49 protein-coding genes and 1 pseudogene are annotated in these 50,830 nt (G+C 41.1%); 32 read left to right on the top strand and 18 right to left on the bottom strand.

Features of this window, described 5'->3' with window-relative positions; translation table 11 throughout:
* Positions 1-90: 90 nt before the first annotated feature.
* The 4 genes and pseudogenes from AC23P2_RS29475 to AC23P2_RS29460 form a co-directional block, all read left to right on the top strand.
* Positions 91-339: pseudogene (locus AC23P2_RS29475) on the top strand (transposase); the annotation flags it as partial.
* Between the two features lie 62 nt (positions 340-401).
* Positions 402-614: an IS3 family transposase gene (locus AC23P2_RS29470; RefSeq protein ID WP_487776523.1), complete on the top strand. Its 213-nt coding sequence runs from the start codon at positions 402-404 to the stop codon at positions 612-614.
* A gap of 202 nt (positions 615-816) precedes the next feature.
* Positions 817-1,116, top strand: a complete 300-nt coding sequence (locus AC23P2_RS29465; RefSeq protein WP_487776522.1) for a DDE-type integrase/transposase/recombinase — start codon at positions 817-819, stop codon at positions 1,114-1,116.
* Positions 1,117-1,291: 175 nt separating this feature from the next.
* The gene (locus AC23P2_RS29460; RefSeq protein ID WP_487776521.1) at positions 1,292-1,699 is read left to right on the top strand and encodes a DDE-type integrase/transposase/recombinase; all 408 of its coding nucleotides are present in this window, start codon (positions 1,292-1,294) and stop codon (positions 1,697-1,699) included.
* A gap of 167 nt (positions 1,700-1,866) precedes the next feature.
* On the opposite strand, the gene AC23P2_RS29455 is transcribed toward AC23P2_RS29460, so the two are convergent.
* Positions 1,867-2,967 (bottom strand): glycosyltransferase family 4 protein, encoded by a 1,101-nt coding sequence (locus tag AC23P2_RS29455; RefSeq protein WP_487776520.1) that lies wholly within the window; start codon positions 2,965-2,967, stop codon positions 1,867-1,869.
* Positions 2,968-3,252: 285 nt separating this feature from the next.
* Here AC23P2_RS29455 and AC23P2_RS29450 point away from each other — a divergent pair, with 285 nt between their 5' ends.
* Genes AC23P2_RS29450 through AC23P2_RS29435 form a run of 4 tightly spaced genes read left to right on the top strand, consistent with a single transcriptional unit; the run spans position 3,253 to position 9,131 of the window.
* Positions 3,253-5,622, top strand: a complete 2,370-nt coding sequence (locus AC23P2_RS29450; RefSeq protein ID WP_487776519.1) for an SLBB domain-containing protein — start codon at positions 3,253-3,255, stop codon at positions 5,620-5,622.
* 32 nt (positions 5,623-5,654) lie between these two features.
* Positions 5,655-6,722 carry a lipopolysaccharide biosynthesis protein gene (locus tag AC23P2_RS29445; RefSeq protein WP_487776518.1) on the top strand — a complete coding sequence of 356 codons (1,068 nt, stop codon included), beginning with the start codon at positions 5,655-5,657 and terminating at the stop codon, positions 6,720-6,722.
* 11 nt (positions 6,723-6,733) lie between these two features.
* Positions 6,734-8,236, top strand: a complete 1,503-nt coding sequence (locus AC23P2_RS29440; RefSeq protein WP_487776517.1) for an oligosaccharide flippase family protein — start codon at positions 6,734-6,736, stop codon at positions 8,234-8,236.
* Between the two features lie 52 nt (positions 8,237-8,288).
* Positions 8,289-9,131 carry a glycosyltransferase family 2 protein gene (locus AC23P2_RS29435; protein WP_487776516.1) on the top strand — a complete coding sequence of 281 codons (843 nt, stop codon included), beginning with the start codon at positions 8,289-8,291 and terminating at the stop codon, positions 9,129-9,131.
* A gap of 19 nt (positions 9,132-9,150) precedes the next feature.
* Here the strand turns inward: AC23P2_RS29435 and AC23P2_RS29430 are convergent, their stop codons facing one another.
* Positions 9,151-9,378 (bottom strand): hypothetical protein, encoded by a 228-nt coding sequence (locus AC23P2_RS29430; protein ID WP_487776515.1) that lies wholly within the window; start codon positions 9,376-9,378, stop codon positions 9,151-9,153.
* Between the two features lie 34 nt (positions 9,379-9,412).
* On the opposite strand from AC23P2_RS29430, the gene AC23P2_RS29425 reads away from it, so the two are divergent.
* The 3 genes from AC23P2_RS29425 (at position 9,413) to AC23P2_RS29415 (ending at position 13,100) form a co-directional block, all read left to right on the top strand.
* A complete protein-coding gene (locus tag AC23P2_RS29425) occupies positions 9,413-10,417 on the top strand; it encodes a hypothetical protein (RefSeq protein WP_487776514.1) in 1,005 nt (334 codons plus the stop codon).
* On the top strand, positions 10,404-11,483 hold the full coding sequence (locus AC23P2_RS29420) for a glycosyltransferase (protein ID WP_487776513.1): 1,080 nt from the start codon (positions 10,404-10,406) through the stop codon (positions 11,481-11,483). The genes AC23P2_RS29425 and AC23P2_RS29420 overlap by 14 nt, the downstream gene beginning before the upstream one ends.
* 660 nt (positions 11,484-12,143) lie before the next feature.
* Positions 12,144-13,100: a class I SAM-dependent methyltransferase gene (locus tag AC23P2_RS29415; RefSeq protein WP_487776512.1), complete on the top strand. Its 957-nt coding sequence runs from the start codon at positions 12,144-12,146 to the stop codon at positions 13,098-13,100.
* Positions 13,101-13,442: 342 nt separating this feature from the next.
* Here AC23P2_RS29415 and AC23P2_RS29410 read toward each other — a convergent pair whose 3' ends face one another.
* From AC23P2_RS29410 to AC23P2_RS29395, 4 genes are all read right to left on the bottom strand, one after another.
* A complete protein-coding gene (locus AC23P2_RS29410; RefSeq protein WP_487776511.1) occupies positions 13,443-13,862 on the bottom strand; it encodes a hypothetical protein in 420 nt (139 codons plus the stop codon).
* Between the two features lie 17 nt (positions 13,863-13,879).
* Positions 13,880-14,116, bottom strand: coding sequence for an IS66 family transposase (locus AC23P2_RS29405; RefSeq protein WP_487774680.1), 237 nt, complete (start codon positions 14,114-14,116; stop codon positions 13,880-13,882).
* The gene (locus tag AC23P2_RS29400) at positions 14,091-14,558 is read right to left on the bottom strand and encodes an IS66 family transposase (protein WP_487776510.1); all 468 of its coding nucleotides are present in this window, start codon (positions 14,556-14,558) and stop codon (positions 14,091-14,093) included. Before AC23P2_RS29400 ends, AC23P2_RS29405 begins: the two co-directional genes overlap by 26 nt.
* A 74-nt stretch (positions 14,559-14,632) precedes the next feature.
* Entirely contained in the window at positions 14,633-15,328 is a 696-nt protein-coding gene (locus tag AC23P2_RS29395) for a DUF6444 domain-containing protein (RefSeq protein WP_487776509.1), read from the bottom strand.
* 10 nt (positions 15,329-15,338) lie between these two features.
* Here AC23P2_RS29395 and AC23P2_RS29390 point away from each other — a divergent pair, with 10 nt between their 5' ends.
* Positions 15,339-15,626: a transposase gene (locus tag AC23P2_RS29390; RefSeq protein WP_487776508.1), complete on the top strand. Its 288-nt coding sequence runs from the start codon at positions 15,339-15,341 to the stop codon at positions 15,624-15,626.
* Positions 15,627-15,682: 56 nt separating this feature from the next.
* Here AC23P2_RS29390 and AC23P2_RS29385 read toward each other — a convergent pair whose 3' ends face one another.
* The 4 genes from AC23P2_RS29385 to AC23P2_RS29370 all read right to left on the bottom strand — a co-directional run bounded on the left by AC23P2_RS29385 (position 15,683) and on the right by AC23P2_RS29370 (position 18,187).
* Positions 15,683-15,979: a transposase gene (locus AC23P2_RS29385; RefSeq protein ID WP_487776507.1), complete on the bottom strand. Its 297-nt coding sequence runs from the start codon at positions 15,977-15,979 to the stop codon at positions 15,683-15,685.
* Positions 15,980-16,251: 272 nt separating this feature from the next.
* Positions 16,252-17,079 carry a Ca2+-dependent phosphoinositide-specific phospholipase C gene (locus AC23P2_RS29380; RefSeq protein ID WP_487776506.1) on the bottom strand — a complete coding sequence of 276 codons (828 nt, stop codon included), beginning with the start codon at positions 17,077-17,079 and terminating at the stop codon, positions 16,252-16,254.
* A 38-nt stretch (positions 17,080-17,117) separates the two neighbouring features.
* Positions 17,118-17,630 (bottom strand): hypothetical protein, encoded by a 513-nt coding sequence (locus tag AC23P2_RS29375; RefSeq protein WP_472490422.1) that lies wholly within the window; start codon positions 17,628-17,630, stop codon positions 17,118-17,120.
* Positions 17,631-17,653: 23 nt separating this feature from the next.
* Positions 17,654-18,187 carry a hypothetical protein gene (locus AC23P2_RS29370; protein WP_028526424.1) on the bottom strand — a complete coding sequence of 178 codons (534 nt, stop codon included), beginning with the start codon at positions 18,185-18,187 and terminating at the stop codon, positions 17,654-17,656.
* 311 nt (positions 18,188-18,498) lie between these two features.
* Between AC23P2_RS29370 and AC23P2_RS29365 the strand changes: the two genes are divergently transcribed.
* Genes AC23P2_RS29365 through AC23P2_RS29350 form a run of 4 tightly spaced genes read left to right on the top strand, consistent with a single transcriptional unit; the run spans position 18,499 to position 21,125 of the window.
* A complete protein-coding gene (locus tag AC23P2_RS29365; RefSeq protein WP_487776505.1) occupies positions 18,499-18,990 on the top strand; it encodes a hypothetical protein in 492 nt (163 codons plus the stop codon).
* Between the two features lie 18 nt (positions 18,991-19,008).
* Positions 19,009-19,659: a hypothetical protein gene (locus tag AC23P2_RS29360; RefSeq protein WP_487776504.1), complete on the top strand. Its 651-nt coding sequence runs from the start codon at positions 19,009-19,011 to the stop codon at positions 19,657-19,659.
* Positions 19,635-20,432, top strand: a complete 798-nt coding sequence (locus AC23P2_RS29355; protein WP_487776503.1) for a sensor histidine kinase — start codon at positions 19,635-19,637, stop codon at positions 20,430-20,432. The genes AC23P2_RS29360 and AC23P2_RS29355 overlap by 25 nt, the downstream gene beginning before the upstream one ends.
* Positions 20,433-20,450: 18 nt before the next feature.
* The gene (locus AC23P2_RS29350) at positions 20,451-21,125 is read left to right on the top strand and encodes a response regulator transcription factor (protein ID WP_487776502.1); all 675 of its coding nucleotides are present in this window, start codon (positions 20,451-20,453) and stop codon (positions 21,123-21,125) included.
* A 56-nt stretch (positions 21,126-21,181) separates the two neighbouring features.
* On the opposite strand, the gene AC23P2_RS29345 is transcribed toward AC23P2_RS29350, so the two are convergent.
* The 3 genes from AC23P2_RS29345 to AC23P2_RS29335 form a co-directional block, all read right to left on the bottom strand.
* Positions 21,182-25,906: a T9SS type A sorting domain-containing protein gene (locus AC23P2_RS29345; RefSeq protein ID WP_487776501.1), complete on the bottom strand. Its 4,725-nt coding sequence runs from the start codon at positions 25,904-25,906 to the stop codon at positions 21,182-21,184.
* A gap of 111 nt (positions 25,907-26,017) precedes the next feature.
* Positions 26,018-26,572 carry a DinB family protein gene (locus AC23P2_RS29340; protein ID WP_472490432.1) on the bottom strand — a complete coding sequence of 185 codons (555 nt, stop codon included), beginning with the start codon at positions 26,570-26,572 and terminating at the stop codon, positions 26,018-26,020.
* Positions 26,573-26,684: 112 nt separating this feature from the next.
* Entirely contained in the window at positions 26,685-27,740 is a 1,056-nt protein-coding gene (locus tag AC23P2_RS29335; RefSeq protein WP_487776500.1) for a saccharopine dehydrogenase family protein, read from the bottom strand.
* A gap of 268 nt (positions 27,741-28,008) precedes the next feature.
* On the opposite strand from AC23P2_RS29335, the gene recJ reads away from it, so the two are divergent.
* The 9 genes from recJ to AC23P2_RS29290 all read left to right on the top strand — a co-directional run bounded on the left by recJ (position 28,009) and on the right by AC23P2_RS29290 (position 38,566).
* On the top strand, positions 28,009-29,736 hold the full coding sequence (recJ, locus tag AC23P2_RS29330) for a single-stranded-DNA-specific exonuclease RecJ (protein WP_487776499.1): 1,728 nt from the start codon (positions 28,009-28,011) through the stop codon (positions 29,734-29,736).
* A gap of 1 nt (position 29,737) precedes the next feature.
* Complete coding sequence (locus AC23P2_RS29325; RefSeq protein ID WP_487776524.1) at positions 29,738-30,199, top strand: DUF6932 family protein; 462 nt, start codon at positions 29,738-29,740, stop codon at positions 30,197-30,199.
* On the top strand, positions 30,174-30,380 hold the full coding sequence (locus tag AC23P2_RS29320) for a hypothetical protein (protein ID WP_487776498.1): 207 nt from the start codon (positions 30,174-30,176) through the stop codon (positions 30,378-30,380). Before AC23P2_RS29325 ends, AC23P2_RS29320 begins: the two co-directional genes overlap by 26 nt.
* 14 nt (positions 30,381-30,394) lie before the next feature.
* Positions 30,395-31,132: an LPS export ABC transporter ATP-binding protein gene (gene lptB / locus AC23P2_RS29315; RefSeq protein ID WP_028526415.1), complete on the top strand. Its 738-nt coding sequence runs from the start codon at positions 30,395-30,397 to the stop codon at positions 31,130-31,132.
* A gap of 23 nt (positions 31,133-31,155) precedes the next feature.
* On the top strand, positions 31,156-31,674 hold the full coding sequence (locus tag AC23P2_RS29310) for a DUF4199 domain-containing protein (RefSeq protein WP_487776497.1): 519 nt from the start codon (positions 31,156-31,158) through the stop codon (positions 31,672-31,674).
* 107 nt (positions 31,675-31,781) lie between these two features.
* Complete coding sequence (gene gldF / locus AC23P2_RS29305; RefSeq protein ID WP_487776496.1) at positions 31,782-32,510, top strand: gliding motility-associated ABC transporter permease subunit GldF; 729 nt, start codon at positions 31,782-31,784, stop codon at positions 32,508-32,510.
* A 41-nt stretch (positions 32,511-32,551) separates the two neighbouring features.
* Positions 32,552-33,214 (top strand): hypothetical protein, encoded by a 663-nt coding sequence (locus tag AC23P2_RS29300; protein WP_487776495.1) that lies wholly within the window; start codon positions 32,552-32,554, stop codon positions 33,212-33,214.
* 18 nt (positions 33,215-33,232) lie between these two features.
* Positions 33,233-36,979 carry a hydantoinase B/oxoprolinase family protein gene (locus AC23P2_RS29295; RefSeq protein WP_487776494.1) on the top strand — a complete coding sequence of 1,249 codons (3,747 nt, stop codon included), beginning with the start codon at positions 33,233-33,235 and terminating at the stop codon, positions 36,977-36,979.
* A gap of 66 nt (positions 36,980-37,045) precedes the next feature.
* The gene (locus AC23P2_RS29290; protein ID WP_487776493.1) at positions 37,046-38,566 is read left to right on the top strand and encodes a helix-turn-helix domain-containing protein; all 1,521 of its coding nucleotides are present in this window, start codon (positions 37,046-37,048) and stop codon (positions 38,564-38,566) included.
* A 21-nt stretch (positions 38,567-38,587) separates the two neighbouring features.
* Here AC23P2_RS29290 and AC23P2_RS29285 read toward each other — a convergent pair whose 3' ends face one another.
* Complete coding sequence (locus tag AC23P2_RS29285; RefSeq protein WP_487776492.1) at positions 38,588-39,244, bottom strand: ABC transporter ATP-binding protein; 657 nt, start codon at positions 39,242-39,244, stop codon at positions 38,588-38,590.
* A gap of 152 nt (positions 39,245-39,396) precedes the next feature.
* Here AC23P2_RS29285 and AC23P2_RS29280 point away from each other — a divergent pair, with 152 nt between their 5' ends.
* Positions 39,397-40,299, top strand: coding sequence for a LysR substrate-binding domain-containing protein (locus AC23P2_RS29280; protein ID WP_487776491.1), 903 nt, complete (start codon positions 39,397-39,399; stop codon positions 40,297-40,299).
* 70 nt (positions 40,300-40,369) lie between these two features.
* A complete protein-coding gene (locus tag AC23P2_RS29275) occupies positions 40,370-41,554 on the top strand; it encodes a threonine synthase (RefSeq protein ID WP_487776490.1) in 1,185 nt (394 codons plus the stop codon).
* A 7-nt stretch (positions 41,555-41,561) separates the two neighbouring features.
* On the opposite strand, the gene AC23P2_RS29270 is transcribed toward AC23P2_RS29275, so the two are convergent.
* The 3 genes from AC23P2_RS29270 to AC23P2_RS29260 are packed head-to-tail and all read right to left on the bottom strand — an operon-like array spanning position 41,562 to position 43,551.
* On the bottom strand, positions 41,562-42,353 hold the full coding sequence (locus AC23P2_RS29270; RefSeq protein ID WP_487776489.1) for a glycoside hydrolase family 25 protein: 792 nt from the start codon (positions 42,351-42,353) through the stop codon (positions 41,562-41,564).
* A 25-nt stretch (positions 42,354-42,378) separates the two neighbouring features.
* Positions 42,379-42,894 carry a hypothetical protein gene (locus tag AC23P2_RS29265; RefSeq protein ID WP_487776488.1) on the bottom strand — a complete coding sequence of 172 codons (516 nt, stop codon included), beginning with the start codon at positions 42,892-42,894 and terminating at the stop codon, positions 42,379-42,381.
* A 51-nt stretch (positions 42,895-42,945) separates the two neighbouring features.
* Entirely contained in the window at positions 42,946-43,551 is a 606-nt protein-coding gene (locus AC23P2_RS29260) for a DNA-3-methyladenine glycosylase family protein (RefSeq protein WP_487776487.1), read from the bottom strand.
* A gap of 86 nt (positions 43,552-43,637) precedes the next feature.
* Here AC23P2_RS29260 and AC23P2_RS29255 point away from each other — a divergent pair, with 86 nt between their 5' ends.
* Positions 43,638-46,112, top strand: a complete 2,475-nt coding sequence (locus AC23P2_RS29255) for a bifunctional UDP-N-acetylmuramoyl-tripeptide:D-alanyl-D-alanine ligase/alanine racemase (protein ID WP_487776486.1) — start codon at positions 43,638-43,640, stop codon at positions 46,110-46,112.
* Between the two features lie 135 nt (positions 46,113-46,247).
* On the opposite strand, the gene AC23P2_RS29250 is transcribed toward AC23P2_RS29255, so the two are convergent.
* Positions 46,248-47,282 carry a glycoside hydrolase family 43 protein gene (locus AC23P2_RS29250; RefSeq protein WP_487776485.1) on the bottom strand — a complete coding sequence of 345 codons (1,035 nt, stop codon included), beginning with the start codon at positions 47,280-47,282 and terminating at the stop codon, positions 46,248-46,250.
* 128 nt (positions 47,283-47,410) lie between these two features.
* On the opposite strand from AC23P2_RS29250, the gene AC23P2_RS29245 reads away from it, so the two are divergent.
* The 4 genes from AC23P2_RS29245 to AC23P2_RS29230 all read left to right on the top strand — a co-directional run bounded on the left by AC23P2_RS29245 (position 47,411) and on the right by AC23P2_RS29230 (position 50,758).
* Positions 47,411-48,628, top strand: a complete 1,218-nt coding sequence (locus tag AC23P2_RS29245) for an alginate lyase family protein (RefSeq protein WP_487776484.1) — start codon at positions 47,411-47,413, stop codon at positions 48,626-48,628.
* Positions 48,629-49,100: 472 nt separating this feature from the next.
* Complete coding sequence (locus tag AC23P2_RS29240) at positions 49,101-50,312, top strand: hypothetical protein (RefSeq protein ID WP_487776483.1); 1,212 nt, start codon at positions 49,101-49,103, stop codon at positions 50,310-50,312.
* Positions 50,309-50,470 (top strand): hypothetical protein, encoded by a 162-nt coding sequence (locus tag AC23P2_RS29235; protein WP_487776482.1) that lies wholly within the window; start codon positions 50,309-50,311, stop codon positions 50,468-50,470. Before AC23P2_RS29240 ends, AC23P2_RS29235 begins: the two co-directional genes overlap by 4 nt.
* 33 nt (positions 50,471-50,503) lie before the next feature.
* Positions 50,504-50,758 (top strand): DUF262 domain-containing protein, encoded by a 255-nt coding sequence (locus AC23P2_RS29230; RefSeq protein WP_487776481.1) that lies wholly within the window; start codon positions 50,504-50,506, stop codon positions 50,756-50,758.
* Positions 50,759-50,830 lie beyond the last annotated feature (72 nt).

Here is a 50,830-nt window from a genome sequence, read left to right as displayed (position 1 = left end):
ATGCTGTGGTGGAGCGAGGTGAAAAATATGATAAAAATTATAGGTCAACCCTTGTTTAAACCATAGAAATCGGCCCCGCAAAATTTCAAGCACCAAGTATTACTAAAAGTACAAGGTGGTCAGAGCATTCCATCGGTAGCTCAGGAACTCGGTATTAGTGAAGGTATTATCTATCAATGGAAAGAGAAGATGGGTAATCCAAGCAACAATCGTGTATCCGATTTGGAAAAAGAAGTTGCACAATTACGCCAACAATTGAAGCAAGTTGAAATGGAGCGCGACATCCTAAAAAAATCGGACCGCCGCGCGGCTACAGCAATTTTTGCCAAGTCGGAATAGTTGACAAATACGATTTTGTCAGGCGAGAGGCTGCTAATTATTCGGTTAGAATTATCTGTAAAGTGCTCAATATCAGCAAGAGTAGTTACTATGAATACACTAAGGGCAAGAGGCATCAGGAGCTAACAGAAACTAGGATAAGTGATGAAATAAGGCGAGTATTTCAAGAGCATCGCAGACGTTATGGCTCACGACGCTTACGAGTAGAGATGCAGGCTAATGGCTATAAAATAGGCCGTCACAAATTCGCAAGTTACTCAAAACTCAAGGATTAAAAGCTATACAGCCCCGAAGGCGATTCCGCTGCGATTTGTTCCAAGGACTACTCAAAGTAAACATGGATTGATGGCTTGTCCTAATTTATTGAAAGCCAACTTTGAGTGTAACAAGCCAGGGTATCAGATATAACATACATACCACTCAAAGACGGGAAATGGGCTTATTTAGCAGCATGGATGGAGTGGGCCGCCACCGCGGTTGTACACGCGTAGGATTGTAGGATGGCACTTGGATATAAATATGGCACAGGAACTGGTAATAATAGCACTGAAAAATGGAATAAACCGTCATAGACCGCCCGCTGAACTTATTCTCCATTCTGACAGAGGCGGTCAGTATTTTGGAGCTAAATTCAAACAACTCGTTGATAAACACTTTTTTAAGCAAAGTATGGCAGGTAAGAAATCCGTTTATGAAAACGCTTACGCGGACCGCGCGGGCGGCCCCGTCAATTTGGGCCACTATCAAGCGCGAAATGTTAGAAAAAGGGGCTTTTGATTGCTTGAAAGATGCTAAAACAGAGTTATTTGACCGAGGCGGCGGGCCGCTACATTGAAGTCTATTATAATCGTAAGCGAAGACACTCATCTTTGGGCTACCAAAGTCCAGAAAAATTTGAAGAAATCTTTAATCAAAATCAATTTTTAAATTTGCGAAGTAAAGTGTCCGCCGTTTGAGGACTACCCCAGTCTTACTAAGCAATGAGAAGAAGATTCGGATATTGAACGTACTTGACGAGTGTTCTCGTAAGGTACTTTTAGCCTTCGCTGCCACCAGTATCAAAGGCAGAAAATTGGTCAAACTTTTGCAAGAATTGATCATTCAAAAAGGTAAGCCAGCTTACCTCAGATGCGACAATGGCCTGGAATTCATTAGTAGGGCACTGGAAAAATTTACAGAAGAAAACGGCATAGAGATACGATTTTCTCAACCCGGCAAACCTACGCAAAATGGCTTAGTTGAACGACTAAATGGAACCCAAAGAAACGAATGCCTTAATCTCAAGTATTTCAAAACCGTCCAAGAAGTACAGCACGATTTGGACATCTGCGGGGCGGCTCGTGCCGTGGAACGATTATAATTTTGATAGACCACACTCATCATTGGGGTATTTGACCCCGCAGCAATTTATTGACAAAAATCAAAATCTCTACTATAATTTGGTAGCGGCTTAGGGGAGCAAGACACATAGTTTTTTAATGTTGGTGGCTACTCAAAGCAGTTATAGGCAAGATTCCAAAAATGGTTTTAGTGGGCGATTTCTTGATAGAGTTCAAAAGTATTTTTTGTCATCAAATCTTTTCTAAATCTCAGGTTGAAAATTTCTTTCGACTTTTGTCCCATTTTTGTTCTTAGTCCTTCGTCAAAGTAAAGAGTTTTTACAGCGTTAGTTATTTCCACTACACCTTTTCTAGGCACGAGGAATCCATTTTCATTTTGCCAGACTTCCTCCTTAATACCTGCTACATCAGTAGCAATGACAGGTAACCCACAAGCCATTGCCTCTAAAATTGAAAGAGGCAGCCCTTCCCAATTAGTAATTAATAGAAATACATCGGCTCTCTGCAAATACTCTGATACGTTATCGACTGCTCCCTCAAAATGAATTTTTTTTTCTAATCCTAAATGTGCCACTTTGAATTTTGCTACGGATAATAATTCGCCATCTCCAAGAAAAAACAACTGCCAGGGCAAATCTTTAAGCGGCACAAGTGAGTCAATTAGTGTATCATGGTCTTTTTGCTTTTGAAACCTTGCAGACATAACCATTGTAAACAAAGTGGAGGCCTTTTGATAAGGCTTCTCAGTCAACAAAGGTGGCCGAATGCCATGATAAATTAATCTCATTTTATTCGCATTAACAACATTTAGCTTTAAGGCATATTGGCGATCTGATTCTGCGATTACAATAATTTTACATGAAATCCAGCCTATCACTTTTTCAATCAACTGATATATTTTTCTAACCCCAAAACTACTGCCCTCAGCAAAGGCCCAACCATGTACAGTGAATGTATTAGGTATATTAAGCCACCAAGCCGCGATACGCACTAAAATTCCTGCTTTACTGGAATGCGAAGCGACCACATCTGGCTTTAATTGTCTAAAATACTTTACGAGCTCAATAACACCTAGTAGATCATGGTAAGGGTTAATAGAACGGATAAGGTGCCGTAAATGAATGGTTTTAATGTCTAAATTGCGCGCATAAGCATCCATTTTCCCAACACTTCCTGTCATTAGAATAACTTCATGTCCTTCCTCTTTTAAGCTTTCACAGAGGTCTATCACATGTCTTTGGGCACCATAAAATTCGTGTCCTAGGGTGATTACTTGTATTATTTTCATCTTTATGTTATCCATCAAACAATCAATCCCTCAAAGAAAGACGATTTGGTGCGTACGCCCTAATGTTTCGCTAAGTTTTTGATTTTTATGGGCATAAATCCCTCATTTTCGACCATAAATTTTAATATTTTTAAAAAAAAGCTAGAAAGCTAGCCCCCTCATCAACTTAGTAAAATCCAAAATCTTACTGATAAGTTTGGCAATACAATGTGATTTACCTAATTTTGAAGGCTGGAAAGCTTCCAATTTTTTACCTTCAAAATTGATGACCAAAATACGAGTCGTATGCAACTAACGAAAGTGACTGAGAGGATTTGGCTACTCTCAATTTGTCTTCTCTTCACTGGTTTTACACTTTTTGCGCAAAGTCAAAAATCAACATCAACCAGTGTTAATCAACTTTCAGACGAGCAAGTCTTAGAATTTTACAAAAAAGCTCAAGCCAGTGGTCTATCAGAAATGCAAATTGAGCAAGCGGCACTCGAAAGAGGTTATACCCTGTCGGATATAGCCCGCATGCGTCAACGAATTGCAGAGGTTCAAAATAAAAAAAGTCTAACCGATAAGAAAGATCTTTCAGACACTACTTCAAAACAAAACGGTCGAAAACAAATTGGGGAGCTTAGTAAACGCGACATCCCCAAGGACAAAAGAGACTTAGAAGATACCCTCAAAGTAAAGCCCAAGAAACTTGAAATTTTTGGGAGTAAACTTTTCAAAAGCAATGAGTTAACATTTGAACCTAATCTTCGGATTGCCACTCCTAAAAACTATCAGCTAGGACCTGATGATGAGCTAATTGTCGATATTTTTGGAAATGCTTCTGATAATTATAGATTAAAAGTTTCTCCTGAAGGTACGGTTAAGGTTTTAAACTTGGCTCCTGTGTACGTCAGCGGCTTAACAATTGATGAAGCTAAAGAACGTCTTGTTTCTCGATTACGGCAAGCATATTCAGGTCTAAATACAGGTGGAGGGACTTATGCCGTCATTAACCTTGGTAATATTCGAAGTATTAGAGTAAGTATTATAGGAGAAGTTGTAAAACCTGGTACATATACTATTTCATCACTCGCTACCGCTTTTAATGCTCTTTATCTATGTGGAGGACCCGATTCAACAGGATCCTATCGCAATATTCGAGTTTTAAGAAATAATAAACTGGTTCGCACAATCGACTTGTACCAATTTTTATTAACAGGCGAACAATCAGATAATATTTTACTCCAAGATCAAGATATAATTCAAGTACCTTTTTATTCTAATCGGATAGAATTAGACGGTGAAATAAAACGGCCAGCTATTTATGAAATCAAGGAAAATGAATCTCTAGACCAATTATTACAATTTGCAGGAGGCTTCACAAGTATCGCTTATAAAGCCTATGTTACAGGGCGTCGGCCAACAGACCGCGAGATTGAAGTTTTAAATATTCCCCAAGCCGAATTGAAAAATTTTAAACTTCAAAACGGTGATAGAATCGAAGTAGGTAAGATTCTTGAACGTTATCAAAACCGTGTCCAAATTCATGGAGCTGTGTTCAGACCAGGGGATTATGCAATCACTTCTGAAACTACAACCTTTAGTCAGCTTTTAAAAAAAGCAGATGGGCTTAAAGAAAATGCTTTCAAAAACCGAGCACTTATCTTTCGAGAAAAAGAAAATGGAGAGCCCCAAATTGTTTCAGTAGATATCGAAAAAGTCTTAAAAGCAGAAGCTTCAGATATTGTATTACAACGGCAAGATAGTATTGTAATTAAATCAATTAAAGAGCTACGAGAAGAAGCTTTTGTCACACTTTTAGGTGAAGTTAACAGTGAAGGAGATACACCCTACGCAGAAGGGATGACTGTCGCTGATTTAGTACTAATTGGAGGAGGCTTTACAGAAGGAGCTATTGGTTCCAGAATCGAAATCGCCCGACGAGTAAAAGAATTAAACTCTGACCGTGAGTATAAAGTTGAAATTATAAAATTAGATATTGACCCTAAGCTAAACCTGTCTCCCGAAGATTCCAAATTTAAACTTCAGCCTTTTGACATAATTTATATTAGAAAAGCTCCTAATTATGAACAACAACGAAGTGTTTATGTAATGGGGGAAGTAAATTATCCAGGATCATACGCAATTGTTAATACAGATGAAAAAATTTCAAACCTTTTAGAGCGTACTGGCGGAATAAAAACGACTGGTTACTTACCAGGAGCATTATTTCAACGTAAAGGAGCACGAATAGGTATTGACATTGCTCAAATTATGAATAATCCTTCAGTAGAAGGGAACATCACATTGGAGGATGGTGATACGCTTATAGTTCCCAAACGTTCAGAGATTGTCAGTATTGGCGGGGCAGTACTTAACCCTTCATCAATAAACTTTACCAAAGGCTATGATTTTCAAGATTATCTTTCTCAAGCAGGAGGATATCAAGAGTTAGCACAAAGAGGGCGTGCTTTTATTACCTATGCAAATGGCTTTACCCAACGAACGCGCCGATTTTTGTTCTTCAGAATTTATCCCAAAGTAGAGCCAGGCGCAACTATATACGTACCTTTCCAGCCACTTGATAATAAAAAGTCAGATATTACAGCTCCTGTTATTTTATCATTCACAAGTACGTTGATTATAGCTCTGGCAACTATATTAAGGAATTAAAAGTATAATTTAAAACGTTTTGTTTTCATTAAATGAGTACCAGTGAACATCAAAATATACACCCTACAAATGATACTGAAATCAGTATATTTGTAATCATATCTTTTTTAAAAACAAATAGAAAAAGAATATCTATTTGGGGCGGAGCATTAGCTTTTATAGGAATAGTTTATGCCTTAACTGCCCAGAAAGAGTTTGAATCTTCGACACAGCTAATGCCTGAACTCCAATCAAGTAGTGCATTAGGAAAGATGGGGGGACTTAGTGCATTAGCTGGGCTTGCTGGAATAGACCTTAATCAGATGAGCACAACAGATGCCGTTCGTCCTGATTTGTATCCTAATATTTTACAAAGTTTACCTTTTAATTTATATCTTTTAAAACAGACAATTTATTCCTCAGAATTGCAAAAAACGATGACATTGGAAGATTTTCTTAGTGAAAACTATCATTCATGGTTATCTTCTATTATTTCAAATAATAGCAATGAGAAAACTTCACTTCTTGACCTCAAAAACTCCAGTAAGGCGGTGGAATTAACAAAAAAACAGCACGATTTGATTAATGAACTTCAAAGTAGAATAGTTATTACATTCGACCGAAAAACTGGAGTAATTGTCATTAACGCGAAAATGCCAGACCCTGTTGTGGCTGCAACAGTTGCACAAAAGTCAGTAGAATATTTAAAAGAGTACGTTACTAGCTATAGAACTGACAAAGCAAAAAACCAAGTAAAATTTTTAGGCAATCAAGTAATAGAAGCAAAAAAACGTTACCAAAATGCAGAAGCAAAACTTGCTCATTTTAGAGATCAAAATCGTTTTTTAGCACTTCAAACAGCTAAAATAGAAGAGCAAAGACTTCAAGCTGATTACATACTTGCTCAAAACCTATTTAATAATTTATCGCAACAATACGAACAAGCAAAAATAAGAGTACAAGAAGACACGCCAGTGTTTAAAACATTAGAACCTCCTACAATCCCATTGAAAAGAAGTGAACCCAAACGTACACTAATAGTTATTGGGTTTAGTATTATCGGGATAATTATAGGTATCTCTATAAGTATTTTAAAAAAATACGCTACCACTAGGAATTAAACAATACGCTTATGCACAACCGGCTTCTTATAAATGCGTTATCAACAGTCGGACAAGTAATCACAACTGGCTTTACATATTTTCTACTTTATGGGATATGGATACGTGAACTGGGGGCAAAGCAATTGGGAATCTGGTCAATCGTATGGACAACTACCTATTTTGCAGGAATGGCCAACAGTGGTGTTCCAGTTGGAATAGTAAAATTTATTGCTGAAGCTCATGTAAAAAAAGATATGATGCAAGCGCGTTCTATTGTAACCATGTCCATTATAATTACTACATTATTGAATTTTTTAATTTGTACGGTTCTTTATTTGAATGCCTCCTGGTTGTTCCAATTTTTAATACAATCTCCATCGGAAGTAGCTACAGCAAAAGAGATATTTCCATTGGCTTTATTAGCGTTTTGGCTATTGAACCTAGCAAACGTTTTTATGTACACTCTAGATGGGTTTCAAGTAAACTATCTTCGTTCTATTTTAAATATAGCTGCTAGTATAACCTTATTTATATCAGCATATCTTTTAATTTATAAAGGCTTATGGGGGATTGTAATAGCCCATATTATATACACTTTATTTATTCTTCTAGGAAGTGTTTTTATGGTAGCCCGTTATATGAAAACGCCCTTTATATTCAACCTTAACTTTGAAAAACAACTTTTTATTAATTTCTTTAAGTATTCTATTAAATTGCAAATAGCCTCTGCTTCTACTTTACTTTACGACCCCATAACAAAGTTTCTTTTAGCAAAATATAATTCTCTTGATGCTGTAGGCTTCTACGAAATGGCAAACAGGCTTGTTACACAAATCAGGAGTGTCATAGTAACTGCAAATCAAGTAATGGTTCCTAAAATAGTTGAGACATCAATTAATTCTACTAACAATTTTCAACATTTGTATATTATGATGTTTAGATTGTTAACAATTATTAGTACTCCACTTTTATTCTCATTTTTTTTCTTTGCGCCATTCATATCGTTAATTTGGATTGGGAAAATCGAAACTTTTTTTGTGTTTAGCGTTTATACATTGGTTGTAGGTTGGTATTTAAATACGCTTAGTGTTCCTGCATATATAAGTAATATGGGAGTTGGGCAACTTAGACACAATATCATACAGCACCTAGCAATGGCCTTATTAAATGTGTTTTTGGGCGTTCTAGGTGGATTCTTTTTTGAGGGGTATGGAGTAGTTAGTGCATGGACTGCTAGTTTATCGATTAGTTCTGGCATACTCATTTATCTTTTTCACAGAAAAAATAATTTAAATTTTGATATGCTTCGGTTTGAAGGAGATTATAATTACATTGTTTCACTATTGGTATTACTAATAGGAGCAAGTATTTTTAATTTTATTTTTTCTAAGAGTTCAACAAATTGGGTACTGATTTTTATCATTTATTCAATTATTTACTTTTGTTGGTTATTCTGGATTGTTAAAAGTAGTCCATTTATAAATGAATTACGTCTTCGTTTCAATAATTTCCGTTTTTTAAAGAAAAATTAATATAGTGACTACAATAATAAATAAATATCCTTAATTGAAACATTGCACATAAGTGGATACAACGTATAATTCAAGTAACTTACCTCTAATTACTGTTATTACTGTTTGTTATAACAGCATAGATACTATTGAGCAAACAATTCAATCTGTTCTAAATCAAGACTATTCCAATATTGAATATATTATTATTGATGGAGGTAGTACCGATAATACCATTAACATCATCAAAAAATATGAGTCTAAAATAAGCTTTTGGCAGAGTGAACCTGATAGAAATATGTATGATGCTATTAATAAAGGCTTGACCAAAGTATCTGGTCAACTTTGGATGTCACTCAATTCAGACGATTATTTAGCTTCTCCTCAGGTAATTAGCCAAGTTGCCTCTTATTTTTGTAAATACGGTTCGAAATTTGGGGCATATTACGGTAATATTATAAAAAAAGAAGGAAATACGTTCCGCCCAATCCAGCTTTTTACTGTTAATTACAAATCATTGCTGGCATCTGAACATTGTAGCTTTATGCCACAACCTTCTACTTTTTTACTAAAAGAAGTAATTGCTAATGTTGGATATTTTGATTTAAGTTATCAGTACGCCTCTGACTATGATTATTTTCTGCGTATTACCCAAGTTTATAAAGTTAAACATATTCCTCACTATTTTACTGTATTTCGAGATCATGAAAATTCAATTACCAATCGTTTGGCAGAAAGGATGAACGAAGAACGACATCTAATTATCAAAAAATTCAGACACAGTTTCCCTGTCTCATTATCATTTTTAGTAAAATATGTCAGTTGGTCTTATTATTTAATAATAAATAAGCGTTTCCCCTTAATGAAATTTTTTAGATTAAAAAAACAAAAAAACCTAAATATAATTTCATTTTGAAAAAATATCTTCTCTATACTTATATTATTTCAATGCCTTTTACTAGCGCTTTTTGCATTAGCAACAGTTTGTCATGGCCATTAATAATAGGAAGTTGTTGTTCATTATTTATATTATTAATTTTGTTATTCAAAAAAAAGATAGAAATTCCCCAAAAAAAACCATTTATATACCTTATTATTTTTTTATTGATTATTTTGATAAGTTTTTTTATTAATGATATACTTTCCCCTCCTATTGCTTTCATATTTGACAAAACTATTAACCATCTTTTTGCTTACTTGGCATCATTCATAAATTTTTATATATGTACATCTATTTTATTAAATTTAAATAAAGATCAAATTAGCCCTCAATCTATTTCAAAACTAATCACTTGGGTTCTTTTATTTTCTTGTATTTTTGCAGTTATTGAATTTGTTGCCAAAAATATTTTGTCTATTGACTTTGATAGTATAATACCACATCCTTCTGTAGAAAAGATGAATGCTCTTGCTTTGAGTGATATATTTAAATCTATTAGAGCCCGTGGTCTAGCTGAAGAACCTGGCCATTTTGCATTTATGATTGATTTATTTTTACCAATATCTATTTATTATTTATATTTCTCAAATATCTGCAACCTTTCAAAGTCGTTAAAAGCAATAATAATGGCGGTTTTTATTATTGCTATTATTATGACTTTTAGTACAGCAGCATTCTTTGCCCTACCTGTGGGGCTTTTTATTTCTTTTGGATACTTTAGAAAACACTTAGTTTTTTATTTATCAAAAATTATAATTTCTGGCATTATCTTATTTAGTAGTGCATTTATTGTAGACAGCTATTTCCCAATCATTACTCAACTAGCAATAGATATTGACCAAAAAGCCAGTAATAGTGGTTCAATGGATGACCGTTCTCTTCGTTCTTACCTATTTAAAACTAGTTATAAAAATGCTCCATTGTTAAATAAAGTAATTGGGTACGGCCCTTCTGGTTACCTTCGAGCAGGTCTGGAAGCAAATACAGAAAGTTTTCTTGTACTATATCAAACCTTTATATTTGAATCAGGAATCATAGGAGCAATATTTTTCATTATTTACTTAGTGAGTATTTTTTTGATTATTAAGGATATAATATTCCCATTAAGCTTCTTTCTTTTCTTCTCTTTTATATTAGGAATTATACATTACTTGTTTATTAGTAATTACTGGTATCCATGGTATTGGTTTATCTGCTCTTATATTACCTTTGTCGGTTCGATATCCGAATACAAATCCAATATTACTTATGAAGAAAAATAAAGTCATACATATTATCCACAATTTAGAAATTGGGGGCGTTGAAACTGCAGTAATTTCTTCATTGGAAGATTTGTACAAAAATTTTGACTTTACTCTTGTATGTGTAGGCTCAATTAAGCCAAACATTATAACTAAAATACCAAATAATTATTTAGAAAGCATTTTACAAATAAATTCACTATCTAGTTTTTACAGATGTATATCCATATTAAATAAAAAATCACCTTATCAAGTAATTATATCTTCACTTTGGAAGTCGCATTTATTGCATTTTATATTACTATTATTTCTAAAAACCAAAAAGTCAATTATTTTTTTACATAGTGGAAAATTTGCGCATATATTTGACAAAATCAGCACTCTATTTTTATCGTATTTTTGTAACGAAATATGGACGGATTCTGAATCAACATCAAACTTTATAAGAAGGTATATAAAAAATAAAAAAATAAAAAAAATCAGCTTTATACTTCAGCATTTTAGAAAAGAAAAACAAAATTTAAAAAACAACTCAACTACTAAGTTTATATTTTTAGGTCGTCTTTCAGAAGTAAAAAGGCTTGACCTAGTTATAAATTTTATTAATGAATTAAAATCACAAAACGTAAACATTTCTCTTGATATTTATGGCCCAGATAATCAAATGTGGAAGTTATTAGAATCGAAAATAAGTTTATTAAAGCTAAACGATGTTATCCAATACAATGGAATTTGCCCAATTGATGAAACACAAAACCTTCTCTTTCAGTACGATGCGTTTGTCTTAATGAGTGATTATGAGGGTATGTCTATTTCTACAGTTCAGGCGATGGAGGCTGGGCTCCTATGTTTCTTAAGGAATGTGGGAGAAATAGTAAATTATGGGGAAGATATGGTTAATTCAATCATTTTAAAGAGCGAATCTCCTAGTGATTGGGAAACTTTTATTAAAAACAGTGTGAATGTACTCACTAATGAAACGCTCCAAAAGTCAATAATATCCAATTCAAGTACTAAATTTGCAAATCAGCTAACTTATACACAAGATGTCATTCAGAATTTGATGAGACTTTCTAACAACAGATAAATTCGGGATGTATCCCTCTACTAAGGAGCAAGTTTACAATTACGCTTAATAAGTTATTAAAAAGTACAACAACAAGGCAAATACCTAATTAGAATAGTACAAATTTTAGTAAAAGTAAGCCTTAAAAATTCAAAAAATGCGACCTTTTAAGCAATTCTCTAACAATAGCAATAACAAATACCTGATTTTCAACACTTTGCATATTTATGACGTACCTAAACAGTTACGATTCAAAATGAAAGATAAATGCTTTATATTTGAAGATCTTTTATTATTATTTTATAAGCAACCAATCATTATTCAAAATAGATGAGTTATATGTGGAGAATATTTTAATCTGATAGCTTATTTATATCTCTGTTCAAGATTTTATACGTGTCAAAAATATTACTTATTAATTTAAAGACCTTCATATGGCTTGTCATAAACATTTATTATTGAAAATGAGATAGTATCATTGTCGATAGTATAAAGAATTTAACTGCCGTCAAAGCGACTCTGTTTTACACATACTGCTTTGGTATCCTTGTTAGGTTGAGAGTGATATTTCTGATTCAGTTTCCAAATTGGCAATAAGGTCAGTAATCCACAAACATTAAGATAAATTATAATTCACACTTTGCACACTTACAGCGGTAGTATCCCAAATATCTAATTACAATGAAAAACAAACTAAAACGTTTATTGCCAATTATAGATATTCTTCTGTCCCCAATGGTTTTGGCATCTGCACTTATATTTAAGTTTATAAGTAAAATTGATTTGAGAAAAATGTATTTTTCAAAAAATATATTTAATTTAACAGGAATCTACCCTATTAGGGATCATTATTATGAGCCATTAATAAATCATAAACATTTAAATAAATCTCTTTCTGAAGAACGTTTTTTGCCAGGAATAAAATGGAATGAAGAAGTACAACTAGCCCTATTAAATTCTTTTTATTTTCAAAATGAGCTAAAAAGTATCCCTGAAAACTCCATAAGTGAGACAGAGTTTAATTATAAAAATGGCTCCTTTGAAAGTGGAGATGCTGATTATTTATATTCTCTTATTAGAGTCAAAAAACCGTCAAAAATAATAGAAATAGGATCAGGGCATTCAACAAAAATAGCGAGATTAGCTATTAGTAAAAATAAAAGTACTAATAACAACTACTCTTGCAATCATATTTGTATAGAACCATATGAAATGCCTTGGTTAGAAAAAATTGGAGTAGAGGTTATTCGCAAAAGGGTTGAACATATTGAAATCAGTTTTTTCGCTCAACTAGAAATGAATGATATATTATTTATTGATTCATCTCATATGATAAGACCACAAGGTGATGTTCTATTTGAGTTTTTGGAAATTTTGCCAATATTGAAAAAAGGGGTAATTGTACACATACATGATATATTTTCTCCTCGTGATTATTTAGAAGAATGGGTAATTAATGAGACTAGATTCTGGAATGAACAATATCTTTTAGAAGCTTTTTTAAGTTGCAATGATGAATGGGAAATAATAGGAGCATTAAATTACTTAAAACATCGACATTATGGGTTACTTAAAGAAAAACTTCCATTATTAACAATAGACAGGGAGCCTGGTTCATTTTATATAGTAAAAAAATAAGCAAAGCAATCAATAGGAAATCTAGTTCTATTTTGGCTATTTTAACCTGTGCTAACCGCTAATTATTGGACACGGAAATAATAGAAAGTTAGAGACTTCAAGCACAGATTTTTGTCTTATTTTGAGTTAGGCTTCCCTTGGAAATTACTTTTTCAAAAAATATTTTCAAAAAATCCACTCCAAGTTGAGTGGATTTTTTACTTAAAAACTGTCGAATTATAAAAATAATACTATTTCTGGTAGCTAACGTGAGCCTTTTCTGCGTTTTTCTAACGTATTAACACAGTTTAATAACCATTCTATTTTAAATAGAGCGGGTAATTTCTTGACGTTTCCTTTATTTTATTCGGATAGCAGAAATGTATTTTTGTTCTCTTTTCTTCTTTTTGTGACCTTAACGGCATTGGCAGTGTGAATTTCAAAAAATAGCCAAACTTTTTCAGTTTGAGGGTTTTTAGCCTTTATCTTATCAAGCAAATAATGTTCTTTTTCTGTCCCAAAACTCCCCTCTAAACTTGTACTCCGTTCTTTATTTAAAATGTTTTTTATTTGTTTCGTTTGTTTGTCATCTTTGCCAGCCCATTTTCGACAAAAATTAGTTATAATATTGTTCTTAGTGCAATACTTCCTGTTTTCATTCGTCGCATAAATTCTATCTGCTGAAATGTGAGTGCACTGGTTAAATGTTGATTTATGTTTAAATGTACTGATTCTTAGACGTTTACATTCGTTAAAAGCACTATAGCTACTGTATTCAATCATATTAATACCGTAACTGTTTAGGTAGCCCATTGAAAAGAGCCTTGTAGGACAGATTCGATATTTTGAATGATATTCCGATTCATTTTTCGGATTGTAGAAATGAATCCAGCGATACGTGCATAGGCAGTCGCCCCACCGATACTTCGGAAGCAATTACTAATTTTCTGTTTCACTTTGGCGGCTCTTAAATCGCGCTCGGCTTGGTTATTTGTGAAGGGTACGCCTGACTCAAACCGGGTCGCCGGTGCGAGCAAATGCAAGCACGGCCTCTTGATGAAGAATCAAGCGCTGTAATAAGTTACGTCCTGTCGTCTTTTTGGCTCTACCCAAGCGACCATTCGATTTGATAAAGTAGATAGGGGGATGTTCTTCTTGGTCGGCTTGTTGGCAAATTTGTTGGTAGCGACTTTTCCAATGCGCCTGTTGGTCAGTAGGAATTGGGCCTTGCCGAGTGGCTCGATAAGCTTCCAATAAGTACTCGTGTATGTCTTTAGCCCACTGACGTGCTTGGTCAATGAGAGCTTGCAATTCTCGCAATAAATGTGCCCCACAGAGGCTGTGTCGTCCTTTGCCTACCGTAAAATAAGACGGCCACATCGGCGGTCCGACAGCAATCGTGAATCGTCCAATTAACACATTGGGAAAAAATACTTTTTTCTGACAAAAGTGCTTGTTGACCTCGTTTGTCGTGAACAAAAAAGTATGTATATAGATTGTTACTCGCTAAATGAAGCCATTTTAGTCCCCCTTCAATGCGTAGCCCTGTTTCGTCAAATCGGAGCGCCGAAGCGATGACAGACAGGAGACTCTTTGAGCTGTTCTTTTATTTGGGTTTCAATCGGAGCCAACTGTTCATAAAGCTTGCCTTGAGCACTGCTTAGTGTCGCTGGATTATAGGCATAACCCGTCAAATCAGCCCATAATTGGCTTATCTTTGAGAAAGGTAAACGATAATCGACATTGAGCATAATACTCTGAGCATGAATGCGATTACCATATTGAACGGGAGCGACCACATCCGCAGGAAACTGGCCTACTTGCTTGTGGCCGCATGAGCAACGGTGGGCTACCAATTCGTGCTGACTTACCCACAAACGAGTAGGAGGCAAATCAAACACCTGACGGCGGGAAACCACTTGTCCTTCACCTTGTAAGGCAAGACCACAACTGCCACAATGAGTGGCACTATGGATATGAATCTCGTCAGGATGTTCTACGAATTGAAGGGTTTTGCCTGTATGACCATGCTGGCCTCCTGGCTTTTTACCTGATGATTTTGGAAGCGCTGCTTTAATAAGAGGCTTCTTTGCATACCCTTCACTTGAAGGTGGTTTGTGTGAGTTTGAGGAGTTTTGGCCAAGTTGACGACGCAAATCGGCATTTTCCGCTTCTAACTCCTCAATACGAAGTAGTAAGCGGTTTACCAATGCCTTCAAGTCCGATATTTCTTTAATCAACTCTTCCATAATCTCATCTATGCAAATTGCGTACCTAAATAGTTACAATTTCTGGAAGAAAAGAGGATTGTATCTATTTTACCTTCCTCCATATTCACCACACTTAAACATTGCTGAAACACTGTGGCGTAAAATTAAAAAAGAACAAATTGACCCAATAGATTACCTCAATCAAGAAACTCTTTCCTATGCGGTCAATCGTTGCTTAGCTCAATTAGGAAAATCTTGGAAAATTAATTTCACCGAATTTAACATAAACCTAATTTATATCGCGTACTTAATCCTAATAATTCACATTGCCGACTAATGCTCAAGTTGCTGTTGTGTGGGTCAAGCATTTTTTTCTTTTCAACAGCAACAAGCCTATGGATTCTTCCGCAATCTTTTTTTTAAAAAGTCCAATTCTACTTTCAGCTGACCTATTTGCTGGTAAAGTGGAGCTGTTAGTTCTTCTTTTTCTTCTTCTGAAATTATTGTTTTTTTCTCTGTAAACAAACTGGGTATGGCACTGACCACTTGTTTTTTCCACTCACTTATTTGAGTGGCGTGCAATTCAAATTCGCTGTTCAATTGAGCTAAGGTCTTTTGCTCTTTTAAGACTTCAGGAACAACTTTTGCCTTAAAACTCCCATCATAATTTCGTCTGGTACGCTTTCCCATTTTTGTCTTATTTTAAGATGAAGATAATAAGTTTTTACTTATAAGCTCTGTCCTAAAATCGGGGTACATTTTTTTTGTGGTAAAAACAAAATACACAAAAAACCCGAAAATTGCCAATTTTGGCTCTTCTTTGGGGCCAGTTTGTTTATAAAAAACTGTATATCAACAAGTTAAACCTATAAAGGGAAGCCAAAATAAACACTGGAAGTCAATAAACGCAAAAAGCGACTTGAAATCTCTCCAAATCGCTTTTTGCAAACGGTTAACTATTACTACAGATGCGTTTGTGCCGCATATAAATCCCGTGGTGATACCTCCGCCCAAGAGGAATCTGACACTTTGTCGGTCGCTAAAATATTAGCACCCATGCCCATTGCCTTGTCCCAATCGCCCTCACTGTCCACATCATAGACTCGAATCAAGATTTTTTTCTGCATCAAATCATTAAAATCAGCTTGTTTTCCACTACCTGACTTTACGTTATAGACAACCCTTGAATTTGGGACAGTCAGCTGGTCTGCATTGTCACAATCGGCAAAACAAATACGCTGCGAACGGTTGTTTCGATAATAGACTTTCTTCCAGTCTTCGTTGCCACTCAGACAAAAGATAAAATGATTTTTTAACGAGCCAAGGGTTGGCCAACCTTGTGCCTGAACTACATCTGAGAGTTTGTTGGAATCTGTTAAACCTGGAAAAAGGTCATGTGGTGTTTTTATTAATCCACGCCCAAAGTAGGTTGTCAAATAGTTATCAATTTCATCAGGAAATAGCCCTTCATCACCTTGGTCACTTTTGATGTCTAGCATCACCCAAATTACATCGTGGTCAGGATTTTTGGTGTGCCAATCTGATAACTGATCCAAATAAACAGATAATTTTGGGCCTCCATTCGTCGCATGATTCACGGTAAAATATCCATCATTCATCGAATCACTTGAATGTCGCCAAATGTCGAGTTCTATCCCTCTGCATCCACACTGATAGATGGGAGATTTTAAGGTGAGTTGTTCTGAAAGGCTTTCTTTCCGATCGTACGAATTGTGCGAGGCTTTAAAAACCACGTTTTGAAACGGGGTACTGTCTTGTAAACTTGCCATAACGTTGAGTAAAGATTAAAAATGAAACCAATTGATAATTAAACACTAACCGCCGCCGCCATGCTGTAAAGATTGACTTTGGCTATGTGTGGAATTTTTTTGCGACCATCCGTACTTCCATTAATACCATAATCGTCTTTGATGTGCGCTTGTATTTGGTCGTGAATTTGATCAGGGATATCTCCTGTTGTAATAACGTCGGTATGAATGGGGTCTTCGTTTTTCATTTGAACAAACGCTTGGGCATAACAAATCACTCCAACAGCGTTGTAACAGGCCATCAAAATTAAGTGGTCATCTTGGTTTTCACCCCGAATATGATCGATTTTGGTAGAAACCAACATTCCAGAATTGCCTTCCATCGTGGTCAATTCTTGGCGCCACGTACGGTAGTTGTGATCATCGTCGTACGAATATTCTACCACCAGGTTAAAATCAGAATCATCTTTTGAGTCCTTATAAAACCAGCCATTGTTTGTGCTGCTATGTTTTACATCTACGTCATCGTAGGTATCTAAAGTCGAGCTAAAAGTATTATAGTTGAAGTTCATGACAATAGGAAGTTAAGGGTGAATTAAACAGATACCGAATTGGTGAGACGAATGATACTGTGACAAACCACAGGGATGAAGTACATACGTCCTCCGTTGTCACTCCATTTCACCACAATTTTAGAAATATCGTTGTACGCTTTACAACATACGTCGAACACTTCTTTTGTTCCTTCGGCTACTTCTTCCGAAATGCCTGCTGTTTCAAAAGCACCCAGTAAACCCGCTACGTCAAAGGCAATATCGACGGCCTTGATGAGTGTTTCAGGAATTTGGTACCCATCATTTCCAGCTTCCCATGTATAACTTACGCTCGACAAATGGGCTTTGTCATCATAATTGAGAACAAGTATAACGTGGTCATCGGTAGCACCTCCCCTGATATGGTCAAGCTGAACCGTCATTTGCATCGTCGTTGACGTTTTAACGACATTGGTTGGATAATAAACCCGATAGTTTGAGTCTTCCACTTTGTACTCAATTGCAGTGCCGTCTTTGGTTTCTTCGCAATCGGGATAAAACGACCGAAAAGTGGTCTTGTTAAATGTGTAGTTCATAACGTGAAAAGTTTAATGTTTAAAATTTTGAAGAGTTTTTCATAACGTTGGGTAAATATTTGTTGAGATATTGACCTTAGCCTAGTTGTGTAAGCCGATACAAAATTGAAAAACATCTGCCACCTCCGTATCCGTTAAAATACCCTTTTTTCAAAACAGGCATTTGAACCTACACCAACCCCGTAATTTTACCTATTAGTACAAAACAGGCATTTTTACCTATAATTCTAGCTGGGGAAGCCATTAGATTTGTGCGTTTTCTTTATATTTAGACTTTTCAATCAATCATCCCTCAACTTAAAAAAAGACTCATGAGTACGCACGTAACCAAAGACCAAGAAAACGAGTGGCAATCAGTAGCAGTGCCCCTAGCTGACGCCCAGTCGTGGGTATCAAACTGGATCAATGCTAACCCTGCCAATGACCCTGATTTTAAACCTTCAGACATACGCGCATTTGTAGTTCGCCGCGCCGATTTTGTCGAGATGCTTGCTCAACCTGATTCTGAATATGCCCGTATCTATATAGGTCTTAAACCCAATCCTGATACAAAACTTGGTTATGAACCTTGTATTATTATTGCAAGTGCAGCAGTGAAGGGCACAACCATCAAAGATTATGACGGTGATGACAAAGATGACATCATTGATTTGATTGGAGAGCAAACAGTTTATGATATCGCCACAGGAAAAGAAGTACGAGGTGATTACCAAGTTTTCGATGTGAGTCGCCCTTGTCCGCCTATATGCGACCCCAAAAGCCCTCTTTTTATACCAGCCCCAGATGGGTCATCTTGCGATTAAAAATTAACCGTAACCTAAATGATACAAGATTTTTTGAGATGGATGCTCTACCACACGATTTACTTCCTGATATTTCCAATCGGAATTGCCATTTACCGATATAGATTTATTAAGAAAGAACGTACGTACGTCATTGCATTTCTAGGTCTTGGACTTTTAACGGAGTTAACTGCCACGTGGTTTAGTGAAGTATTTGGTACCAATTTGCCCATACTTCATTTATATACTGTGTTAGAATTTAACCTCATTGCGTTATTTTATTTCAGCTTTTTTGGGTATTTCTACGACCGACGTTTGGTGCCCAGTTTGATGGTTTTCTTTACGGGATTTGCGGTGTTGAACTCTTTATTTATTCAAAAAATCACGGAGTTCAACACCTATTCTCGGGGATTAGAGGCCCTTTTGGTGATTATTTTTTCACTTTTATGTTTTTACAAACTATTGATTGAACTTAGTTCTAAAAACCCTACTCAACAACCCATTTTTTGGATAAACACGGGCTTCTTGCTCTACTTTGCGGGCAACCTCGTTTTGTTTATCCTAAGCAACGTCATTTTAAAAGAAAATAAAGCTTTCAATTACATGTCGTGGGGGTTACATTCGTGCCTAATAGCCCTTTTGTACATCTTAATTGGAATCGGTTTATGGAACAGTCCTCATCAGAAGTAGATTTATACCTTGCTATTTTCGGTGGGTCGTTTGTGATGATTTTACTGGTAGGTTGCGTGGTAGGGTTTATTGTACTTTACCAACGCCGTCTATTTCGTCAAGAATTAAATTATAGAAAAATGGAACTCAAATACCAACAAGAACTCATCAACAGTACGTTGGAGGGGATTGAGTCGGAGCGAAAACGGCTTGCCCGTGATTTGCACGACGAAATTGGGGCTGCACTCTCGGCCATGCGCTTGTTGGTAGGCCAAATGCCTGCTGAGTCAAAAATTTCGCCCGAAATCGTTTCCTTAACCAAAAAATACAAAGAACTGATTGACGCAACCATTGATAGCGTTCGACGCATATCCAACGACCTACTCCCCAGCGGATTAGAAGAGTTTGGATTGAGCTATGCCATCGAAGGGTTGTGCGAAAAATCGCTTGAACTGACTGAGGCCGACATCGACTGGCAAATTGAGGACATTCCCGAAGCCAGCGTTTCGCTCAACTTGATGCTGTACCGACTTGTGCAAGAATTGCTCAATAATACCATTAAATACGCACAAGCAACTCAAATTCAGATTACAGTTCAAAAGCAAAACACCCAACTTACCCTACTTTACATCGACAACGGGCGCGGTTTTGATTTTGACGAGGCTTATCGCAAAAAAAGCTTAGGTCTTAAAAATATCGAAACTCGTGCCCGTATGTTTGATGGTACATTGCAGTTTATTACCCAGCCCAATCAAGGCACCAAAGTAACCGTTAACGTTCCTCTTCCCGCATAATAATTTATCACTTCATCTATGGCAAACATCCGCGTAGCCATTACCGACGACCAAGTACTTTTTCGGCGCGGAATGGCGTCGATTATCAATACATTTGAGAATATTTCGATTGTGTTAGAGGCTGATAACGGCCGCATTTTGCTTGATTCGCTTCAAAACTTTGAACCCATTCCCGACGTGGTATTGCTTGATTTGTCGATGCCTGAGTTAAATGGCATTGAAACCACCAAGCTCCTTCACGTACACTATCCTTCTATCAAAATAATCATCCTTTCTGTCTATGGCGAAGACCGTTTTGTCACTCATTTGATGGAGCTGGGGGTAAATGCCTATCTTTTCAAAAACGTTGAACCTGAAGAAGTAGAGCGAGCCATTCGGACAGTTATTGACAAAGATTTTTACTTCAATGAGGCGTTTCTGAATGCCATGAAAAATCGGCTGAGTAACAAGCGTCAAAAAATTACGCTCACCGATAACATCCCTTCGACCCTCACTTCGAGAGAAACTGAAGTACTTAGCCTCATTTGTAAACAACGAACTGCCCAAGAAATTGCCGATCAGCTTTTTATTAGCGTTCGTACTGTCGATGGGCATCGCAACAACTTGCTCGAAAAAACGGGTGCTCGCAACTCAGCAGGCTTGGTGCTTTTTGCCATCAAGCACAGGCTCATTGACCCAACCGAGCTTTTATAACAACAAGGCCCGCCATAGCGGGCCTTGTTAATTCATTTTGGTAAAATCCAGCTCTTTTACTGCACTTTCACCACTTTCAAAGTCGTCTGTTTTTCTGAGGTCAATACTTTCAAGAAATACACTCCCGTCGGTAATTCACTCACCCCAAATTCTTCTTCGTGCGTGTTGGTTTCTGCAACAAATTGTCGGCGCAATACTTCGCGTCCCGAGGCATCAATTAAGGTAGTTTGTACTACTTGCCCTTTGCTCTCTTGCACTTGAAGGCGGAGAATGCTAGTCACTGGATTGGGGAGAACAGTGGCGAAGCTGTTCGGATTTAGATCCCTCGCATCGGCGAACCGTCGGGATGACAAAGTAGTTGCCACTTCCCTCGCTGCCCCTACTCCGACACCTTCTTTAGACTGGATTCTAAACCAATATTCTTGATACGCTAATACGTTGCCTTGTGGCTTACGGGTAGCAGGGTAAATGCTTCCCCAGCCTTTCATATCCCAATAACGGACACTCAATTTGTACAAACCTTTCGGTAGTCCAGCGTCATAAACGTTTCCGCCACTTCCATTGTCTTCATAAAAACCATAAGCGGGATGATTTGGCCCATAAAGCTCCGTCCAGCCGTCGCGGTTGGCGTACATAAAGTAAGGGGCATTATTTTCATGGGTATTGTAAGAACGAATGACGCCCATCTCTGGTGTTGCCAACAAATCAAAAGTCAATGAGCCTCCTGTACCTAAGCCACAAGCATCTACATTGATTGTCCAGTAGCGAGGTGCGGTTTTATTGATATTTTCTACAAAATACAACGTCGGATTTTGCTGCGTACTTTGCTCCAACTCCGCCCCGCCATCACGGCCAATAAAATTATTTTTCCATTCATCACGGTTGTTTGTTGGCTTTACCGCCGATTGACTTTGACCTAGATTAATCAGCGTTACCACGAAAGCATTCCAGCGTATGTCCTGATGCGCACTTTCTAAGCTTTGACAGCCTCCTTCAAAAACACACTTAGCCCAGTAGGATTGCTTTGTTACGTTGTTAAACGATACCTCAAAACTTGGCGATGATACGCCTGTATTCCAAAAAGTACTACTGCCAGCGGGACAATTGGCCGAGACAGTCACCGTAGTCCCCATGCAGACCGAGGCTTGACTTACCGTTACGATTGGAGCAATATGAACTGGGTTTACGGTAAATGTTACAACGTTACTTTTACCACTCAAACATCCATTTTCAGTCTGACAGCGTGCATAATACGAAGTAGTCGCCGCTGGAACCGTGGCAGGAAGGTTAGGCAGGGCAGCCTCCGTAAGGGCATTGTACCATACTGTTTTCAGGTTTCCGCACGATGCTTGCCCACTAAAAATTGCTCCTGCTTGACAACTTACGGTTGATGACAGTGTTGCGGTTGGCGCCGCAGGCATCGCTACCAATTTTAAGCGCATCACCCCCGACTCACTTTCTACGCACGAAGCCGTTCCATCTGATTTTCGGCAACGCACACGGTAATTGTGAAACTGATTATCAACCAAAGCCGTTGGAATGGTAGTACTATACTCACCCCCATCAACTGAGTAAATAACCACCTCTCCAACTGCACAAGTGGCATGAAATAACAGCCCTTGGCTGGCCGAACTACATACTTCCTTGGTTTCACCAGCCGCAACGTTAACACCATCTACCGTTAGAGAAACCGCTTGAGGAACAGAAGCACGCTGATTGATTGTCACCTCCATTGGGCTTGTAAACGTAGCAGGGCAATTCATATCACAGGCGGCTTGGTAGCGGTGAGGTTGATTATTGGACAATTGGGAAACTGGTGGGGTGGTTGACCAACTGCTCCACGACCCATTACCAATCTGTCCCCTCCAAACGAGTGACCCCGAAACACACAAACCCGAAACCGTGAACTGCAAGTTATTAACAGGATTGGCGTCTATATCACAAAGTTGCTGTATATCTCCCTCATTAAGAGTCTGTTGAAGCGTTTTTAGAGAAATGGTAGGCTTTGCCAGTACCGAAATAACCGCTTCGCCCTCCATTGCTACGACACATGCCCCTTTCGCTGCTTTTATTGTGTATGTCCCAGCGTTTGTTATTTCTCCGAAACTCAAGCTTGTTCCCATCCCTGCGACGACCGCACCGACTTGTTCATTAGCATCTTTCACCAACGAATATGCTACCCCCACCTCTGATCCACTGAGCAAAACCGCTCCGACTGAGCCAGCGCAAATACTTCCGCCACCCGTCACATTGAATTTTGCAGGTAATGGTTCTACTGTAATTGAAACAACATCAGAATAGGCTACGCTACATAACCCGTTTTGTACAACCGCTCGATAATAGGTGGTTTCGGTGACGTCACCGACATTGACTTGTAGTGATGTGGAAGTAGTCGCAATGATTTTAGGCTGTTCAAAGCTTGACGAACTAGCCGACTCCCATCTCAGCACATTTCCTGTATGCCCAGATAATTCATAAGAATTACTACCCGAAGTTCCTTTACAAATCAATCCTGCCCCCGTCTCCAATGTTACTTTTCCACCAACACTTACGGCGTCAGTCGTTACATTTACACTTTCATTCATGGTGGTTGTACATCCTCCCGCCGTACGCGTAGCCTCAACAGTATAAGTTCCTGCAACCGCTATTTTTCCAAATAAAATCACACTTCCTGTACCTTCAATCGGGGCGTTTATATCGTCGTCTCCTTTTTTAAGTTGGTATTTTACTCCCGTTTCAGAATTAGCTAACCCTATCTCAACGCCATCTCCACCAACGCAAAAACTCCCCCCGCCAGTTACTTCAAAAGCCGATGGAGGCACACACTCCACTTCTACGGGAGTCACTTTCATGCTTATTTCGTTACTGGTTGCCGTAGGAGAGGCGGCACAAACGGCATTACTCGTCAAAACGCAGCTAATCACATCACCATCAGCAAGTAGAGCATCTGTATAAGTAGTACTAGACGTACCTACGTTTTGGTTATTTTTTTTCCATTGAAAACTCGGCGCATCGCCTCCATTGGTTACTACTGCCGTAAAGTTTACAGTTGTTCCAGCAATGATGTTATTGTCAGAATCGTCAGATGAAATTACCACCGAAGCTGTCACCAGAGGCTTTATTGTTATAACAAATTGCAAACTTGGCCGACAACTAGCCTCTGTCAGTTCGGCATCTTCCAGGTCTAAGATGGCATATACGTAGTAAGTAACGTCAGCCCCTGTTTGATTGACGGGGAAAATGAGGTCATTAAAATTTACCAAAAAAGGCGCACTTGCTCCCGACGGAGCCGTAGCATTTCCAATTACCGTTCCGCCCGTGTACATTTCTGTCCCAGTTTTTGCGGATGAAAAATACACCAGTTTCACTGACAAGTCGTTGCGGGTAGTTTCAATGGTAATATCGTTGGCGGAATTATCGTTGCAGGTTTCAAAACTGGTACTATTTTGCGTTGTTAACGTAGGGCAATTAAATGCTTGATCGTTGTCAGTAATCATTACAGACACCGAAGCCACTGAGAGTCCGTTATATATAACATCAGCACTGCTCACTGTATGCGTTATGGTCGCTGAGTGATTTCCCTCCACTGTCGCATCATCCACGGCACTGATTGTGACCGTTTGGGGAATGTTCCAATTGGCCATTGTAAACGTCAAGGTCGCAGGCATAGCCGTCAATTGCGTTCCAGTTGTTATACCAATGCTAACATTGGCAGTGGGCTGACTATTTAATACAATGGTATAACTATCATTCGCCCCTCCTTCAGTAACTTTTGTCGCGTTTTCAGACTCCAAAAGAACAACTCCCTTGGTATCATTATCCGTAATTTCTACCGTTTCGGCAAAGGTCGTTCCTAATTCTAGCCCTGAGGAAGGATTAACCAAGGTTATTGTGGCTGTTTCCGTCGCTTCTGCCTCAAAATCATCGACTACCGTCAGCGTAATACTCCCCGTTTTTGTGCCACTCAGAATCGTTATTTTAGCTGCCGACAACGTGTAGTCGCCCGTTGTAACTCCCGTTCCCGAAACCCCTACCTCTACTGTTTGATCACCCGCTACGTTAGAGGAAGTCGTTGCAGTCAAGGTTATTTCAGTTTTATCCGCTTCACTTCCCGACGTACTACTGGCCGCGAGGCTTACGGTTGGGGCAACCGTTCCTACGATTATCAAATCATTGTCGGCGGCTACTGCCCCTGCTCCAATCCTCAGCGTACCTGTATTGCTAGGGTTTGAGCCTGCATTCGCCGCCGACCCGTATCCATACAGCCGAAATGTGATCGTTCCAGTCAGGTTTGTCAGTGCATTTGTAAACGACATCGTTTCTAGCAAAGCTGTTGTCGTAACAGTAGCCGTCCCTAGGTCAGCGGCAAAATTATCGACACTGCTACGCAAGGTCACTTTGTTTGGGCCTGTATTTGACGCCCTGAGTACTAACCCAATACCTGTTATTTTTGCTTTATACCCATCGGCAACGGTCAGCGTAAATTGGTAATAATCATTGTTTGTAATTGCCTCCGTCAAGGTTGTTGGTGAAGTTGAACTAAACCAGCCATTCGAGTTCATTGCTCCTGCAAAAGCATTGACCGTGATACCAGTCCCTCGCTCCAAGAGACCCGAATTTATACCAGTTGTAAGGGTTGAAGGGGTATTACTTGTTTGACTCCCCGTCGCTCCAGATAATTCCCAAACCACTAGGTTTTGGGAAAACACAATTTGCACGTACAAAACCAACGCAACGGTTAGCTTCATTCTTTGGCGGAACTTTAGTAAGCTTTGGTTCATGGGTAATTAATGGTTAACAAAAATACTATACATATATACATACTATACTAAAAACTCATATTTAAACCTACTAAAAATCAATTTAATAGGTTTAACATACCAAGATTACACCTACCAACCTACGTATCCTTCAGGAGTGACACCTTTCAGGCGTAAGTAACAAATCGCTTGTCCACGGTGGTGAATAATATGGTTTTCCATGGCATAGAAGAAACGCCATGCTTGAATTTTTCCACCTGCATACCCTTCATGGCGAGCAAGTCGCTCGGCGGGAAGTTCGCCAACTACCTTTTCGACCCACGCATAAAAACCCTTCATTTCTTCGATGAGTTGGGCTTTTGAGAGTTTTTGCCAATCATTTTTGGTATCGTAAGGATTGGGGATGTCGAATCTGCCCGCAAATTGCATGGCAGTAAATACGATACAGTGCACAAACTGCCCGCGAAAAGTCATGGCTTCGGGGGTATAATGAAAGTCTAAATGCTCTTCGGGCATTTGACCTATAATCGTCAACGAATAGTCGAGCGAACGGCGCCAAGCCACACCAAACTCTTCTTGAAATTCTTTTAACTCTTTTTTGGAACGTTCTTGCCCCAACACGGGGAGTGTTCCACCTACTCCAACCAAGGCACGAAGTGCGGTCTGACGATTTATTTTTTTTGTCATGAGGCTTTTAACTCGAATCTAGAAATGGTTTTTTATTAACGTTTTATAGTCATATACGGAACTCCCTGTCTGAAAGTCACTTATAAGACACTATATTTTTAAATACGCATTATTACTCTTTAAAAAAGCTACCATTGGTAGTCGCTAAAAAAGCTTCAAATGGTATTTCTTCTTGTTTGATAAATCCCTGCTGTGGCAACGCCCCGTCGGCTACCATCTCTACCACCGCCGCTACTGAAGCCGCCGTTGTCCACGAGATAGCCCGCCAATGCACGCCATCTATTTCAATGGGATGATACGCCCGATAAAACTCTTCGCGCGCAAGTCCTTCAGCCTGCCAACCTTCCACGACGGCATACACATACACGACGTCTTCTTTAACGGGAGGCTTGGCAGCGGTCAAGATTTCTTCTAACTGCTGGCGGTTGTTTTTCATGATTAGTTCGTACAGCATGAAGCGCATTAGCTTGGCGTGACCCGGGTAGCGAATCGTCTTGTAGTTGAGGGTATCTACTTTACCTAGGTAAGTTTCACACATGGTTCCTAACCCACCCGACGTGCTAAACGACTCAAATTCTTGCCCTTCGATATTAATGACTTCGATACCATCCAACGACGACACCATTTTTCGTTCGCCGTTTTGAATCACTTCAGCATCGTTGATGTATTCGTTGATGACCCCCGCAGGCGACCACGTAAACGAATACCCTAGCAACCCATTTGGGTACCTTGGCAATGCACCCACCCGAAGCTCAATATCACGCAAACGCTCGAAACGTTTGGCCAAATCAGCCCCCACAATGCCAATTAAGCCAGGCGCCAATCCACATTGTGGCGCCATCACTGCACGGTGAGTGTCGGCCATTTCTCGGATTGCCGTTGTGGTCGGAACATCTTCGGTGAGGTCAAAATAATGAATACCGTTTTTAAAGGCAGCCCGCGCAATCGGCAAGTTGAGGTTGTAGGGCATACACGAAACGACGGCGTCAAACTCCGATAAGGTGCGTTCAATGAAGGCTTCGTTGGTTACATCGCCTTCAATCACCTCAAAAGCAAAGCTTCGGCTAGGCTTGCGCTTATCTAGCCCTTTGACATTAAAACGCTTGTGGAGCAAAGTAGCCACCAATGAGCCCACTTTCCCCAAGCCAATGATTAATACATTTTGCATGGTAGTTTGTTGATTTTTGGAATGAAATTGGGAAGAAAAAGAGTTACCCACAGGCAACTTTAACCTTGCTCGTTATGGAACAAATGAACATGCGCTACGTAAGTAGGCAAGTCGGGCGAGGTATTTTTTGAGGTCAGGATTCATCGTAAAGCAAATGTAAAAACCGTTGCCTATTTTGGCAAGGGAATGTTAAAAATATCTAAAAAACTCGGAATAGATTCTGGGGTATCTAAACGGAATTGACTATATTTTCGTTACTTTGCAAGCTATGAATACCAAACGTTGGACATACCGAACAACACTTTCTGAATCGCAACAAATTAAAGCGGAAGCCCTTGCCAAATCCATCAATGTCAATCCATTTTTGGGACAACTCCTTGTGCAACGTGGTATTACGACTTTCGACGAAGCCAAAGATTTTTTTAGACCTTCGCTCGCTCACCTCCATAACCCTTTCTTAATGAAGGACATGGACAAAGCCGTAGCGAGATTATTACGTGCGTTTGAAAACAACGAAAAAATCATCATTTATGGAGATTACGATGTGGACGGCACTACGTCGGTGGCTCTTTTCTATGGTTTTCTCAAAAAATACTACACACAGCTCGAATACTACATCCCCGACCGTTATACCGAAGGGTACGGGGTCTCGTGGCAAGGAATTGATTATGCCGAAGAGCAAGGGGTTAAGCTCATTGTGACCCTCGACTGTGGCATCAAATCAGCCGATAAAGTAGCCGAAGCCCAACGTCGCGGCATCGACTTTATCATTTGTGACCACCACCGCCCCGACCAGCATCTTCCTCCTGCGGTGGCCGTTCTTGACCCCAAACGTGAAGATTGCCCCTATCCTTACAAAGAATTGACGGGTTGCGGCGTCGGGTTTAAACTCTTACAAGCCCTTTGCGAACAAGGAATGGGTGATGAAGAGGTCTTGTACCAACAACTTGATTTATTGGTCGTCAGCATTGCCGCCGACATCGTACATATTACGGGCGAAAACCGTGCGTTGGCCTTTTTGGGCCTCAAAGAGCTTAATAAACACAAACGCCCTGGCATCAATGCCCTCGTGGCACTGGCAGGACTGCGCAACGAACTCGACATCAACAGTGTGGTTTTCGGACTAGCGCCACGAATCAATGCCGCAGGACGGATTGCACACGCCAAAGAGGCAGTTCGGTTACTTTTATCAAAAGACAAAACGGAAGCCGAAGCATTTGCCCAAGAAATCAATCAACACAACAGCGACCGCCGAAATTTTGACACCAGTATTACCGACGAAGCCCTGAACATGATTCGTGAAAATGACTGGATGCTAACGGCCAACAGTACGGTGCTTTATAAGGAAGATTGGCATAAAGGTGTCGTAGGAATTGTGGCGAGCCGCTGCATTGAGCATTTTTTCCGCCCAACGGTTATCCTAACCAATTCGCACGGAAAAGCGGCGGGTTCGGCGCGCTCCGTCCCTGGGTTTGATGTCTATGAAGCCATAGAAGCCTGCTCCGATTTATTAGAACAATTTGGGGGACATACCTTTGCCGCAGGGCTTTCGTTGCCCGTTGAGAATGTTGATGCTTTCCGCAAAAAGTTCAATGATATTGTAAGTGAACGCATTCGTCCAGAGCAACTTACCCCGTTGATTGAGATTGATATGGATTTGGATCTCAACGCCATTACGCCCAAATTTTACGGCATCGTCAAGCAGATGGCTCCTTTTGGCCCCGAAAACATGACCCCCGTATTTGCGAGTCATCAGGTACGGATGAGCGGAAATCCGACGTTGATGAAAGAAAAGCACTTAAAATTGGAAGTGTTTCAGCCCAGCCCACAAGGCCCCACCAAATACACCGCTATTGGCTTTGGCATGGTCGATTTTTACCCAAAACTTATGTCGGGCAAGCCATTTTCAATCGCTTATACCATCGAAGAAAATACGTTTCGCGATAAGACAACGTTACAATTGTATTTGAAAGACATACGATTTGAAGAAGGTTAATATGTTCGATACATTTGGAAATTTAATCCCATATGAGCTCATACCAATGCAATTGCATAGCATGGAGACATTGTTTGTAACAAACGAACGCAGGGAAACGATTTGGAAAGATTATTTACTATTCATAGATACAATGCTTCAATTGAAGTTAGGAAAATTTAGTCAGTGGATTGATGGAAGTTTTGTGACGAAAAAAAGTTTACCAAATGATATAGATGTACTTACCCTAATTGACAATACATCTTTTAGTCAACATGAAGTCTTATTTAGGAATTTAAAAAGGGAATTTAAATGGGTTGACTATTACTTTTTAAGAGAGTATCCGCCAACACATACAGACTACTTCCGAAGTGAATTCGATAAAAAAGAGTGGCTATTTTTATTTGGTACAGATCGAAAGCATCGTAATAAAGGCATTATTGAACTTAACTTTTCAGATGATGGAAATCCAAAGCGAACATGACATCGAAATATTTCATACCCTTGAAAAAATTAGACGTGTTAACCAAGCAATCCTTTTTCATTCAAGTTTGGAAAACCCTGACAGTTTTACAATTGAGCAATATCGCAAACTCAAACAAGAACTTTCAGAACAATTAGTAGCATTGCTTTCTTACTTTGACTTGCAATTAAAAGCTGCCTGACCGAACAGACTACTATGATTCTCAGAACAGAAAATTTGATAAAAAAATACGGTTCACGCCTTGTTAACAACAACGTCAGCTACCAAGTTGGGCAGGGTGAAATTGTTGGATTGTTGGGGCCAAACGGAGCAGGGAAAACGACATCGTTTTACATGGCAACGGGGCTTGTCAAACCCAACAGCGGCCATGTTTATATCGACGATAAGGAAATCACCGATTTGCCCATGTACAAGCGTGCCCGCTTGGGAATTGGCTATTTGGCGCAGGAAGCTTCTGTGTTTAGAACCCTGACCGTCGAAGAAAACATCATCGCCGTCCTTGAAATGACCAACCTAAGCAAAGCCGATCAAAAAGCCAAATGTGAAGAACTACTAGAAGAATTTAGCCTGACGCACGTCCGCAAAAACAAAGGGATGGTGCTATCGGGGGGAGAACGTCGGCGGACGGAAATTGCGCGTTGTCTGGCCGTTGACCCTAAGTTTATTTTGCTCGATGAACCATTTGCTGGCGTTGACCCCATTGCCGTCGAAGACATTCAGACCATTGTTTCAAAATTAAAATTCAAAAACATTGGTATTCTTATCACCGACCACAACGTATCCGAAACGCTCTCCATCACCGACCGTGCCTATTTGTTGTTTGAAGGTAAAATCTTAAAACAAGGAACACCCGAGGAACTCGCCGCCGACCCACAAGTGCGTCGTTTGTATTTAGGAGAAAGTTTTGAATTGAAACGCAAACTTCAAGATTAATTACCACTAAACTAAGCTACTTTATGGAACAACAACCTACTACAGCCCGCGCCGCCTTAAAATGGGGTGCTATTTCAGGAATTGGTTCAATGATTTTTAGTACCCTTATTTACGTAACAGGACAAGTAACTAACCCAGGACTCGCTTGGATGGGCATTATCATTCCTATCCTTGCGATGGTAATGGCTATGAAAGAATTTCGTACCCAAAACGGTGGCTTTATGTCTTATGGCCAAGGTCTTGGCATCGGCGCCTTATTGTCGGGTATTGGTGGCTTCTTGGCAGGGGTTTACAATTATATTTACAACGAATTTGTGGATCCTACTTTACGTCAACAAATTCTGGATAAAACCAGAGAAGACTTAGAAAACCGTGGCATGGACGATGCCCAGATTGATGCTGCGATAGAAATGAGCGCTAAATTTTCAACGCCTGGCATCACTTTCGCGCTTGGCATCTTTATGGCTATCCTTATGGGATTTATCATTTCATTGATTGTTTCTGCCATTATGAAAAAAGACAAACCCTTTGATTTTGAATAACAATCTGTGTCAAATCCAAGCCATCCGTGTTCTATTATCGACGATTTTAGCACACGGATAAACAAATGGACCTCTGTTCGTAATTCCCAATTCGTAATTAGTTAATAATGTTTGCCATTTTCCAAAAAGAAATCAATGCCTTTTTCAGCTCCCTGACGGCCTATATCGTCATGGCGGTATTTCTGACTGCCGTAGGGCTATTGATGTGGGTATTTCCTGATACCAATCTCCTCAATTATGGATATGCCGACCTGACTTCGTTTTTCAACCTTACTCCTTTTGTCTTGCTTTTTCTTGTCCCTGCCGTTACGATGCGGTCGTTGGCTGAAGAATTTCGCAACGGGACGATAGAGTTGTTGCTCACCAAACCATTGAGCGATTGGAACCTTGTTATTGGGAAGTTTCTGGCCGATTGGGTATTGATTATTCTTACCCTAGCTCCTACCATTTTATACTACATCACTGTGTATCAACTAGGTAGCCCTGTGGGAAATGTGGACTCTGGCGCTGTTTTTGGTTCATACATTGGTTTGGTTTTATTAGCGGCTGTTTTTGTCGCCGTTGGATTATGGGCGTCTTCCCTTAGCGACAACCAAATCGTCGCTTTTGTATTAGGCGTTTTTATCAGCTTTTTACTTTTTGCGGGCATAGGTGCCGTGGCAAAGCTTGATTTTTGGGGTTCTTTGTCGTATCCAATTTCGTGGATTTCGCTCGACCAACAATACGCTGATTTGGGTCGTGGTTTGGTCGATTCCCGCAACGTGATTTATTTGGTAAGTGTCACCGTTTTATTTCTTTGGCTCACGCAAGGGCAAGTTAGCCGTAAACGAAAATGAGAAAGCTGTAACTTTGTTTAAGCACTTTCAATAAAGAAAAAATGGAAACACAAGAAAAGTCATTTGGTGATTGTACACTGGTTTATCTTGAGAAAAACTTTGGATTGAGGCAAGTAAATCAGCTCGACAGCTTAGATACTTGGTTAAATCGAAGTATAACTCAGGAATTAACCCAAGCAGAAACATTAACCTTGCCCATTTTTCAGCAACTCCTCACGACAAACGTTACTTCGTGGAACGAACAAGACTTGAGCCTGCACTTTATTGGACCTATTTTCAGTTTGATAAATTTTACGGAACCTTATCGTTTTAATCTTTTTGCCGAACGACGTATCTCTAGCGTCTTAACCACGGAACAAGGTCAAAATATACTCTTGTTTGGCAAACCTGACGAAATGATTGCCTCAGGTTTTCGCGACCCAGAGTCTCCTTTTTTTTGTTTTCAAGAATTTAAACGGGAAAGAGACCCCAATGGTGACCCGTTGGCGCAAACATTAGCCGCTATGCTGGTAGGACAAGCCATCAATAACCACCAGCAACCCATGTATGGTTGCTATGTCTTGGGTAGAGATTGGTATTTCCTAGTTTTACAAGAAAAATTCTATTGTATTTCAAGAGGTTACGATGCCACTACCGAGCACCTGTACGACCTTTTTAAAATACTCAAAGCTTTAAAAGAAATCATAAAAGCCCTTACGGCTTAATCCTTCAGCACCCTCATTATGTGGCACATTTGGATTGACACAGGCGGTACTTTTACCGACTGCCTTGCGCTTACTCCTTCTCAAGACCTTCTCCGAACCAAAGTACTTAGTAGCAGTTTTTTACGAGGTAGAATTGAACGAAAAGTAGCCTCGCATCAAGTCCAAATTTCCTCGTCTTGGGCATTTCCCCCTAAATTAATTGTTGGTTTTTCTTTCCGAATCGTTGGGCAGACCGACTTTCTCCACATAACGGCGGTTGAAGATAATGTTCTGACACTTTCCCATGACCTCTACTTGGGCGGCGACTCCGTCGATTTTGAAATTACAACCCACGAAGAAGCGCCTGTATTGGCGACAAGGATTGTGACCCAAACGCCGCTCGATGCCGCTTTTCCGCCCTTATCGATGCGGCTTGGCACGACCAAGGGGACAAATGCTCTTTTGGAGCGAAAAGGCGCAAAGGTGACGCTTTTTGTAACCAAAGGGTTCAAAGATTTGCTGCGAATCGGGACGCAACAACGCCCTAATTTGTTCCAAATTGCCATTCCTGAACCAACGCTTTTGTACCATCAAGTAGTTGAGGTAGAAGAGCGACTCGACGCCTCAGGCACTGAAATAGAAGCACTTACATTGCCTCTTTCTAGTAAAACCGCTGGAGAATCCATTGCTATTTCTTTCTTAAACAGTTACCGAAACCCCGCGCACGAACAAACTGTCCAACGTCATTTCTTGGCGCAAGGCCACCGCTACGTCAGTAGTTCAACCGATTTATACGCGGGGATCAATTACCTAAAACGTACCCAAACTGCCCTCGTCAACGCCTACCTACAACCGATTCTTTCGGATTATTTAAACAACATCATCGCCTCTTTTCGTCAAGAAAACAGCGTCCATTCCAATCACTCGGTCAAGGTAATGACCAGCGCGGGTGGCTTGGTAAGTGCCGAAAGTTTTCAGGCCAAAGACAGCCTCCTAAGCGGCCCAGCGGGCGGAATGGTAGGCGCAGCGGCCATTGCCCAACGCCTTGGTTTTAAGCGCTGTTTGACCTTCGACATGGGTGGCACCAGCACCGATACCGCACGTTTTGACGGAAAGCTAGACTTAGAATTTATCACCAAAATCGAAGGCATCGAGCTCCACAATCCTACCCTCGCCATCGAAACCGTGGCGGCTGGTGGTGGTTCCATTTGCACGTTTGATGGGCATCAACTACGCGTCGGCCCCGAAAGCGCAGGTGCTTACCCTGGCCCCGCGTGTTACGGAGCAGGAGGGCCATTGACCATCACTGATGTCAACCTACTTTTAGGCAAACTCGATACTTCCCGTTTTGGAATTCCCGTTCGCCTTGACAAAGCCAAAGAGGCCCTCCAAGGCATTCAACATCAGATTTTTACCAAAAACCAACAATTAATTTCGGAAGAAGAATTACTGAGGGGATTTGAACAAATTGCCAACGAAAAAATGGCCGAAGCCATCCGTCGGATTTCGGTCGCCAAAGGCTTTTCACCCAAAGAATATCCTCTCCTTACTTTTGGAGGAGCAGGTGGGTTACACGGTTGCCAGTTGGCCGAAATTCTCGGTATTTCAACCGTTATTCTCCCCTACGATGCGGGGCTTCTGAGTGCTTACGGAATGGGACAAGCTTCTGCCCAACGCATTGTTAATCAGCAAGTACTTTTGCCTTTGGCTGAAATACATGCGTCGCTTTTTGCTCGTTTGACCCACCTCACCGAACAAGGCACTCAGCTTCTCCAGCAAGACGGTACAGAACTGGTTGACAAAGAAAATGCACTCGCTTTGTTGTATTTACGTTTCAAAGGCCAAGAAAGTACCATAGAGGTAGCCGTCGCCGCGCAGAAAGCCCTTACTTTGGACGAAATTGAGGGTTATTTTTACGATAAATACCGCCGTTTGTTTGGCTACTGTCCCAACAACCTAACCATTGAGATAGAAAGCATCAAAGTTGTCGTTTCGGAAAAATCTCCCATCCAAGCGCAAGCCGAAACTGCTCAATTACAACAACTTGCCAGTCCCATTCACCAAGCAAAATACCCCGCCTACGACTGGAATCAATTGAAAGCAGGCGATTACTTTTCGGGGCCTGCGGTGTTGCTCAATACTACTTCTACCAGTTTTATCCCCGAAGGCTGGCAAGCTGTCATCACGCCTACTACCGACGTGGTTGTTAGTTTGGTAGGACAACGAAACAACATCGTGGACGCCCAAAGTGAAGCCATTGAATTAGAGCTATTTACCAATCGTTTTATGGCGATTGCGGAAGAAATGGGCGCTCAATTACAGCGAACAGCTTTTTCGGTCAATGTCAAAGAACGCCTTGATTTTTCGTGTGCATTGCTAGATGCCGATGCTGAGTTATTGGTCAATGCGCCGCACATTCCTGTGCATTTGGGAAGTTTGGGAATTTGTGCGCGGCTTGTTCGCGAAAAAATCAACATTGGCGTAGGTGATGTTATCATTACCAATCACCCCAAATACGGCGGTTCTCATTTGCCCGATGTGACCCTTTTGTCGGGGATTTTTACCCCCGCAGGCGAGCTCATCGGCTATGCCATCAACCGCGCCCACCACGCCGAAATAGGCGGAAAAACGCCAGGCTCTATGCCTCCCGATGCAACGTCGTTGGTGGAAGAAGGAGTCGTTTTATTACCAACGTATTTGGTTAAAAATGGTGAAATGCAGTGGGAAACCGTTACCGAACTCTTCACCAATGCTCCCTACCCTACCCGCGCTTTAACCGAAAATATTGCCGACATCAACGCTGCTTTGGCTTCCCTTCGCTCGGGCGAATTGGCACTACAACAGCTGGTCGAACAGCATGGTTTGGCAAAGGTGCATCGGTACATGAAGTTACTGAAAAGCAACGCTTTTGAAGCCCTCCAACACGCTTTTTTACCGTATAAAAACCGCGTTTTTGAGGCATCCGAATTGCTCGACGACGGGCATCGCATTCAGGTCTCAATACAGCCACACGCTACGGAAGGAATTGTGTTTGATTTTACGGGCACTTCTAACTGCCACCCTAACAACCTCAATGCCAACGTCTCCATCATTTACAGTGCCATTTTGTACGTTCTTCGTTTGCTGGTCAACAAAAACATTCCGCTCAATGAAGGACTGATGCAAGGCGTGGAGGTTTGCTTACCTGAAAACAGCTTTTTGCATCCCGTTTTCAGCGATGAAGCCACCAAATGTCCTGCCGTGGTGGGGGGCAATACGGAAGTCAGTCAGCGATTAGTAGATACCCTCCTCAAAGCCTTTGAGTTATCGGCTTGTAGCCAAGGGACAATGAATAACTTTTTGTTTGGAAATAGTGCTTTTGGCTACTACGAAACCATTTGCGGCGGGACGGGTGCAAGCCAAGGCGCTGACGGCCGTTCAGCTGTTCACCAACACATGACCAATACCCGTATCACTGACCCTGAAGAACTCGAACGGCGTTATCCTGTCCGACTCAAAAACTTCGCTATTCGGGCGCATTCGGGTGGGCAGGGACGCTGGAAAGGTGGCGATGGAATCGTTCGAGAGGTTACCTTTTTGGCTCCGTTGCGCGTGACACTCATCACTCAACACCGCATTGTGCCTCCTTATGGACTCGCAGGAGGCCAAAATGGCCAAGTAGGCCAGCAAACCCTAACCCGTACCGACGGAACTCAAGAAGTCTTGGCGGGGATTTGCAGCGTCGAAGTCGATACGGGCGATACGCTTTGCATCGAAACCCCAGGGGGCGGCGGCTATGGTGATTAAAGAAAAAGTGCTAAATTTACCCAAATCAATCAATAGGAAAGCGAAGCCTAGGTTTTCGAGTTCCTCATGTTTTACTCATCCGCTCATCAAGTGCCACTGAACCAAGATAATATTCGCCTCGTTTTTGGACTTAAACTGAAACAACTTCGCCTCGACAAATCTCTGTCTCTCAGCGACTTGTCGCAGCGCACGGGGCTTTCTATTTCTTACATCAATGAAATTGAAAAAGGAAAAAAATATCCTAAATCTGACAAAATCATTGCACTTTCTCGTGCCCTTGAAGTAGAATATGATTCGTTGGTTTCGATTAAACTCAGTAAAAAATTAGAACCTATTTCGGAGCTGCTTCAGTCAAATATCCTGACCGAACTTCCCTTAGATTTGTTTGGCATCGACCCCGCCGACTTGCTCGAAATGCTCTCCGATGCCCCCACGAAGCTCAGTGCTTTTATCGGAACGCTGATCGAAATTGCCCGCAACTACAACATGTCGGTTGAGCAATTTTACTTTTCGGCTTTGCGCACGTACCAAGAGATGTACGACAATTATTTTGAGGATTTGGAACAAGAAGCCGAGCAATTTTTGGCCCACTACCAAGTCCCTGAGGAGTTGATTTTGAACGATAAATACTTGGCGGATTTGTTGGTTAAAAATTACCCTTACGAAATTCAATTTATTGACGAAAAAAAATACCCCGAACTCATCGGTATTCGGTCGATGCTGGTTCCACGAGGTGATAAATTACGGTTATTGATAAGCCCCCAACTCGATGCCAATCAGCGCGCTTTTATTTATGGTCGGGAATTAGGGTACCAGTACATGAAGCTCAAGAACCGCCTCAATACCACACACTTAGTGGAAGCAGAGTCGTTTGAACAGCTTCTGAACAACTACAAAGCCTCTTATTTTGCAAGTGCAATCATTATCAAAGGAAAGGTACTGGCAAAAAAACTAAGTCACTTTTTTGAGCAACCCCAATTTGACGGAGAAGCCCTCGTCCAACTAATCGAATATTTCCACAGTACACCCGAGTCTTTCTGCTATCGGCTAAGTAATATTCTCCCTAAGTACTTTGGAATCAGTCAATTGTTCTTTTTGCGTTTCAACAATTTTGCGGGTCAGAATCGCTTCGACCTCACCAAAGAAATGCACATCGCCCGCAAACACAACCCCCACACCGTACGCGACGAACACTACTGCCGCCGCTGGGTAGCGTTGACAATTTTGCAGGAACTCGCTGAATTACAGTCAAAAAGCCAATATCAACATACACTGTGTCGAATGCAGATTTCGCATTATATGGACACCCAAGACGAATACTTTGTGGTGGCTTTTGCCAAGCCGATGTCACCAACTCCCAACCTCAACGTAAGCGTTTCGATGGGTATCCGTTTGGACAATAATGTACGTGCAAAAATTAAGTTTTTGAACAATGCCGACATCCCCAAACGCGAAGTCAACGAAACCTGCGAACGTTGTCCTTCGTTTGACTGCAAAGAACGCATGGCTGCCCCTACGGTCTTACAACGCAAACGCAAAAATGAAGCCATCCGAAAAGCCATGCTTCAGCTTAGTAGCGAACAGTAGTTTTACTAATACCCCTATCAGCTACAAGCGTAAGAGCCCATCAAGCATTTCTAACTTACGGTCGGCAAGATCGGCGAGGTGTTCGTTGTGGGTTACTATCACAAACGTTTGACGCAATTCGGTACGAAGTTTAAAGAAAAGTTGGTGCAAATCTTCGGCATTTTTGGAATCTAAATTGCCGCTTGGCTCATCGGCAAAGACAATGGCAGGGTTATTAATAAGCGCCCGCGCCACGGCTACCCGCTGCTGTTCTCCGCCCGACAACTGCGAAGGCAAATGTTGCATACGGTCTTTAAGACCAAGCATTTCTAACAATTCGGCTCCACGGCTTTTAATTGTAGCTTCGGGCGATTTTCCCCCAATAAAAGCAGGCATACACACGTTTTCGAGGGCCGTAAATTCAGGAAATAAGTTATGAAACTGGAAAATGAAGCCTATTTTTTGGTTTCTAAATGCCGCTAACTCTTTCTCCTTGAGGGCAAATACGTCGGTACCATCTATCCAAACCTTTCCATTGTCAGGGCGGTCGAGGGTACCTACTATCTGAAGAAGGGTACTTTTTCCAGCCCCTGAAGCTCCCACTATCGTTACTAATTCTCCTTTATTTATCGTCAGATCAATCCCTTTTAAAACAGGTAGATTCCCGTAATTGCGAACGATTTGGTGGGCTTTTAGCATAAAAAATAAGCAGTATTAAATCATCTTCTGAAGAACAAAGTAGCTCGCTCCTGCGCATAAAAACAAGCCCCTACGAAAAATTATTTATCGACTGAGCCCATTCGAATGCAAAAGGGACGTAGATTGCAACGAGTTCAACACGCACACGTTTGATGATAGACTTTGCTCACCTTGTTTTCCTGGAAGTAGCCAAAGAGCTCAACTTTTCGAAAGCGGCCGAAAAACTATACCTCTCTCAGCCCTCTGTCAGTAAGCACATCAAAAACTTAGAGGGACTTTACAGCCTCGCGTTGTTTGAACGTAAAACCAATGGAATCTGCCTGACAGAAGAAGGGAAAATCTTGTTTGAGTACGTTACCAAAGCTCAGCATTTAAAGCAAGAATTGCAGTTTGATATCTCAACCCTTCGTCACCAAGCAGAAGCCAAAGGTGCTCTCGTCGTAGGGGCAAGTACTACCGTAGCACTCTACCTCATGCCCCGTATATTTTCTTCGTTTCGGCACTCTTTTCCCCATATCCGCCTACAACTCATCAACCGAAACTCTGAAAATATTCTTAAAGCGCTTCTCAACCACGAAGTGGATGTGGGGATTGTAGAAGGAAAAAATAAATTAACATCGGTCTCCTATCAATTTTGGCTCCGCGACAAAGTCGTGGCCGTATGTGCTGCTCATAGCCCACTTGCCGAAAAAACAACCCGAACGCTCCATGAACTCAGCACCCTTCCCATTGCTTTTCGCGAAAAAGGTTCAGGAACGTTGGCTGTGGTGGCAGATGCACTTAGTCAGCACGGAATTTCAGCTCACCAATTAAACGTTCAAGCCATCATTGGGGGAACTGAAGCCCTCAAAAACTTCATCTTAGAAAACGGATGTCTTGCCTTTTTACCCTACTTATCGGTACAGAAACAACTTAAAAACGGCGAATTAATTCAAATTAACCTAGCGGGACTCGACGTTCACCGCGATTTTTATATTGTACAGCGCCAGGGTGAAGAAAATAACAAGCTAACTCGACTGTTTGTAAAACATTGCCTGAAGGATATAAATTTTTAGAATACCCTATCAAAAATCTGACTTTTCAGGGACTGTATGTTCGTCTTAGTTTTGTCAAAAAACATCGACGATGATTTCGCTTCAGCCCTCCATATCGCACGCCTCAGCCCTTCAATGCAGTCAATGCCAACAAACCTACTCGCTGACCAACTTAGCGACATTTTCGCCCTGTTGTCAGAAGCCGTTACTCACCACCTACCACATTCCCGCCTCTCTTTCTCCCGAGGTGTTGGTACATCGGCCGTTTACCATGTGGCGCTACCGCGAAATGCTTCCACTTTTTGATGATGCTCATAAAGTAACACTTGGTGAAGGAGGAACGCCTATCCTTTCGCTCCAAAAATGGGCAAATCGGCACGGCTATCGGCAACTTTTACTCAAAGACGAATCCCTCAACCCGACAGGTTCTTTTAAAGCGCGCGGATTGAGTATGGCCATCTCCAAAGCAAAGGAATTTGGGGTTGAAGCTTGTATCATCCCCACAGCAGGAAACGCAGGAGGTGCAATGGCCGCTTATTGCGCTAGCGCCAACATCAAAGCTACCGTTGTGATGCCTCGCCATACCCCCAAAGTTTTCAAAGAAGAATGTGAGTTATACGGTGCTAACCTTGTGTTAGTAGATGGCCTCATCAGCGATTGTGGAAAAAAAGTAGCCGAACTAAAAGCGCAAAACGGCTACTTTGATGTCTCTACAATGAAAGAGCCCTACCGTTTGGAAGGGAAAAAAACAATGGGTTACGAAATTGCCGAACAACTTAACTGGCAACTGCCCGACGTCATTTTATACCCTGCTGGGGGCGGAACAGGTCTCATCGGGATTTGGAAGGCATTTTTTGAGTTAAGAGCCCTGGGTTGGATTTCGGAGTCCATCAAATTACCCAGAATGTATGCGATTCAAGCCGAAAACTGTTGCCCAGTAGTAGCTACTTGGAACAAAAAACAGCCCAATGCCTCCCAATACCAAGGGAAGCCTTCAGTAGCCAATGGCCTCGCAGTGCCTCAACCATTTGCCGAAGCACTGATGTTGGAAGTACTGCGTGAATCGGGAGGCATTCCTGTCTCCGTTTCGGAAGATGAAATGGTACAAACCGTCAAGGAAATAGCTTGTCAGGAAGGATTGCTTGTAGCACCTGAAGGCGCTGCGCTTTTCAAAGGCTTACAAAAACTAACAAAAAGCCAACACATTGATCCTTCAGAAAGTGTTTTACTCATCAATACGGGAAGCGGATACAAGTACTTGGAAAATTTGTACTAATTTTTGGTCACTTTACACAAAGTTGCTTTAAATCTTCGACCTCCCCTAAAAAAACGTTATAATCAACTGTTCCGTTGATGCCATGAACATAGCCGCTTTTAGAGTGTTGCCAAAAGTGAATTTTAGCATCATCGTAGCGGTCTAGTGTCCAGCCCGAATAATCGGCTATCCAAAGCGGGTATTGGTCTAAGTTATCTTTGATATAACGGCGATAAAAATCAGCATTGGTATAAATAATAGGTCGAACACCGTAGTAGTTTTCGGCCAAACGAAGCCATTTTCCCACGTTGGCAATTACTTGTTCTCGTGAATAAACGTTGGTTCCAATTTCAAAATCAAGCACAGGAGGCAAATCCCCGCGCTTGAGTTTGACCATCTTTTTGAAATTTTCAAACTGCGGTTCTGGTGCTTTCCACGGAATATAAAAATGGTATGCCCCCCGATACAAACCCACTTCATCGGCTTTTTGCCAACTGGTTTTGAAGTCTTTGTCCATCAGTGACGTTCCCTCCGTCGCTTTCACATAGACAAATTGAAGGCGAATATCCTCAAACCTCATCGCACGCAGGTCATTCCAATTGATGCGGCCATTGTGTTTTGAGATGTCGATACCATGAATTTGAAATTTCATCGGCAAACGAATCCCTAATTTCGACACATGCCTCCATTGATTGATATTCAGGCGGTTATAATACCAAATTCCCCCTCCAATCAGCACAAGAAGCCCCACTAAGATAGCCCACCCAACGGGCGGAAGGGGGCGTTTAGGGGGTGTAGATGATGTTACTCGACGCGTCATAGCGTGCAAAAGTACGAACAAATCCTTAATCCTTCAGTGGGACTTCGGCCACTTCAGCATCAGGGTCGTTCAATTTCGATTCGTCGATGAGCGATAAGGGGACTTCCGCAGACAAGCGCTTAGGCGTTGGAATTTGACTCAAAAAGAACAACACCAACCCCCCTGCTATGCCCAAATACATGTTTTTTCCCGTCAAAAAATAAGCAATCAGCGAAAACAAAGAGGCTCCTTCAAAGAAGGCATATTTTACCAAAATGGTACTTTGATACGTGCGAAGTTTGTCAGAAAGTGGGTCGTTTTCTTTCAATTTCTTGAGCGTACTTTTTGACAAAATCCACCCCAAAAAGGGCATTAAAATCAAAATTGGAATAAAATATTGAAAGATTTCCCCCAGTGCAGCATTGTTTTGCATTACCTCTTCTTGGGTGCTTCTTAAAAAAAAGAAGACCGCTCCCGTTCCCACCTGTCCTAACAGCATGACTCCATAAATCAACATCAAAAGTTTGAAATATTGACTACTGGTCAAGATTTTCACCTCCATAGTTTCGATGAGTTTTTCTTTAATTAATTTTCCCTCAAAAAACAGACCAAACTATTTCTCGTTTGGCTGCCAGCGCCACAAATAGCGGCAAGCCATGGTGCGATGCGGGCGCCACTGCTCGGCAATTTCGTGCAATTTTTTGAATAAAGGTCGGCCCGTTTCGGTTAGTTGATACGCTTTCACCATTTTTTGACGTATCACCAAATCATCGACAGGAAAAACATCGGGACGATTCATCACAAACATCAGCAGCATTTCGACTGTCCAGCGCCCAACGCCTTTGATCGGAATCAAATAATCAACAATTTCGTCGTCCGTCAGCGTATCCAAATGCGCATAATCCATGCCTTTTTCGAGCGAAAACGTGGCTACATTTCGGAGATAATTGATTTTCTGAAACGACAGCCCTGCACTTCGCAGCTGTTCGTCGGTCTGGGCTAAAAGCAGTTCTGGATGCGGATACTGGTCAGGAAATAACAGCCTGAAACGGGCAAATATCGAATCCGCCGCTTTGACCGAAATCTGCTGAGAAACAATACTTTCCAAAAGTGCCAAGTACAAGTCTTTGTTCCAATCCGTTTTTTTAAAAGTAGGCGTAGCTTCAATGACAGACGCCAACGTGGCGTCCTTGCTAGATAGATAATTTTCGGGCGACATTGGGTAAAGTGTAATTTATTCGAAAGATAATCAAAAAGGTGATTCAGAGAAACGTTAATTTTGGGGCATTACTTTTTTTATTGAAAATGATAACCACCACGTTCTTACATACACCCATTGAAACCTCAGCGACGTACTTGCTGACCGATAGCCGTCAGTTGGTGTTTCCTCAGCAGACCCTTTTTTTTGCCATCAAAGGCCAACACCACGATGGGCATCACTACCTCGGTGATTTGTACCAAAAAGGTGTACGTCAGTTTGTAGTTGAGAAAAAAGCACTCACCGATGCCCTTACCGACCAGTTAGAAAGTTTTGAAGATGCCCAAATCTGGGAAGTTGACAATAGCATCAAAGCCCTGCAAGAACTGGCCAAACGCCACCGCACCCAGTTTGATATTCCCGTTGTTGGCGTCACAGGTAGCAACGGAAAAACCATTGTCAAAGAATGGTTGAGCCAGTTGATGAGCGCCGATTTTCGGATTGCTAAAAGCCCTAAAAGCTATAATTCTCAAATTGGAGTTCCGCTTTCGGTGTGGCAGCTCAATGATACGCATACCCTAGGTATTTTTGAGGCGGGTATTTCGCAGTCGCACGAGATGAAGGCTTTGCAAGAAATCATTCGCCCCACCATCGGAATTTTCACCAATATTGGCTCTGCCCACGACGAAGGTTTCCGCAGTCGGAAACAAAAGGCAACAGAAAAGCTTCGGCTGTTTACCCAAAGTCAGCACCTGATTTATCGGGCCGATTACGCCGACATTGACGAAGAAATAAGACTGATTCTCAAGCCAGTAAATCCAACTTGTGAGTTAATAAGCTGGGGAACTTCAGAGACCTGTACCGTCAAAGTAGATTGGCACAAAGATGCCAATCAGACCTATATTGTCATGAAATCGGAGGTCAACAAATTTGACGACCAACTCTTCGCTGTGCCATTTACCGACGATGCCTCGGTCGAGAACCTCGTTCATTGTTTGATTTTGATGCTTCACATGGGTATTCCTTCGGGGGAAATTCGTCAGCGGATTTCCCGTTTACGACCCATTTCGATGCGTCTTGAACTCAAGGAAGGCATCAATGATTGTTATCTGATTGACGACACCTACAACAACGACCTCGTTGGCCTGAGCATTGCACTTAATTTTCTAAGCCAACAAGAACAACGCCCGCACAAATGCGCGATTCTTTCTGATTTGCTTCAAACGGGACAAAAAGAAGAGGAGTTGTACGCCCAAATCAATACGCTTTTGCAGCAAAAAAGAGTAGAAAAACTCATTGCTATTGGCGATGCCTTTGCCCGTAATGCGCACCTCATCAGCATTCCTGCCGAATTTTACCCTAGTACTTCGGAGTTTTTGGGCAGCTTAGACACCAATGCCTTTAGAGACGCAATTGTGCTTATCAAAGGCGCACGCCCCTTTCAGTTTGAGCGGATTGTCAACCGCCTACAGCAGCGCGTTCACGGTACGGTGTTAGAAATCAACCTTGATGCACTTACCCACAACCTCAACTTTTACCGAAATCGGGTTGGCAACGATACCCGTATCATGGTCATGGTGAAGGCTTTTGCGTACGGAAGTGGGAGTGCCGAAGTAGCTCAACTACTACAGTTTCACCGCGTTGACTACCTTGCGGTAGCTTATACCGACGAAGGTGTCACACTGCGTCAAAACGGGATTGAGCTTCCCATCATGGTCATGAATCCGTCGCATTCGACCTTCGATAAGTTGTTGGAATTTCAACTAGAGCCCGAAATCTACAGCCACAAAATCTTGGCCGAATGGCTCGAATTTATCACCGAAAAATCTGCCGCCGCACAGTTGCCTATCCACCTCAAGCTCGACACAGGAATGCACCGTCTTGGCTTTACGGATGCCGATTTACCCCGCCTTATCGAGCGTTTGGCACCGTATCCTACCTTAAAAGTGGCATCTATTTTCAGTCATTTGGTAGGGGCAGACGAAGCCATTCACAACGATTTTTCACGTCTGCAATACGAGCGTTTTGTGGCAGGGGCTGCACAGCTTGAGGCGGCGTTGGGCTATCGCCCGCTGCGTCATATTCTCAATTCGGCGGGGATTGTTCGTTTCCCCGATTATAAGCTTGACATGGTTCGGCTAGGAATTGGGCTGTATGGCGTGGAGGTTAATCGTCAAGAACAGCGTTTATTACAACAAATTGGAACGTTTAAAACGGTAGTGTCCCAGGTAAAACATTTACCCGCAGGCGAGACCATCGGATACAGCCGAAAAGGTGTTTTGGAACGTACCTCGTCGATTGCGACCATTGCGATTGGTTACGCCGACGGCTACGACCGCCGTTTTAGCAAAGGCGTTGGCAAAGTGCTTATCAATGGTGCTTTGTGCCCCGTGGTTGGTAACGTCTGCATGGACATGACGATGGTGGACAGTACGGGCGTACAAGTAGAAGAAGGCGATGAAGTCATTATTTTTGGGCCAGCACTTCCCATTTACAATCTTTCCGAACAAATCGGCACCATTTCGTACGAAATCCTAACGGGGATTAGTGAACGCGTCAAAAGGGTTTTTTATAAGGAGTAAAAAGGGGAATAAAGTAAATGCGCAAAATAAAACAAGCCTCTTGTGAACATAGGCTGAATCTCCTCAAACCCCAGCCTAAAGGACTGGGGTTTGAGCATTAGATAGCCAGTCTGCTTTTGCTTAATTAATCAACCATCATTTCTTCAACGTCCGTTTTTCAACTCCCTCAAACGTCATTTTCACATCTTTGATGGAGCCGTCTTCGTTGAAATACAGGTGGTCGATGCACACAACGCGGTGGTCGCGGTCTTTATTCGGAATTGGGCGGCGGTGGTAAACGATGTACCAATCGTCAGTTTTAGGAATGTTAATCACCGAGTGGTGCCCTGCGCCCGTTGCTACTTTTTCGTCGGCCACCAAAATCGTTGATTTTTTCTCAAATGGCCCCCAAACCGAGTCCGCTACGCCGTAAGCCACTTTGTAGGTGCCGTTGGTCCAGCCGCCTTCCGACCACATCAGGTAATATTTCCCGTTCCGAATAAACATAATTGGCCCTTCTACGTAGCCTTTGGGCGTAATTTCTTTCACCATTTCGCCGTTTTCGAGCGGCATAAGACCCGTAAAATCATCTTTTAACTTGGCGATATTGCAGCGACCCCAGCCCCCATAAATGATGTAATACTGCCCATCTTTGTCTTTAAAAACAGCTTGGTCGATGGGCTGCGCTTTGTTGTAAAACTGATTGATGAGCGGTTTGCCCAAATAATCTTTGTACGGCCCTTCGGGACGTGAAGCAACGCCAATGCCAATGCCTCCGATTTTATCGTCTTTATCAGGATTGTTAGCTCCAAACCCTTTGCGTTCCGAACTCTGGATGTCATTTGCAGCAAAAAACAAAAAATATTTGTTGTCTTTTGGCACGATACAAGGTGCCCACATGGCCATTTTTGCCCACTTCACTGCGGAGGTATCAATAATCCGAGGGTGCTTTTCCCATTTGATTAAGTCCTTCGATGAAAACGCATCCAAAAACACTTGGTCTTTGTATTTGGCCGAAAAAGTAGGAAAAATCCAGTACTCTTTCCCCAAAATAACGGCTTCTGGATCGGCATACCAGCCGTCAAAAATGGGGTTTCCTGATGTTTTTTTGGACGTCTGTGCAACAACGATGTTGGATGCAACAGCGGCGATTACGACTAGCAAAGTCTTGCATTTGAAAATAGAAATCATGGAATGATGTTTAGGATTCGGCGCTAAAATTAGAGGATATTCGTCGGTTATCAAAAATTCAATCGGGGACGGTATTTTAATTCAACCTGCGACTTTTTCCCGTACGTACTTCCATTTTCTCTATTATTATGTATCCCAACCGCCTTTTTTTATTTATCGTGTCGTTGGCAATGACTTTGTCTGTTCGAGGTCAAAAATCCCCTGCGACCCTCCTCATGGATGCCAAAGTTTTGAACACAAACAAACAGTTAATTCTTAAGGGAAACGCCTCATTAAAAGCCGCTTATCGGCAGCTATTGGCAGAAGCCGATCAGCTGATCAAAAACAACAAGGTGTATTCGGTGATGGACAAAATCCCGTTGCCACCTAGTGGCGACAAACACGATTATATGTCGCAAGCGCCGTATTGGTGGCCTGACCCTGCCAAGCCCGACGGAAAACCGTACATTCGCCGCGACGGCGACCGAAATCCCGAAATCAATGGCATTACTGACCACGACCATTTTGATAAACTCATGGCGGAGTCGGAGATCTTGGGGTTGGCGTATTTTTATTCGGGCGAGGAAAAGTACGCCGAATTTGAGGCAAAACTGCTCAAAACGTGGTTTCTGAACCCTGAAACCCGCATGAATCCCCACCTGAACTACGGACAGGGCATTCCTGGCATCAACACAGGCAGGGGCATCGGTATCATCGAAACGCGTGAAATAGGAAAAGTGTGCGACGCGGCAGCGTTGTTGGCAGGCTCCAAACATTGGGACGTAGCCACTCAGCAAGAGCTTAAAAAATGGTTTTTGTCGTACATGGAATGGCTGATGACCAGCGACTTGGGCAAAGATGAAGCCGACGAACACAACAACCACGGGACGTATTATGACGTGCAGCTTGTCGCCCTTGCCTTGGCCTGTGGCCGCCAAGAAATAGCCGAAAAGCAGCTTACCGTGACCAAAGAACGCATGGCAAGCCAACTCAAAGCCGACGGAAGTCAACCGCACGAGTTGGCCAGAACGCTCTCATGGAATTATACCAATATGAACTTGTGGGGTTTTATGACCCTGGCCCGCTTGGCAGAGCATACCAAGACAGACTTATGGAATTTTACGACCAAAGACGGCAAAGGAATTCGCCCCTGCGTGGAGTTTTTAGTTCCTTATTTGAACGGTCAAAGAGAATGGAAATACCAACAAATCAAAGCACAGTCGTACGAACACACCGCGCGGATTTTTACGTTGGCCGCCCAAAAATACCAGCAACCCACCTATGAAAACATCGCCCAAACCGTAAAAGTAGAAGGCCGAAATGCGTTTATGATACCGTTGGTACTGGGAATTGACTCAAAAAAATAATGGTGGCACAAGCAGGGTTTTAAACTTGCCACCTCGACGCCCCCTTTGTCACTTCGACGAAGGCATTGTCACTTCGACGAAGGCTTTGCCACCTCAACAAACCCTTTGTCACCTCGACGAAGGAGAGGCCTACACCCATTTGAAAAAAAAATTCAGAATTTAGACAGTTAGTTTTGAAATCAACTAATCTTTGGGATATATTTACAAAACGGCATACACATTTGCTTTTTCTACCTCTGTATCTTTTAATTAGTTTTGGGTTGAGCACTGTGTTTGGTGTCGTTTTGGCTGTTAAGTGGGCGAGATTTGGAGATTTTTGCTGGGATGATGTATGTACACAATACAAAAAGTACGACATCTAAAGTGCAATAAAATATTGGTATAGTTAAAATAAATACGAAAAATACTGCAAAACTTTCGTCTATTTGGGAGTTAGCGGTAAGCGTAAAACGACAAAAATGAGACATAAACAATGATGGGAAATTTATTCAACAAGTATTATTTAAGTGAATTTGTAAGTGCATATAGAAAGTCACTTTTGGAACGCATTGACAAATTAGAAATAACAGACGGTACAAATATTCCCGCACTTGTTCAGAAACTTAAAGAAGAGTTCACCATTTATCCTATTACAATCGGAGAACCCAAGCCTTCAGAGCCTAAAGAGACAACAAGACAAAGAAGAAATGATTGGGGTGAAAATTACAATCAAAAAGTGTTTGAAATTTTCGTTTCGATTCCATTTGAAGGAAACGCAGATTTATTTTACTGCATGCCTTCTTCATCAACAGTAGTTTATCTTGACAAAAGCGCAACTATTAACAGAACTAACGTTACCGCAACAATAACACTAACACAACTTGATGAAAACGCATACTTCTCTCAAGTAAATAGTATTGTCGGAACTTTGCAGACAAACTTGCCTCGTGTTCACGCTGAAATAAAACCTTGGAATGACGGATTAGAAAATTTAATTCAACAATCATTGGAAAGTCGCAAGGGAGTCGTTTCTAAGAAGTTTGACTTTATGGAAAAAATAGGGTTGAAGGTAAATCCAAAATCCACAGAATTTTTGGTTCCTCCGACAGTTGTAAAAAAAGCAATTCCAACTCCTGCAACAGAAACAAGCAAAACAGTTGCAAAAGAGAAGGTTCCAATTCTTCAACAGGAAGTTTATGCTGACATTAGAGAAGTTTTGTACAATGTTGGAAAAGCAATAGAACGAAAACCATCAATATACAAGGATAAACATGAAGAAGATTTAAGGGATATTTTTTTATTATTCCTTGAAACAAGATACGAAGCAACAACAGGTGTTGGTGAAGCCTTCAATAAAAAGGGCAAGACGGATATCCTTCTAAAATATTCCAAAGACGGGACGAATCTTTTTGTTGCAGAATGTAAGTTCTGGAAAGGACAGAAAAAGCTAATGGAAGCCATAGACCAATTGTTGGGCTACTTAACGCACAGAGACTCTAAAACAGCATTGATATTTTTTGTTGACCAAAAAGAAATGACCAGTATCGTAACAACAATTAAAACGGAAATCACTAAACACCCAAATTTCATCAAACATCTTATAGACACGTACGAACATTCTATTAATTACGAATTTTCTTTGCCTGACGACAGTAATAAGAAAATTCAAATCGAAGTAATGCTTTTTCATTTTCCTACAATATGACAAGTAAGGCAGAAATAAAACGCCATACCGCTAACACGGGTTTTGCGTCAGGCGGGGTGACGTGCAAACTTGAAGCTTTGTGCTTCTATTCAAGTTCAGTGCTGGTTGACAGTTTTGTGCTCCGAAACCCGCCCGAACGCAAAGCCCAAAACCGTTAGTGGCAATTATAGAAAACGACAAATCCCAAATATATGAGCTTGACACCAAGAGGAATGAGTATTCAAGAAATTTATAGACAATACTCAGAAAAAAAATTTTTAGTTAATCGAAAGTATCAACGCAAATTAGTTTGGACGGTTGATGAAAAGCAATTTTTAATTGATAGTATAATTTCCGACTTCCCTATTCCACTAATACTACTTGCAAAAACAAATGATGATAAATTTGAGATTATAGATGGTTTACAAAGGTTAAATTCTATAATATCATTTATTGAAAATAGGTAACTGTTTAGGTAGCCCATTGAAAAGAGCCTTGTAGGACAGATTCGATATTTTGAATGATATTCCGATTCATTT

Source organism: Runella sp. R0.1_18, from assembly GCF_057652155.1.
This window is presented reverse-complemented; position numbering and strand designations above follow the sequence as displayed.

Excerpts from the sequence above, each read along its gene's own strand:
- AC23P2_RS29455 (WP_487776520.1), bottom strand. The coding sequence starts at position 2,967 with ATGAAAATAATACAAGTAATCACCCTAGGACACGAATTTTATGGTGCC.
- AC23P2_RS29450 (WP_487776519.1), top strand. The coding sequence starts at position 3,253 with ATGCAACTAACGAAAGTGACTGAGAGGATTTGGCTACTCTCAATTTGT.
- AC23P2_RS29445 (WP_487776518.1), top strand. The coding sequence starts at position 5,655 with ATGAGTACCAGTGAACATCAAAATATACACCCTACAAATGATACTGAA.
- AC23P2_RS29440 (WP_487776517.1), top strand. The coding sequence starts at position 6,734 with ATGCACAACCGGCTTCTTATAAATGCGTTATCAACAGTCGGACAAGTA.
- AC23P2_RS29430 (WP_487776515.1), bottom strand. The coding sequence starts at position 9,378 with ATGAAAGCAATAGGAGGGGAAAGTATATCATTAATAAAAAAACTTATC.
- AC23P2_RS29420 (WP_487776513.1), top strand. The coding sequence starts at position 10,404 with ATGAAGAAAAATAAAGTCATACATATTATCCACAATTTAGAAATTGGG.
- AC23P2_RS29415 (WP_487776512.1), top strand. The coding sequence starts at position 12,144 with ATGAAAAACAAACTAAAACGTTTATTGCCAATTATAGATATTCTTCTG.
- AC23P2_RS29410 (WP_487776511.1), bottom strand. The coding sequence starts at position 13,862 with ATGATTGAATACAGTAGCTATAGTGCTTTTAACGAATGTAAACGTCTA.
- AC23P2_RS29395 (WP_487776509.1), bottom strand. The coding sequence starts at position 15,328 with ATGGAAGAGTTGATTAAAGAAATATCGGACTTGAAGGCATTGGTAAAC.
- AC23P2_RS29390 (WP_487776508.1), top strand. The coding sequence starts at position 15,339 with ATGCAAATTGCGTACCTAAATAGTTACAATTTCTGGAAGAAAAGAGGA.
- AC23P2_RS29385 (WP_487776507.1), bottom strand. The coding sequence starts at position 15,979 with ATGGGAAAGCGTACCAGACGAAATTATGATGGGAGTTTTAAGGCAAAA.
- AC23P2_RS29380 (WP_487776506.1), bottom strand. The coding sequence starts at position 17,079 with ATGGCAAGTTTACAAGACAGTACCCCGTTTCAAAACGTGGTTTTTAAA.
- AC23P2_RS29375 (WP_472490422.1), bottom strand. The coding sequence starts at position 17,630 with ATGAACTTCAACTATAATACTTTTAGCTCGACTTTAGATACCTACGAT.
- AC23P2_RS29370 (WP_028526424.1), bottom strand. The coding sequence starts at position 18,187 with ATGAACTACACATTTAACAAGACCACTTTTCGGTCGTTTTATCCCGAT.
- AC23P2_RS29365 (WP_487776505.1), top strand. The coding sequence starts at position 18,499 with ATGAGTACGCACGTAACCAAAGACCAAGAAAACGAGTGGCAATCAGTA.
- AC23P2_RS29360 (WP_487776504.1), top strand. The coding sequence starts at position 19,009 with ATGATACAAGATTTTTTGAGATGGATGCTCTACCACACGATTTACTTC.
- AC23P2_RS29355 (WP_487776503.1), top strand. The coding sequence starts at position 19,635 with ATGGAACAGTCCTCATCAGAAGTAGATTTATACCTTGCTATTTTCGGT.
- AC23P2_RS29350 (WP_487776502.1), top strand. The coding sequence starts at position 20,451 with ATGGCAAACATCCGCGTAGCCATTACCGACGACCAAGTACTTTTTCGG.
- AC23P2_RS29345 (WP_487776501.1), bottom strand. The coding sequence starts at position 25,906 with ATGAACCAAAGCTTACTAAAGTTCCGCCAAAGAATGAAGCTAACCGTT.
- AC23P2_RS29340 (WP_472490432.1), bottom strand. The coding sequence starts at position 26,572 with ATGACAAAAAAAATAAATCGTCAGACCGCACTTCGTGCCTTGGTTGGA.
- AC23P2_RS29335 (WP_487776500.1), bottom strand. The coding sequence starts at position 27,740 with ATGCAAAATGTATTAATCATTGGCTTGGGGAAAGTGGGCTCATTGGTG.
- recJ (WP_487776499.1), top strand. The coding sequence starts at position 28,009 with ATGAATACCAAACGTTGGACATACCGAACAACACTTTCTGAATCGCAA.
- AC23P2_RS29325 (WP_487776524.1), top strand. The coding sequence starts at position 29,738 with ATGTTCGATACATTTGGAAATTTAATCCCATATGAGCTCATACCAATG.
- AC23P2_RS29320 (WP_487776498.1), top strand. The coding sequence starts at position 30,174 with ATGATGGAAATCCAAAGCGAACATGACATCGAAATATTTCATACCCTT.
- lptB (WP_028526415.1), top strand. The coding sequence starts at position 30,395 with ATGATTCTCAGAACAGAAAATTTGATAAAAAAATACGGTTCACGCCTT.
- AC23P2_RS29310 (WP_487776497.1), top strand. The coding sequence starts at position 31,156 with ATGGAACAACAACCTACTACAGCCCGCGCCGCCTTAAAATGGGGTGCT.
- gldF (WP_487776496.1), top strand. The coding sequence starts at position 31,782 with ATGTTTGCCATTTTCCAAAAAGAAATCAATGCCTTTTTCAGCTCCCTG.
- AC23P2_RS29300 (WP_487776495.1), top strand. The coding sequence starts at position 32,552 with ATGGAAACACAAGAAAAGTCATTTGGTGATTGTACACTGGTTTATCTT.
- AC23P2_RS29295 (WP_487776494.1), top strand. The coding sequence starts at position 33,233 with ATGTGGCACATTTGGATTGACACAGGCGGTACTTTTACCGACTGCCTT.
- AC23P2_RS29290 (WP_487776493.1), top strand. The coding sequence starts at position 37,046 with ATGTTTTACTCATCCGCTCATCAAGTGCCACTGAACCAAGATAATATT.
- AC23P2_RS29285 (WP_487776492.1), bottom strand. The coding sequence starts at position 39,244 with ATGCTAAAAGCCCACCAAATCGTTCGCAATTACGGGAATCTACCTGTT.
- AC23P2_RS29280 (WP_487776491.1), top strand. The coding sequence starts at position 39,397 with ATGATAGACTTTGCTCACCTTGTTTTCCTGGAAGTAGCCAAAGAGCTC.
- AC23P2_RS29275 (WP_487776490.1), top strand. The coding sequence starts at position 40,370 with ATGATTTCGCTTCAGCCCTCCATATCGCACGCCTCAGCCCTTCAATGC.
- AC23P2_RS29270 (WP_487776489.1), bottom strand. The coding sequence starts at position 42,353 with ATGACGCGTCGAGTAACATCATCTACACCCCCTAAACGCCCCCTTCCG.
- AC23P2_RS29265 (WP_487776488.1), bottom strand. The coding sequence starts at position 42,894 with ATGGAGGTGAAAATCTTGACCAGTAGTCAATATTTCAAACTTTTGATG.
- AC23P2_RS29260 (WP_487776487.1), bottom strand. The coding sequence starts at position 43,551 with ATGTCGCCCGAAAATTATCTATCTAGCAAGGACGCCACGTTGGCGTCT.
- AC23P2_RS29255 (WP_487776486.1), top strand. The coding sequence starts at position 43,638 with ATGATAACCACCACGTTCTTACATACACCCATTGAAACCTCAGCGACG.
- AC23P2_RS29250 (WP_487776485.1), bottom strand. The coding sequence starts at position 47,282 with ATGATTTCTATTTTCAAATGCAAGACTTTGCTAGTCGTAATCGCCGCT.
- AC23P2_RS29245 (WP_487776484.1), top strand. The coding sequence starts at position 47,411 with ATGTATCCCAACCGCCTTTTTTTATTTATCGTGTCGTTGGCAATGACT.
- AC23P2_RS29240 (WP_487776483.1), top strand. The coding sequence starts at position 49,101 with ATGATGGGAAATTTATTCAACAAGTATTATTTAAGTGAATTTGTAAGT.
- AC23P2_RS29235 (WP_487776482.1), top strand. The coding sequence starts at position 50,309 with ATGACAAGTAAGGCAGAAATAAAACGCCATACCGCTAACACGGGTTTT.
- AC23P2_RS29230 (WP_487776481.1), top strand. The coding sequence starts at position 50,504 with ATGAGCTTGACACCAAGAGGAATGAGTATTCAAGAAATTTATAGACAA.